Below are 57671 nucleotides of genomic sequence, written 5' to 3'. Positions count from 1 at the left end.
CCACTGTGCAAAAAGGCCCACCTGTCTGTGAGCCTCTTTTAAGAAACTTGGTAGCGGGAGCTGGATTTGAACCAACGACCTTCGGGTTATGAGCCCGACGAGCTACCAGACTGCTCCATCCCGCATCAACGTGCAAAAATTATATACAAATATCGAAAAAAGTCAATGTAAACTTATCCAATATTCGCTTGATTAAGTTGCACCTTAATCAAATTGGTAGCGGGAGCTGGATTTGAACCAACGACCTTCGGGTTATGAGCCCGACGAGCTACCAGACTGCTCCATCCCGCATCAAAAAACTGCTTGCACTCAACTTTCTGGTTCAAAGTTGGTGCGGAAGGGGGGACTTGAACCCCCACGCCCGAAGGCACTACCACCTCAAGGTAGCGTGTCTACCAATTCCACCACCACCGCAGCTTGTGGGACGCATTCTAGTCCTTCCCACTGCAAAAGGAAAGCCCTATTTCGAATTATTGACTCGTTTTTGGTGCATTTGGTGAAGTTTCAGGCGATGTCGTTTGAACTGGCGCTGTAGTTTGTACAGTTTTCAAACTATATGCATCAGTAGTCTGTTTTTTCGCAAAAACAGCTAGAGTTAAACTCGTCACAAAAAACAACGCTGTTAAGATAGCAGTAAGTCGAGTAAGAAAGTTACCTGAACCTGATGCACCAAATACAGTTGCTGCTCCGCCACCGCCGAAAGAAGCACCGGCATCAGCACCTTTACCGTGTTGCACTAGAATCAAGGCAATCATCAGTACCGCTAAAATAATATGTACGATCAGTACAAAAGAGTGCATACCCTATCCTCGTTATTTACTTTGTGCAAAGGCTTGTACAATTTGATAAAAAGATGCTGCATTTAATGAAGCACCGCCTACCAACGCACCATTAATATCTGGACATGCCGCCAATTCAACTGCATTTTCAGCTTTTACACTACCGCCATATAAAATAGCAATATCTGAACCCGCTGAGGTAATCTGACTTAAACCTTCACGAATCTTAGCATGCATTGCCTGTGCATCTTGTGGAGAAGCAGTTTTACCTGTCCCAATTGCCCAGATTGGCTCATAGGCAATTACAATTTGCTTTTGCCACTGCTCAGCAGTCACTACAGGAGCAATATCACAAATTTGTTGCAATACAACTTGCTCTGCCAAACCTTGTTCACGTTGTTCGAGGCTTTCACCAACACAATAAATGACAGTCAAGCCCGCATTTAATGCATTTTGGAGTTTAGCTTTCAAAATTTCAACGTTGTCGCCAAAAATATCACGGCGCTCAGAATGCCCAACCAGTACAAAATTAATTTGGCTATCTTTTAATAGTTCTGCGCTGACTTCGCCAGTATAAGCACCAGTACCCGCTACACGTGATACATCTTGTGCAACTGTATATACTGTTCTTGCAGCATCTTGCAATTGTGTTTGTACCATTGCAAGCGCAATAGAAACTGGAGCAACCCCTACATGACAGCTTTCATCTGCAATTTGGTTTTGTTGCAATAGTTGTTTAAATTCTTCTATAAGTTGTTTAGCATTGGCACGCATTGGGTTCATTTTCCAGTTGCCAACTACCCAAGGCGTAATCGTCGAACCCGACATACGGCTCACCTTTCATCAAAAATGCAGCACATTCTACACGCATTTATACAAATTTCAGATACTTTTCTTTAACGGCGTTACTCATATCTTTTCTACTAATTGAAAACAGTTATAAAACTTTATTGAGTCTAAAGAATCGTCTCTTAAAAATTAATGAATAAAAACTTCGACTAGTTCAAGCTTTAGCGAGTGGATCAAGACCAGAGCATCATTTTCTCAGGTAGTAATTTTAGATAACAAAAGTATAATTTTTTATATACCAATTATAAACATATGAGCACAGGTAGGCAGATGTCAGTCATACATACATCTCCAAAATTTTCGGGGTTTTTTCGACGATTAGTCGAAGAAAAACATGTGTCGGCAGCGACCATGCAAACAGCATTAGATGCAGCAAAGAGAGCTAAACGGGATACAGTTGCGTACCTGATTGAAGAGGTTCATCTCTCCCCTTCTTTATTAGCTGAAACAATTTCTATTGAATTTGCTGAACCATATTTTGATCTGGATGTTTACGATACAAGCCAAATTCCCAAGGATTTGGTCGATCAGAAACTGGTTTTAAAACATCGGGTCTTACCTCTCATACAAAGAGGACAGATTTTATATGTCGCGACCAGCAACCCGAGTAATATTGAAGCAATTGATGCCATTCGCTTTAATAGCAAGCTCATGGTTGAACCAGTTATTGTCGAGCACCATAAGCTTGAGAAAATTCTGGCGCAGCAATTTACCGAAGAAAGCAGCTTCGAATTTAGTGATGAAGAGTTTGATCTTGATGTAGACCTTGAAGCTCCACCCTCACAAGAGGATGAGGAAGAAACGCCTCAAGGTGATGAAGCACCTATTGTTAAATATATTAATAAATTACTCATCGATGCAATTCGTATGGGGGCTTCAGACTTACATTTTGAACCCTATGAGAAATCATATCGGGTCCGTTATCGAGTCGACGGCGTGTTACGTCAGATTGCAAATCCACCTTTGCAATTGGCTAACCGTTTGGCTTCACGTTTAAAAGTCATGTCTCAAATGGATATTTCCGAAAAGCGGGTACCTCAAGATGGCCGTATCAAGCTGAAGTTATCAAAAACTAAAGCAATCGATTTTCGTGTGAACTCACTTCCAACGTTGTTTGGTGAAAAACTGGTTCTGCGTATTCTCGATCCATCTAGCGCGATGCTCGGAATTGATGCTTTAGGATATGAAGAAGATCAGAAAGCTCTTTTTTTAGAAGCACTCGATAAACCACAAGGTATGCTTTTAATTACAGGCCCTACTGGCTCTGGTAAAACGGTATCTTTATATACAGGCTTAAATATTTTAAATACTGAAAGCTCTAATATTTCCACTGCCGAAGATCCTGTCGAAATCAACCTTGAAGGCATTAATCAGGTTAACGTTAACCCAAAAGTAGGCCTTACTTTTTCGGCCGCACTGAAATCATTTTTACGTCAAGACCCTGACATTATTATGGTCGGTGAGATTCGTGACTTAGAAACGGCTGAAATTGCGATTAAAGCTGCACAAACCGGTCACATGGTCATGTCAACACTGCATACCAATAGTGCTCCAGAAACACTTACTCGCCTACGTAATATGGGTGTTCCATCCTTTAATATCGCAACATCAGTCAACTTGGTTATTGCACAGCGTTTAGCACGTCGGCTATGCCCACAGTGTAAAATACCTGCTGACATTCCTAAACAGAGCCTATTAGAAATGGGCTTTACCGAACAAGATTTAACCCATCCCGATTTTCAAGTTTTTCAACCTGTAGGTTGTACTGAGTGTCGTGAAGGCTACAAAGGTCGAGTAGGTATTTACGAGGTGATGAAAGTTACACCTGAAATTTCCAAGATTATTATGGAAGATGGCAATGCTTTAGAAATCGCTGCTGCTTCTGAAAAACTGGGGTTTAATAATCTGCGTCGTTCAGGGTTAAAGAAAGTCATGCAAGGTGTAACTTCCTTACAAGAAGTTAACCGCGTGACCAGTGAATAAAAGACAATTTAAAATAAGGATAATTCATGACTGTCAAAAAGGCACAAATGATGCCGACTTTTGCTTATGAAGGGGTTGACCGTAAGGGCATAAAAATTAAGGGCGAACTTCCAGCTAAGAATATGGCCTTAGCCAAAGTCACCCTACGCAAACAAGGTGTAACTGTCCGTAATATTCGGGAAAAGCGTAAAAATATTCTTGAGGGTTTGTTCAAGAAGAAAGTATCAACGCTCGATATCACGATTTTCACGCGACAACTTGCAACCATGATGAAAGCTGGTGTCCCACTGGTACAAGGCTTTGAAATTGTAGCGGAGGGTCTAGAAAACCCAGCCATGCGCGAGGTGGTACTCGGGATTAAAGGTGAAGTTGAAGGCGGTAGTACCTTTGCTTCAGCTTTAAGGAAGTATCCTCAACACTTCGATAACTTGTTTTGTTCTCTTGTAGAGTCTGGTGAACAATCTGGTGCGCTTGAAACCATGTTGGACCGTGTGGCAATTTACAAAGAAAAAAGTGAATTACTTAAGCAGAAAATTAAGAAGGCTATGAAATATCCAGCAACGGTTATTGTAGTTGCTGTGGTTGTTACCATTATTTTGATGGTTAAAGTAGTGCCTGTTTTCCAAGACCTGTTTTCTTCTTTTGGTGCAGATTTACCTGCATTCACCCAAATGGTCGTGAATATGTCGAAATGGATGCAGGAATACTGGTTCATTATGATTATTGTGATTGGAGCAGTGATTGCTGCCTTTCTGGAAGCCAAGAAGCGCAGTAAAAAATTCCGTGATGGATTAGATAAACTTACACTGAAACTACCTATCTTTGGTGATCTGGTTTATAAGGCGATTATTGCCCGTTATAGCCGTACTTTAGCCACCACGTTTGCCGCTGGTGTTCCGCTCATTGATGCGCTTGAGTCAACGGCTGGTGCAACCAACAATGTCATTTATGAAGAAGCCGTCATGAAAATTCGTGAAGATGTAGCTACAGGCCAACAACTTCAATTTGCAATGCGTGTTTCAAATCGTTTTCCATCTATGGCTATACAAATGGTCGCAATTGGTGAAGAATCTGGTGCACTAGACAGCATGCTCGATAAAGTTGCCACTTATTATGAAAATGAAGTTGATAATGCCGTTGATGGTTTAACTTCAATGATGGAACCTTTAATCATGGCAATTTTAGGGGTGCTCGTAGGCGGTCTAGTAATTGCTATGTATCTTCCAATTTTCCAAATGGGCTCAGTCATATAATGCAAGAAATTATTGCTTATTTTATTCAAAACTTAACTGCACTTTATATTGCAGTTGCACTATTGAGCCTATGTATTGGTAGCTTTTTGAATGTAGTGATTTATCGCACCCCCAAAATGATGGAACAAGATTGGCAGCAGGAATGTCAAATGTTGCTTAATCCCGAACTACCCATCATTGAGCATGAAAAGCTGACATTAAGTAAACCTGCTTCATCATGTCCTGCATGTCAGCAACCGATCCGTTGGTATCAAAATATTCCAGTTATAAGCTGGTTAATGTTAAGAGGAAAATGTGGCCATTGCCAACATCCTATTAGCATTCGTTATCCAGCGATCGAATTACTCACGATGCTATGTTCATTAGTAGTCGTCATGGTTTTTGGTCCAACCCTACAAATGCTTTGGGGGCTAGTGCTCACTTGGATTTTGATTGCTTTAACATTTATAGACTTTGATACTCAGCTACTACCTGACCGTTTCACCCTACCTTTGGCTGCTCTCGGCTTAGGTATTAATACCTTTAATATTTACACCTCGCCTAACTCAGCCATTTGGGGATATTTAATCGGCTTTTTATGTCTTTGGATTGTGTATTACTTATTTAAAGTGATTACAGGCAAAGAAGGTATGGGTTACGGCGACTTTAAATTGCTTGCCGCATTAGGCGCGTGGATGGGGCCATTGATGCTGCCATTAATTGTGTTATTGTCATCTTTACTAGGTGCAATTATTGGCATCATTTTATTAAAATTGCGTAATGATAATCAGCCCTTCGCGTTTGGGCCATATATTGCCATTGCGGGTTGGGTTGCCTTTTTATGGGGTGACCAAATTATGAAAATTTATTTGGGAGGTTAAGATGACTTTTATTCTGGGAGTCACAGGTGGTATTGGCAGTGGGAAATCTGCTGCAACACAATGGTTTGAATCCCAAGGAATACAAGTCGTCGATGCTGATATTGTTGCTCGCGAAGTGGTTGAAAAAGGCCAACCTGCCCTCCAAAAAATCCAACAAACTTTTGGAGATTGGGTGCTTCAACCCGACGGCAATCTAGATCGTCGTGCACTACGTGAATATATTTTTCAAAACCCTGAAGCAAGACAAACGCTTGAGAAAATCACGCATCCAGCCATTCGCCAATCTATTATTCAACAGCTACAAAACCCAAAAAGTCCTTATGTGATTTTAGTTTCACCCCTACTTTTTGAAACCAACCAGCATGAATTGGTTAATCACACTCTATTAGTTGATGCGAGTGAACAAACTCAAATTCAGCGTGCAAGCCAACGTGATGGGCAAAACCAAGAACAAATCCAGAAAATTATTGCAGCACAAATGCCACGCGAGCGTAAACGTGAACTTGCCAATGACATTGTGTTTAATGACGGGTTACTCGAACATTTATATCAGCAATTAGAGCCTTTACATCAAAGCTATTTGAAGCGCGCCAACTAATCTTGCTTATTTTGCTGCTGAATCTTTTGTGCCAAGCTATCTTGTCGAAACCAGCGCCAAGGTTGTAAGGCACCGATTCCCATTCCAACCAAGCCCACAACAATTGATGGGCTTAATGACTCACCAAGTAAGGGTACAGCTAAAATAGCAGCAATAAACGGTGCCAAAGTTACAATACTTCCCGTTTTAAAAGCGCCAAGACGCTGAATAGCCGCAACATAGGTTAATGTCGCAATAATCACGACAAACACACCGTGGAAAATGCCCTGTATCGCTAGATGAACAGGACTCACTTCCATGAAGTGTTTAGGCAAAAATAAAGCATAGATGGGTAAGTAAATAATTGCAGACCAAATCGCAACACTCGCCATAGAGTGCCATGCGGAAAGTTTCCACTGTTTAAGTAATACAGTGAAAATGCCCCACCAAATCGCACTAATAAAAAGAAGGAAATCCCCCACGCCAAAAGCAGAAGCATTACCTTGCAACATCAACACACTCATAAGAGCCAAGGCAGTGATCATAATTGCCAGACTCACCCATGTATGCTTATCAAATGGTTGTCTAAATAAAATGTATGCTGCAATTGCAGTACAAATTGGGATACAACCATTTAAAAAAATGGCAGCATGTGCAGCGGGAGCATAGAGAAACGCGGTATAGACGGTAAGACAATAAATAACTCCGCCAATGAGCGCCAAAATAACAGCGTGCTTACTCCATAAAAAAGCGAGATCTTTCTTATAGATCAGAATCGGCATCAAAATCAGGAAGGCGATAGCAAAGCGTAGTGCAGCAATGTCCCAAGCACTGATGTGCCATTGTGCATTTAAACGGGCAAAAAGTGTAAACCCGCCCCAAATGCACATGGTCACCAATACAAAAAAATAACCTTGCTTACGGGGAGACATATCAAGACTGCTTACAAACTAGAAAGGCAGCTAGATTATACCTCAGAACGCTGACGGCAAGCCTCATAAAGTGCCATACCTGTTGCCACGCTCACATTTAGACTCTGTAAATTTCCAGACATCGGAATATAAACTTTATGATCACACTGTGCCTGTGTAATTGGGCGTAAACCTGTATCTTCGGCTCCCATTACGATCACGACTGGGCCAGAGAAATCACATTTTTGAATTGGCATTGCACTTTCATCAAGCATAGTGCCAATCACACGTGTATGAGTCGTCTCTTTGAGATGGGCTAATGTACGAGCCAAATTTGTTACTTGAATGAATTTAACTTTTTCAGCTCCACCCGCTGCAACTTTACGAGCTATTGGGGTTAAACTTGCCGAACGATCACGAGGTACAATCACTGCTTGCACGCCCATTGCAGCAGCGGTACGAATGCAAGCCCCTAAGTTATGCGGGTCTGTCACCTGATCTAATGCCAGCAATAAAGCATCTGGGGTTTCAGCCAAGATCTGATCTAGATCTTTTTCATTTAAAGTCGGATGTGGACGTACTGCTGCAACCACGCCTTGATGAAACGGTAGACCTGCAAGCTTTTCGAGACTATCACGGCTTGCTTTTTGTACACTAATTCCAAAAGGCTCTGCCAATTGCAAAATCTTTTGCAAACGCTGGTCATCCCGTCCTTTTAAAGTAAACAGGGTTAGCACACGTTCCGGCTCAAGTTCTAACAATGACTCCACTGAATGAACGCCATAATAATATTCCGGTTTTGCCATGCATGACCTCTAACAACGTTTGAGCAAAAAAATAAAAATCCTGCAAAGCCAACTTCACAGGATTTCTTTGGGCATAGTGTACCCGATTTGAATAGGAATTTCTTAGCCTTCTAAATGGCACACATAATCGAGTACTTCATCAGTTTCGATTTTAAAAAGACTATTACCAGGCACATAAAATGATTGGCCTGCACGGAACAACTCACTTTCATTACTGTCCGCAATTGTTACGCGGCATTCACCTGAAATAATTTCCATACGCTCAGGAACATGGGTTTCAAAAGTTAAAGCTTGCTCAGTCGGCAAAATAACACCTAGTGTTTTTTTTGTTCCATCTTCAAATTGCACGGTATGGCTGATACATGCTCCACCAAAATAAACGTTTGATTTTTTGATGACCGTTACATGATCAAATTGGGTTGAACTCATGCACACTCTCCAGATAATGCCGTATTTATATAAATTATGATGAATGTAGTTTAATTGTGCCTAAATAACTAATCAATCAGTTTTCATACGGATAGACTTGTAATTTCCACTGCTGTGCCTGAATTTTTTTGGCAAAAGCATAAGGTAAGTTAATCTCAATATTTCGACTATTCGACACAATTGCATCGTATCTGCAAACTTCGACCTGATTTTCATCTAGAAGTACCCAACACACTCTCTGTGCAGTTGGATGGGCAATTGCTGTAGCAACTACCGGTGAACCGTCATTCATTCCTACATGAAAATTTTCGCTGTCGTTTTGCATTAACGCCAGATCATAAGCTGGAAAATCGATAGCATCTGAATCGAATTGCTGACTATCGTGTATAAGCACACTTTGTTTTAAAGTCGGCCAAATACAGTAGCGCAAATAATGCTGATCCATCACCCGATTATCCAGATAACGTCCGGTGGCAACATAATCCCTGATATGTGCTTCAATATTATGAAAAATCCCCGTACATCCACCCCACATTCCCGCCAAAATTAACTCGGTATGAGAATAATTGTCTCGCATTAAGTGAAACCATTTATCACTCTTGAGCCAAGCATCGACAGCTGCTTTTTCGCGGTGCGAGACAATGGAGTCGGCATCACGTATCAGAAAACGCTTAATTGTCGGATCATCCATCACCAAAAAGCGCCAAAACAAACCAGATAGCTGTTTTTGAGAATCTGTAACCTGAATAACTTGCGCACCCTTCTCTTTTAAACGCTGTTGCACCAGTACTGGCACAGTATCATCGACATAAAATCGACACGTCCATTCAGGATAAATTTGTTTGGCTAACTGAATATTTAAAATAGAGGTTTCACAATAGCGAGGGTTTGCCCCAAACAATGAAAAAGCAATAATATTTTCTTGAGGATTTGCACTAAATGCTGGTGGTGCATGATTGGGAATCGCCAAAACAGGTTCTTTCTTCGCTAATTCTTTTTTGGTTGCAATTGCCAAGCGTCCAAATTTGATTGTTTCTTCTTTTTTCTTTAAATGATGACAAACTTCTGTGAGTCCATCATATAAGTTTGTATTTACATTAGCTCCACTTGCTTGAATCGCTTGTAAATAATGTTGATAGGCATCGTTATAGCGACCTAAGCGTAATTCGGTATAAGCTAAATCTGATAAAGCACCAGCATGCTTGGGAACCAAATTAACAGCTTGTTTAACATGTTGATAAGCTTTGGCATAATCCCCTTGTGCTGCTGCCTGTTTAAATGCATTAAAATGCTGATTTAAAATTTTATTCATTTCCGCAGGATTGTTTTTTTTATGGCGGTTGATCATCCCTATTGGTGGTTTCGGTAAGCTTAATGTTTTTTTCATTGTAAATATCCGCAATCTTGCTGTTCTATAATTTCAGTTAGAATAATAGATCACTTGTAGCAAATTCAAAACTTCTCTATCTTTAACCCATAATTTGGCGCGTTGGATGCGTTTATGCTCACACATTTAACTTTAATTAATTTTGCATTAGCTGATCATTTGGCTATTGATATAGAACAAGGATTTAATGTTCTAACAGGCGAAACAGGTGCCGGAAAATCATTATTACTGGATGCACTCTCTGCCTGCCTAGGGGAACGTACAGATACAAATTATGTCCGTTATGGTTCGGACAAAGCGGATATTACCGCTGTTTTTACCTATCAAAATAATAGTCCTGAAGCAAAATGGCTCCAAGACCACGAACTAGATGATGATTCTGGGGAAATTCATTTACGTCGTGTTATTTTTGCAACTGGACGCAGCAAAGCATGGGTTAATGGTCGCCCGAGCAGTCTCTCTGAACTCAAAGAGTTAGGCCGTTTGCTGGTTCAGCTCTATAGTCAGCACAGCCAGCAGCAGCTGCTTGAACCGCCTTATCCAAAGCATTGGCTAGACCGTTATAACAATTTTTATGTTGAAGCGAACGATGTACGTGAAGCCTATAGCACATGGCAACGTACCATCCGTTTGCATCAAGCAGCCTTAGATGCACAAGCAACCCGTCTACAACGTATTGGCACTTTAGAGCATCAAATTGAAGAACTCGAAGAGGTCATTCAAACTGACTATAAAGAAATTGAGCAAGAGTTCGATCGCCTCAGTCATCATGAACATATCATGCAAGACTGTAGCTATAGCTTAAATGTGTTAGATGAAGCTGAGCAAAACATTACTCAAGAAATGTCTTCGATTATTCGTAGATTAGAATCCCACGCGGGCCGCAGCGAACAACTTTCCGAGATTTATAATTCTTTACTGAATGCTCAAAGTGAAATAGATGATGCAACGGCAAACTTGCGTCAATTTATTGATCGACAAAGCTTTGATCCTGAACGAATGGAAGAACTAAATTCCAAGTTGGAAGTTTTCCACCGTCTGGCACGTAAATACCGCACTCAACCAGAAACACTTAAAGAAGAATATGAAGCTTGGCAAAGTGAGCTTGAGCAATTACATCAACTTGAAGACCCAGAAACATTGGCAGAACAAGTTGAAAAGTCGCATGAGGAGTTCTTAGAAAAAGCTCAGCATTTAGACAATATTCGTCGTGAAGCTGCCGCTCCTCTTGCGAAGCAATTAACTGAACAAGTGAAGCCTTTAGCGCTACCAGAAGCACACTTTGAGTTTAAGTTTGAACCACTAGAGCAACCTACCGCTGAAGGTTTGAGTTTTATTCAGCTATTATTTACTGCCAATAAGGGTATTCCTCCACAACCATTAGCACGCGTCGCTTCAGGTGGTGAACTTTCACGTATTGCGTTAGTTATGCAAGTCATGAACGCTGAAAAAACCGAAGCAGAAGTGTTAGTGTTTGATGAAATTGATGTCGGGATTAGTGGTGGTACAGCAGAAGTTGTGGGACGTTTACTTGCAGACTTAGCCCAACATGTTCAACTTTTATGTATTACCCATCAGGCACAAGTTGCTGCACAATCAGATCAGCATTTATTAGTTAAAAAGCAACAAACTGATCCGGCAAGCAGTACCATTGTACAACTTGATGAAAATCAAATTATTTCTGAGTTAGCACGCATGTCAGGCGGTGTTGAAATTAATGAAACAACCTTGCAACACGCAAAACAATTACGCCAACTTAAATTTCAGGCTTCTTCAAATTAATAAAAAATGAGAGAAAAAGATTGGCGAAATCCGATTAACTCTTGTATGTTGATAAAAAGAACCTATATAGATAAAAGGGTCGAGAGACCCTCTAGTGACATTTTTTGAGGGAGAACCGCTTAGGTGACCAAACAATATCTGACTCACCGTTGTCTGATTGCCCCGCCAGAAATGGCAGATGACTTTTTCGCAAACACTGTAATTTATCTTGCCCGTCATGATGAAGAAGGTGCTCAAGGCATTATTATTAACCGCCCTTCCGGCATTCAAATTAAAGAATTACTCAATGATCTCGACATTGAAGCAGACAATGTAAATCCACATGTGGTTTTACAAGGTGGCCCATTACGTCCCGAAGCTGGATTCGTTCTTCATACTGGACAACCGACATGGCATTCATCTATCGCTGTAGGTGAAAATGTTTGTATTACCACCAGTAAAGATATTCTTGATGCGATTGCCCACAATGAAGGTGTTGGTCGATATCAAATTGCTTTAGGTTATGCGAGCTGGGGTAAAAACCAGTTAGAAGATGAAATTACGCGCGGTGACTGGCTCATTTGTGATGCCGATATGGATCTGATTTTTAACCTGCCTTATGACGATCGTTGGGATGCAGCTTATAAAAAAATCGGTGTAGATCGTGCATGGTTAGCATCTGAAATCGGACATGCTTAATGACCGAAACACAATCAAAATCGATTATGGCTTTTGACTTTGGTACTCAAAAAATGGGAATGGCGATTGGCCAGTCTTCAATTGAAAGTGCCAATCCCCTCCCTCTATTTGTGATGAAAGATGGTATTCCAAACTGGGATCAGCTCTTAAAAATCGTGAAAGAATGGCAACCTGATCTATTTTTGGTTGGTTTGCCTTTGAATATGGATGATAGCGAGTCAGAACTTTCTACACGTGCCCGCAAATTTGCGAGACGTTTACGCCATCAAACCAATATTGAAACATTAATGGTAGATGAGCGTTTAACTACACGTGAAGCACGAGAAGAACTCGGTTTCTACCAAGAGCAAGGTCGAGCAAAGAAACTTTCAGCAGATAGTTTTGCAGCTGCCTTACTCATTCAGAGTTGGTATCGAAATCCAGTCGGTTTAACCCCGTAATATTAAAAAGGAAGGCTAAAGCCTTCCTTTTTTATTTCTCGTTTTATTTCTCGATAATATGCACAGTTGCCGTACGTCCAGAGACGAAAGCAAGCTGGTTCTTTGGTGTTTCATCCAATACGATTTTTACAGGCACACGCTGCGCTAAACGAACCCAACTAAACGTTGGATTTACATTGGCAAGAAGTTTAGAGCTGCTTGAGCGTTCACGATCTTCAATACCAGATGCAATACCTTGTACATGGCCTTTAATTTTCTGGCTATCACCCATTAACTGTACACTGGCCTGATCGCCGACATGAATACGGTTTAACTTCGTCTCTTCAAAATAGCCCACAACATAGAGTTGTTTACGGTCAAGTAATGCCGCAACAGCCTGACCAACTTGAACATAGTTACCTGGACGCATATCGAAGTTAGATAAAGTACCATCAGCTGGAGCAATTACCGCAGCACGATGCATGTTAAGCTCGGCCAAATGCAAGTTGCTCGTTGCCGCCTCAATCAGAGCCTGTTGTTGCTTAACAGTTGCTTCCGCTTGTTGAATAGCAGCTTGGAGTTGCTCATGTTCAGCATGAGATTGATCACGAGTTGCGAAAACTTGATCTTGTTCTTGTTTAGAGATAGCGCCATCCATAAGGTTTGAATAGCGGCTTGCGTTTTTCTCGGCTAACTTAATATTCGTATCCGATTTAATCAGGTTCGCTTTTGCTTGTGCTAAACCAGCTTGCGCTTGGGCAAATGCTGCATTTGCTTTTGCTAAATCAGATTTTGCCTGCTCTACATCTAAAGCTCGGCGAGAAACATCAATTTTAAAGAGCACCTGACCTTTTTTCACAGTCTGGTTATCTTGAACCAATACTTCTGTCACAAGCCCCGCGACATCCGAAGATACTTGAATAACGTCACCACGAACTCGACCATCACGCGTCCACGGCGCTGCATTATAGTAATTCCATAAATGCACAATGGTATAGACCGCCACCATTAATGCGACAATCAAAATTACTGGACGGATGACTTTTTTCAAATCCACCTGATTCATTTCACTCACCTAACTCAATCTTTAATTTCGCAAACATCTCTACGCACCGACCCCAACAAAAATTTGATGTATTACCAAAAGTAATAAGAGGTAAAAACACAAATTAAAAATACTAGGTAATGCAATCCAGCCTTGTGCAATCAACTTATTTGTTAAAGGACTTAACCCACGGAAACAGATATATGCCAAGAGTGCTTGAACGAGCAAAGAAGGCACATAAATACCATAAACATTAAACTCACCCATTTGCTGTGGCTCCTCTCAGGGTGCTGTTTTCATTCATTTGCTCTGATGAAACGTGGCACATGCTATAAGCAATATTGTTCAGTGAAATGAGTAGTCTTTGTCGCATAGTCATATCTTCAACATTTGAAGCAAGCTGTTTTAATTCAAATAACGCTCGGTAGATTCGCTCTACTAAAGCGGTCGTATCATTTTCATCGTTTTCTTTAGCTCTAAACAACTCATCCAAATTTTGTTGCAAATCGCCAATATGCTGAGTGAGTTCGGATGTTTGAGGAAACTGATTGGCTAACTCTTGCAATCGGCTTAAATCAACAATACTACTCGACTCAATCAGAGCCTGATGAATTGAAGTTTTAATCTCGTCTGATTGCACCATTTTGCTGTTTAGAATCCCAATCCGATCTAGCATACTGCGTAGATGAACTTTAAAATCAAGACCATATGGCAGATAGATCGCTTGTCGCATGGCGCGATAATGCAAGGCTAAAATACGGCTTGCACTTGTATCTGGTGACATAGCACGAACAACGTCAATGACAATCAAAGACACTAAAACACCTAAGATCATGGCAAATGAACTATCAAGATAAGACACTGCATCCATGCTATAAGCATTGTGCAGGTTTAGTCCCATCATGGTATTAATACCCAACACCATACCTACTGGCATCAGCATCTGGTTAGCCATCATAGACACTGCGAATAAGAACATCGGTAATAAAACCAGGCCAAGTTCCCAAAAGGTGGTGACATGCGGGAAAATACCAAATGCATAAACGAAAACTAAAACTGCTGAAGCTATACTGCCCCAGATAAAAATACGCAGAACCGGAACCGGGTTATCTAAGGCCGTTAAAATACAGGCGGTTACTGCGCCCATCTGTGCCATCATAAATCCAGCTTTCCACCCCGAAACAATCCAGACTCCAGTCACAATAAATGTAATAAGGACTGCACTGATACCGCCTCGTATTGCCACACCATGGTCACGGTGCAAACTTGGATATTTGGTGGTCATTGGGGTAATGTTGTCAGGAATTTCTTTATTACCTTGCTGAATTCGCTGCCACAAAACTTTAACCGCTAAAACATTGCTAATGAAATGACGCACATCCATTTTCATGGCTGCAACTAAAACTTGTTGATGTGTAGAAGCCGACTCCATCAAACTTGCAAAATCGCTTTCAAACTCATCAGGCAACTGCAAAATATTTTCATCAATAATCAGGTCTTTTTGCTCTAAAAACTGTACAACATGAGCTGAAAGCTGTTGCAGTTTTTCTGCATGAGTTTCGATAAACCGAAGTTCTTGAAGCTGCTTAATACGCTCAGATAAAGCGACTAGATTAGCCACCACCATTGAGATTTGATGAAGCATTTCTTGCAAGGGTTTGGTCATACCATGCAACTCGCCCTTCTCATAACTCAAATGTACTGCCAAAGCATGAATATCTGTGGTGTCGCGAGTAATGGCAGCCAAGAGCTGAGTATTGTTCTGCTGCGAATCTGTATTTAATAAATTAGCAAATAGATTCTCTGTATCTTTTAGGGTTTTTATCACCCGCTGTTTAATTGCAGAGCCAATATGCATTGGAAGAATCGTGGCAGAAACCACGGCACTTGAAATCACACCAATCGAAATTTCTATAACCCGAGCTAAAGCAATATCGAATATATTGTATTGATCAATATAGGTAATCGCATTGAAGACGATCATAGCTGTCGAGTAACCGGCCAGCATAAAAGCATAACTACGTGGAGTACGATCGAGTAACGACACATAAAGCGCAAAACCCACCCACAACGACAACACCACGGTAAATATCCAAGGTGTATTAATTAAATGTGGTGTTAGAGTTAAGGCAATCACAGCTCCGCCAATTGTCCCTACCACTCGATAGACACATTTAGAGGACACCATTCCTGAATATGGATTGGCAATAATCAGGACCGTACCAATCGACCACATCGGGTTAATCAGATCTAATTCAAACGAAACAAATAGTGCCAACATTCCGGCAATAAATGTTTTTAAGGCAAAGATCAGATCAAGCCTACTCGGGCGGAACGCCAGTATTTGCTTTAATAACATGAACTCATCTCAAATACAGATTTGAACTGATGAGCATGCCCTTCAATATTTGATCGTCTTTCTAAAGACAACACAACTTTGCCATTTGCCTCAAAGCAAATGATATGAGGAGCATCCTTCAATACAATGATTTTTCCACATCTCGCCTGATTGGCAGAGATGATTTCAGTTTGGCCGCCATTTAAACGGCCAAGCTTTGGAAAGAAGAGGTATCAAGAAATCAATCTGGAACCGATCAATTTCTCGATTAGATATTTTGTTTGGCAATTTTTTCAAAATAAAGCGATTTAGTCAACTAAAATATCTCTATTTGATAATTTGATATATTTTTTAATTATCGTATATGATGTATAAGCCAAGAGAAGTTTTCTCTTTGTCAGAGTAAAATACTCAAATCAGGCATTTATTTTAGAATTGAGACAAATCTTCTTTTTTTCTGTTATAAAAACTCAAAGATGACTCGTTGTTAAAGGATACGAACAAGACACTATGGCAATTTCAAGTTTTGGCAAAATTTTAACCGTACTGGACCTATTTTCGGTTTCGCGTCCAATCATTAATGTCGATATTATTTGCGAAGAACTTGGCTTGTCCAAACCAACGAGTTACCGTTACCTCAAAGAGCTAGTATCAGCTGATCTATTAAAACGCATTAATGGAACCTCTGGCGATTATACCTTAGGCTCAAAAATTGCAGTTCTTGACTATATATCTAGAACAACCGACCCACTCGTTCAGATCAGCACACCGTTTATGCGAAATATTGTAGAGCGTACTGAACTGTGCTGTTTGCTTACCTATTTAAATGATGACTATTGCATTGACATACATCATGAAATATTTAAAGACACTGAGCTACTTTCATATGGCCGAGGCTGCCCAAGACCGATTTACGTTGGATCATCTCCAAAAACAATGGTTTCGCATTTAAGTAAACAACGCATGCAAGACTACTATCACCGTTACCAGCAAGAATTAAAACAATCAGGTTTTGCTGAAGATGAACCGAGCTTTATTCAGCGTATGCGTAAAATTAAAAAACAAGGGTTCTATTTCTCACAAGGTGAGATTGACCCAAATGTTTCAGGTCTAGCGGTTCCTGTTCGTTTTTCAAACAAAGAAGTACCTTTAGCTTTGACTTTAGTTGCCTCTAAAAATCGTTTTGATTTTTTAAATGTTGAAAAGCTCATCGAAATTTTGCAAGAAAATGCAGCACTTATTGAACAACGTTTTATGGAATTATCTGAAAAAGGTGAAATCTAAAACCCCACCTTATGATAATTTAAACTTTTCTTACACTTTAAAACATTGAATATCTCACAATATTCTCATATTATGATTTTAGCTCCTATTGATGATTCTTTTCATCAGCAGCTCATCAGTAGAAGCATCCCCCTCAGAGGAATAAGCTCATGCTGCCATCATGGGCTTTTTTCTTGTCTTATTTTTATAAAAACTTAAATTGCCGAAAAGTAAGATTAATACGTGGTTGTAAAATCTTTGTTGAGCGATTTAAACGGTGTTGCCAATATTGTTGAGTCTCACCACGCATCACAATGAGTTGGCCTGGCTGTAGCCACAATTCAATTTTCTCTTTACTTTGAATATGTCTAAAAGAAAATTTACGAGTAGCACCAAAGCTTAAAGAAGCGATTGTGGTGGTTCTTGCCAAAGAAACATCCGAGTCACTGTGCCAAGCCATTCCTTGGGTTCCATCTTCATAAAGATTTGCCAAACAAGAATTAAATTTTTCTGAAAGTATTTGCTCTACCTGTTGTTTTAATTTAGCGAGTGCTTTGTCCCACGGTAAAGAATCACGTGCGACACCCGAATATTTATATTGATAGTAGTCATCTCCATACCATGCAACTTTTCGAGCTGTAATAAAGTGCTTGCCATACAACTTAGCCTCGTCATGTTTCCATGCGAGGTGTTGGTAAAGATAATCAAAATATTGTTCAGCTTCTTCAGGGCTTAAAATACAACCATAGTCCTGAACTTCACCATCGTAGGGTAATAAATTCTCACAAGGCTCTGGAGAAAATAAATCCAAGGTCATACGGTCTCTCCATGTTGCTTTGACATCTCCCAAGCTAACAATGCCAATTTACGCCCCTTTTGCCAATGATATTCTCCGACCATCCCTGTGGCACGGATCACTCGATGGCAAGGAATCAGATATGCAATCGGATTTTGTCCAATTGCAGTAGCAACGGCTCTGACTGCTTTAGGCTTCCCAATTTGCTCTGCAATATCTTGGTAAGTCCGAAGTTGCCCTTCTGGAATGGTGAGCAAGGCTTCCCATACTTGTAGCTGAAATGGAGTTCCAGCCAAATTAAGAGGAAGTTTCTGCTGTAAGTGTTCTGAAAAATCCTGTTCAAACCACTTTGCAATTTGTTGATGCCAAATCGGTGACTGATTTTTCAATTGAGCTTTCGGAAAGTACTGCTTAATGAGTTGTTCAATATTGGCGTGAGTTTCGGTAAACCTTATAGAACATATGCCTTTTTCACTACTGACCACCAACAACTCACCGAAGGGACTTGTCTCAACCGAATAATTAAGAATAACGCCTTCGCCCTTTTGTTTATATTCCCCAGGCGTCATCCCTTCAAGCTGAATAAACAGATCATGTAAACGTCCTGTGCCAGATAAACCCGTATTTAAAGCGGTTTCCAATAAACTCCGGTGTTGCATCAGATAATATTTAGCCTGTTGCAAACTCATATATTGCACAAATTTTTTCGGGCTAATCCCTACCCATTCTTGAAACTGGCGTTGAATATAACCTGAACTTAAATTCATATGGCTCGCAACATCGTCCAGACTCGGTTGCTGGTCTAGATGTTCATATAAATATTCAATTACATTGGCAATTACAGCAAATTGCCGAGAAGAAAGCATTTGCATGTGTCACCTCCTTAGCACTTATATCTTACATTAAAGTAGCTAAAGCCCCATGACGACCCGATTCTTGCACTCTTTAAAAATAAAAAAAGTCTTTCATTGTAGAAAGGCTTCATCATTCAATATGCACTTAAGGCTGCTTTAAATAAGGCCAAGCCGCTTTGAGGTAAATAAACATTGACCATAAAGTTAAAATGACCGCCGTATATAACAAAGCATAGGCAAGCATTTCTAATGGCTGCCAATTGAGTAAGAACACACTAATCGCAATCATTTGAAAGGCTGTTTTATATTTACCTACAGTCGATACTGCCACACTGGTTCGTGCGCCAAGTTCTGCCATCCATTCACGTAAAGCAGAAACTGTAATTTCACGTGAAATAATCACAATTGCTGCAAAAGCCATTGAAATGGTTGGATTCCACTGCACTAAAACAATCAGTGCAGCCGCCACCATGAGCTTATCTGCAACTGGATCTAGAAAACGGCCAAATGCTGAAGTCTGGTTTAAAGTTCGTGCCAAATAGCCATCAAACCAATCGGTAATAGCAGCAAACACAAAAATAGCCGTCAAGATAATATGACGACTCATACTACCTTCATGCTCACCAATACCCATTGCAGGCGGCCAATACGCGATCACCAAAAATACAGGAATAAGCGCGATACGCGCTAATGTTAGGATATTTGGGATATTCAGGATTCGCCCTGTGGTCATAAACACCGCCAATTAAGTCTTCATGCATCTTGTAACAGACAAAAATACTTTCTTCAATATTGTATCTATCTGTAACAGCCACTTTATACGAAATATATGAATCGAGGAAGTGGACTGCTTAGGTAAATACCGTAACAGTTTGCCGTAAAATTGCAATTAAATGATCATTTTGGTCCCAAAGATGGGCATATTCTGTGGAATAACCTTCACCTGCATATTCAGTTACCACTTTATATTTAAACCAGTCACACAATTGATGTTGGAACGGATGGACATAGGTAATGTGCCAAGTTAAAGAACTTGCAGGAGCAACTTGCTTAAACATCGGCAATACACCAGGCGGCCAAATATCCATCAAAACAATTAAATCTGGCAAAGTCATTTGACGATTTTCATGCTTATCGGGATTAAACCTTGACCATCCTCCAAAGTCAGCATACTGACTTCCTGTAACAGGATAATGACCTTCCGCCCAGCATACATCAAAATGTTGATAGCATTCTGGCATTTGTCTAGCAAAAGGAATAGGTTGCAACTCTTCAGGTTGCCTATAAACTGGAACGATAGGCTCATGTCGTACTTCAATATTCGACGCACGCGGCACACCAAAGCTTGCGACCAAAATCGTTTGTACCGCACCATCTTGCCATAAACGGGTTTCAAGCGTAGTGACCGATTTCCCTTCTCTTAAAATTTCAATAGTCAATTGAGCAGGTCCCTGCTGTACAGGCCCCACAAAAGTAATACTACAGCTTAATAATCTTTTATTTGGATCTTGAATATTGCAGCAGGCTTTTTGCATGAGTAGTCCAGCGACAAGACCGCCAAAAACAGTTCGCCCCTGCAACCACCCTTCAGGTATTTCAATCCATTCCTTTTGTTTTATTTCTTCAAATAATTGCAATAATGACATTCACTTCCCTAAAGCACTATGACTTTTGATGAAACATCTTTCATCATTTTAAAAGGAATGTGAATGATCATTCTTCTACTTATATCCCAACTATTTGGTCACTCGGCATAGAAACCTATCTTTATTCATGCAGAATTTTATAAATCGTTCTTGCCATCATTTCGCCAAAACCGGGCACAAGAGTAAGCTCTTTTTCAGATGCTTTTAAAACGCCTTGGATTCCACCAAAATGAGTTAATAAATCTCGACGGCGCTTTGGCCCCAACCCAGGAATTGCCTCTAAAACTGAGGTACTTCGGCGTTTGTCGCGTTTAGCACGATGCTTGGTAATCGCAAAACGATGGGCTTCATCACGCACCTGCTGAATCAAATGCAATGCCTTATGGTCTTCCGGTAACTGGATTTTTGTGCCGTCGGTAAAATGCAGGGTTTCAAGTCCGGGTTTACGCCCTTCACCTTTAGATACACCCACCATAAAAGCGTCTAACCCAAGCTCTTGCATGACTTCCATTGCCATATGGAGCTGGCCTTTACCACCATCAATCAACAGTAAATCAGGCAATATGGCCTTTTTATAACGTCGTGTTAAAGCTTGACGCATAGCAGCATAATCATCGCCTGCTGTAATGTCTTGAATCGCAAATTGGCGGTAGTCACGTTTACGCGCCCCGCCTTGGTCAAACACGACACATGAAGCAATTGGAGCTTCACCCATGGTATGACTAATATCAAAACACTCAATACGATCGACGGGTCTTCCCACCACTTGCTCTAACTGATGGAAACGTTCATTAAGCTCTAAATGATTACTCAACTGCCCCTTAATGGCATGTTGAACGTTCATTTCGGCTAGCTCCAGCCACTCGGCACGAGTTTCTCGAACATTACTCTTAATCTGAACCTTTTTGCCAAATTGCTGTGCCAACGCTTCTTCTAATTCTTTACAGTCAGGCAAAGCAATATTTACGATAAGCTCATTGGGAACTTCATCTGCAACTTGAAAGTAAAAGTTCGCCATAAAATCACTGAGCATTTGCCCAAGATCATCACCGAGCATGTCTGGGAAATAACTTTTTCCACCCAGCATTCGCCCATTGCGTACATACATAATTTGCACGCATGTCACACCAGCCTGATATGCAATTGCCAGAATATCCGCTTCACCTTTAACTTTAAAAACGGCTTGTTGCGCTTGAACTTCACGCAGTAAAGATAATCGATCACGGTAAAAAACAGCTTTTTCAAATTCAAGCTCAGCCGCTGCTTGTTCCATTTTGGCAATGAGTTCTTGATTAAGCTCTTTGGTATCACCTTGCAAAAAGCGAATACTATTATTAACGTCTTCTTTATAATCTTCGGGCGAAATCAGACCTACGCACGGAGCTGAACACCGCTTGATTTGATATTGCAAACATGGACGCTTGCGCTGTGAGAAATAGCTATTTTCACACTGACGTACATTAAAAAGTTTTTGCAAAACTAGTAACGTATCACGTGCACTATAAGCACTTGGATAAGGTCCAAAAAACTTACCAATTTGGTGTTTTCCTTTGCCACGCCCGCTCGCAAGCCGAGGATAAGGCTTATCAGCCGAAACAAAAATATAGACATAAGACTTATCGTCCCGCAGCATAATGTTATAAGGCGGACGATGTTGTTTAATTAAGTTTTGTTCTAAGAGTAAAGCTTCAGTTTCCGAACGAGTAACCAAAGTTTCAATATCATAAATTCGTGCAACTAAAGCTTGTGTTTTAGGATGCTCAATCGTTTTAACAAAATAACTCGACACCCGATTTTTTAGATTTTTTGCTTTGCCGACATATAACAATTCACCCTCCTTCCCTAGCATTTTATAAACACCTGGAAGCTGGGTCATGTTAGCTAAAATTTTTTCAATATGAGGACGAGCGTTTTGATTCACTATTGGCATGCATGGCTTAATACTGAATACCTAATGTGATGTTTTCATCCTTACTTTTCAAGTGCTTTACTGTGCCAGAACATAAATTTGGAAAGGGATTTAGATATGACCCGACAGACTGTGTCGTACTTACTTAAGAATCTAGACGATAGTAACTATATTTAACGTCTTTTTCTTTGTAGACCGCATAGGTTTTTTGACGAAAATCCGAGAACCAACCATTGCCCGTATAGCCTGCAATATGACCATAGGTGTGACCACTTGTTCGCTCAATAATGTAAATGTCACCTTCTTGTGGACGGTTGAAAGCAGGTTTAATTTTCTTATAACCATTCTTTTCTAACGTTTGCCCCCAATCAGAAGCAGCTACAGGATGCTTTGATACATCTGCTCCAGCCGCTTGTAGAGCAATACGGATATTTTTGGCGCATTTCTCTTTACTATGGTTGGCAGAGATACTTTCGAGCTTACTTGAGAACTTATGTAGATTAATATTTTGATCTTCAGTTTTATGATTTTGAGTTTTAGATCGTTTAGATTTTTCAGTCGTCGAAGCTGCTTGTCTTAACATCACTTTTGTTTTTAAATCGCCTTGAGAACTGTCTTCTTTTCTCTCTTCGATATGATGAACATGTGCATGAGCTGCGTGATGAGCATGAGCCATTTTAAAACCTACTTCCGCTGACCAGTCTTCGAAAAAACCGCGCCATTGTAGAATCAAAATTACCTATTGGCTCTTAATAGTTGTAACAAATTACCAGCACTGTGAAATAGGTCACAAAATCTATTAGATACTTTATGTCATAAAAAAACGCCCTTTCGGGCGCTTTAATATTTGTATAAATATACATTACAAATGAAATTCAATTACTGAGCTTAAACCCCTACTTGTAAAAGTAGAGTATTTGCCCGTAATTGATTAATCGCATTCCTTTCAATACGACTGGCTAAGCATTTATAAAGAGTTTTAGGATTAATTTAAATTATTTAAATAAACCGTTCGCTCTATCGTTTTTTGAGTAAAGCACTGTGTATATTGCATGTCTTGGTTTTGCTTACGCATGTCAGCAGTCCAATAATCAGATTGCTTTTGGTAAGTTTCTAAGTCTTTTTCAGGAATTTCATCTACAGTCTTTTGTGCCAGCACCTTACATTCAACATCACGTTTTTTAAACCAATCCGATTGATCTTGTTTAAATTGAATTTTTTTCTCAGCACTCAATTTGTCCCAAGTCTGATTTAAGCGTTCCACTTGCTTCGCTTTGTCACTATCCAATTCTTTTTTACGAACATCCATGGCTTCCTGAGCCAAAGCAGTCTGCTCTTCATTATTTTGTTCAGATATTTGCTGATTTTCTTCAATATTTTCTTCAATCAACTCATTTTCTTTAACATAAGCTGCATATTGCACAGCTTTAGTGGCAACAAAAACCAATCCTTCAATCACACTATTTTGAGTTGGCAAGTCAAACACCAAACCCTCTTTATCTGTTTTTGTGATGTTATAGAAAAAGTCACCTTTCAATTGGTCATTTTCAAGAGTCAAAGATGATTCATTATCCGAAAAATAGTCATTGAGCGTCTGCGATTCTTCATCAGAATGACGCAGCTCTTCAATATATGCTTTTTCCGCACGTTTTTGTAAACCTTTCGGCAGTGAAATGACCAATTGGCTTTCACAACTTAATTGTGTATTTTTTTGGCTTTCGTCTTCTAATGGTAAAGTGCGGATATTTTTAATTTCAAACTTCAAACCTTGATTAATTTTATTAAGAATATCTGCATCAACCTGATATTGACTTTGTCTTAAGCTACGCTCAATTTGCTTCAAATATTCTTTTTTCAAAGAAGTTTGAATCTGATTTAAATTCTCAGGGTGTGTACAACTCCAATCCGAAACTACCTCAACTTTTTCTGTTTTTGATTTTGGCTCTGGCTTAGATTTACCACATCCAGTCAATATTACTGCTGCACTGAATGTAGTTATTACTAAAGCTTGTTTCATCACCGTATTCATTTATATTCCACGCAAATTTTTAAATTTATTAAGTACAAGAAAGGTATATATTTACCAGTTGTATTATCATCCCAATAATTAATATAAAATTCACCTAAAATCTTAAATAAAGTACTATTCATGCCAATAATCTTTTTTAAATGCATAAAATAAATGCAAATTATTTAAATAATCAAAATAAAAAACGCCCTTTCGGGCGCTTTAATTAAAATACATATGGTCGAACAAAAATCAGGAAGAAAATCCCAAGCATGAGGAACCATTTTAAGAAGTAATACAACTTACGGTTTTTAGCTTTTAATGCTTTAGCTTTAATACGAATTTGATAGACATAACCAAAAGCTTTATTTAGGCCACCTGTTTGGTCGCCTGTTTCATTCGGTGAGCTTGCCGCAGTCATCACATTACGACCAAACCAATGGTTGAAACGCTCCATCCATTTTACTTTCATTGGACGTTCAACGTCTGCAAAGAAAATAATACGGTTTTGATCAGTCTTATTTTCAGCATAGTGAATATAAGTTTCATCAAACACAACACTTTGACCATCACGCCAAGAATATCTTTCGCCATCGACGTCAATAAAACAACGATCATCATTTGGTGTAATTAGACCTAAGTGATAACGCAAAGAACCTGCATATGGATCACGGTGTCTTACCAAACGGCTGTCAGGTGCAAGCTCGGTAAACATTGCTGCTTTAATTGTCGGCAATGTTTTAAGAAGTGCTGTAGTTTTTGGGCAAAGCTCAGCAGCAGATGGATGACTCGATTCATACCATTTGAGGTAAAAACGCTTCCAACCTGTTTTAAAGAATGAGTTAAAACCTAAGTCGTTATAGGTACTTGAAGCTTTAATTCCGCCTTGGTCATATAAAGCTTTCGCTTCATCTCGAATCATTTCCCAATTTTCATCCAGCACTTTTAAATCTTTAAAATGCTGTGTGTCGATATAAGGCTGATTCGGCACCTTTGAAAAGATGTACATTAAAAAGTTAATCGGTGCGAGCAAGGTTGAATGGTCAAAAAATTGACGATAAAACGAGTGACGCACTTTGCCGCGATGTTGGATATACAATGCTGATATCACAAAAATCGCTAATATGATCCACTTAATCATGTATCTTTGCTCGAATTTAGTAATAAAATTAAAAAATAGTGTTGTGTAGTAAAGGCTTCAACACGTTGTCTATATTTATTATACTGATTTTACTTTCATTACTGCTAGTGACTATATCTTTCACCAGAATATGCAATAGTAGTTGCTAACTTACTAGAAAATTAGCAACTTTTGAAACAAAGAAATAATTTATTGATTCCAATTGATTAACTTAAGACTTTCAAGCTTGTTGACAGCAGTTTGATTGTATAAAAAACAACCTTTATCTAGATTTTCAAGGTCAAATCTGATTTCTCTTAATGCTTCAGAATTTTCAGACAATAAATTCGAAGATATTATATCTTTAAGAAATTGTATCTGTGCTGTACGGGTCTGCTCCTGAACACCATTATAACTAACGTCATCAAAAACTTGTCCATTATATTGAATCACTGAAAACCCATCTAACTCTGCTCCAGTTTTCGTACTATACAAAGTAGTCCAATCTATTCCCATAAACTGCCCTTGTTTGTTCACTATTGCTAGATCAGGAGCAACTGTTTGAAAGCCCTGCGCAGTTAGAAGATTGTCTTCATGTATGAGATCAAAAGAATAATTTAGAGGATTGTTTGTATTAAAATTTATAAACTCCTGGTTATTTTTGATGGAAGACAAACGATAACAAGTACTACCTGTAGGAAAAGTATCTTGTCCGTATGAACTTAAAAACTTTCTAGCTGTAAAATATGGATTATTTGTATCAAATCCATATTTTCTAAAACCTGGCAATACTGTGTCAAAAATATTTTTCCCCGCTAGATTAACTTTTTCAAGCTTCCAATCAGTTTTAATATTATCTATAACATTCAAAGTCCACTCATCCATTGATTTTACGTCAATTATTGAAGTGAACTTATCTTGAGGGGTATATAAATGATTTTGCGTCACAATATATCGATTCAGGGGTTGATTGCTATCTACTCCATAAATACGTTTATTGTTAATCTCATAATAACTTATTGATAAGCTATCATTATTTTCTCCAAGTACTTGATAATTTACCTCATAGTATCGTGATCCATTTTTAATTGAATCATTCGACTCTACTGTTGTGTTATTTGCAGAATTATTATCACTAGAACCACCGCCTCCACATGCACTCAACATAAAAGGAAGGATGGCCAAAATCATAAATTTATTTTTTAACATAATAGATACTTTATTGAACATTTTTATAACACAAAGTTTATCCAAAGATAAAAAAATAGACAATACTGTCTGTCTAATAATTCACACAAAATATTAATTTTTATTACTAGACCAAAAATAATTTATTAATTGTCTACTACATTTTCTAACTTTATCTTGTCCCTTCTTAACAAGAAGCTTTTACAATTAAAAATATATTTTTCATAAATATAGATTAAAAAAATTATTTAAAAATAATTGATGACCCTTGCGTCACGGCTTGATACAACTTGTCAGGTTTTTTTTAGATATAGTTATCGTAAGATTAGCGAAGCATAAATGTGTACCTAAGATGTGCACACGCTTCATAACATCAACTTAGAAGTCCTCCAAAACTAAGGAGATCAGGCATGATCCACGCTGGCAATGCCATTACCGTCCAAATGCTTTCGGACGGAATTGCAGAATTCCGCTTTGACTTACAAGGTGAGTCGGTCAATAAATTTAACCGTGCAACAATTGAAGATTTCCAAGCTGCTATTGCTGCGGTAAAAGCAAATAATGATATTAAAGGCTTAGTTGTTACCTCGGGCAAATCGACATTTATTGTTGGGGCAGACATTACCGAATTTGGTGAAAACTTCGCACAAGGCGAAAAAGCAATTGTTGACTGGCTTATGCCTGTTCACGAAATCTTCAATAGCTTTGAAGATTTAGAAATTCCAAAAGTTGTTGCTATTAACGGTATGGCGTTAGGTGGCGGTTTTGAAATGTGTTTAGTTTGTGACTATCGTGTGATGTCAGAAGCTGCACAAGTGGGCTTACCGGAAATTAAACTTGGTATTTACCCAGGTTTCGGCGGTAGCGTACGTTTAAGCCGTCTGATCGGTATCGACAACGCGGTTGAATGGATGGCTATGGCGGCTCCTAAAAAACCGGCTGCTGCTCTAAAAGATGGTGCTGTAGATGCTGTTGTAGCTGCTGATAAATTACTTGAAGCTGCAACTGACTTAGTTAAGCAAGCAATTTCTGGTCGTTTAAACTGGAAAGCAAAACGTCAAGAAAAGCTTGAAGCGGTAAAATTGAACCCGCTTGAACAAATGATGGCGTTCAATACTGCAAAAGGTGCAGTACTTGCTAAAGCAAATCCTGCTCAATACCCTGCTCCAAAATTATTACTTGATTCATTACAAGCAGGTGCAAGCCTTGCGCGTGACGAAGCATTGAAAGCTGAAGCTGAAGGCTTTGCAAAAGCTGCGATTACTCCACAAGCTGGTGCATTGATTGGTTTATTCCTCAATGACCAAGTTGTTAAGAAAACTGCTAAAAAATATGAAAAAGGTGCACACCCTGTAAACCAAGCAGCTGTACTTGGTGCTGGTATCATGGGTGGTGGTATTGCTTACCAAGCGGCAAGCAAAGGTACACCAATTATCATGAAAGATATTGGTAATCCACAACTTGCTTTAGGTATGAAAGAAGCGAACAGCTTGTTAACTAAACAAGTTGAACGTAAGAAAATGAAACCTGCGCAAATGGGTGAAACGCTTGCACGTATCCGTCCTACTTTAAGCTACGATGAGTTTAAAGAAGTTGACATCGTGATCGAAGCAGTTACAGAAAATCCAAAAGTAAAAGAAATGGTACTTGCGGATACTGAGAAGAATGTTCGTGAAAATACGATTATTGCTTCTAATACTTCTACGATTTCAATCACACGTTTAGCAAAAGCATTACAACGTCCTGAAAACTTCGTTGGTATGCACTTCTTCAACCCAGTTCACATGATGCCGCTTGTAGAAGTTATTCGTGGTGAAAAGACTTCTGAAGAAGCGATTGCAACAACTGTTGTTCTTGCTCAAAAAATGGGTAAAACACCGATCGTTGTAAACGACTGCCCAGGATTCTTGGTTAACCGTGTATTGTTCCCTTACTTTGGTGCTTTTGACCTTCTTGTAAAAGACGGCGCAGACTTCCAGCAAGTTGACAATGTAATGTCTAAGTTTGGCTGGCCAATGGGTCCTGCTTACCTTATCGACGTTGTAGGTATCGACACAGGTGTACATGGTGCAGAAGTCATGGCTGAAGGTTTCCCAGACCGTATGAAGCCAGACTACAAAGGTTCAATCCAAGCAATGTATGAAGCTAAACGTCTTGGTCAAAAGAATGACGTTGGTTTCTACAAATACGAACTCGATAAGAAAGGTAAGAAAGCAAAAACTGTTGATCCAACAGCGTATGAAATCATTGCTCCTTTCGTTACTGGTGAAAAGCGCGAGTTTGATAACCAAGAAATCATTGACCGCATGATGCTTGCTTTCTGTAACGAAACAGTTCGTTGCTTAGAAGACAACATCGTTGCAACTGCTGCTGAAGCAGACATGGCAATGATTATGGGTGTAGGTTTCCCTCCATTCCGTGGTGGTCCATGTCGTTATATCGACCAGACTGGTGTTGCTGAATACGTTGCACTTTGCGACAAATATGCACACTTAGGTAAGGCTTATGAAGCGCCACAAATGTTGCGCGACATGGCTGCTAACAACAAAAAATTCTACGGTTAAGGAGCAACGTGAATGGCTACTTTAAATCCACGTGACGTTGTCATCGTTGATGGCGTACGTTCTGCAATGGGTAAAACCAAAAACGGTATGTTCCGTAATGTACGTGCTGACAGCTTATCTGCTGAATTGGTTCGTGCACTCGTTGCTCGTAACCAGTTTGATGTAAACGAAGTTGAAGACCTGATCTGGGGCTGTGTAAACCAGACTCTAGAACAAGGTATGAACATTGGCCGTAACATTGGCTTATTGGCTGACTTACCAAAAACTGTTGCTGGTCAAACAGTAAACCGTCTTTGTGGTTCTTCTATGCAAGCACTTCATACTGCTGCTGCACAGATTGCAACTAACCAAGGTGATATCTTCATTATTGGTGGTGTAGAGCACATGGGCCACGTAGGTATGATGCACGGCATCGACTTAAACCCAGAAGCATCTAAACACTATGCAAAAGCATCTAACATGATGGGCTTAACTGCTGAAATGTTAGGTCGCATGAATGGCATTAGCCGTGAAGAGCAAGACGCTTTTGGTGTTGAATCTCACCGCCGTGCTTGGGCTGCAACTCAAGAAGGTCGTTTCAAAAACGAAATCGTTGGTGTTGAAGGCCACGATGCAAATGGCTTTAAAATCCTTTGCGACATCGACGAAGTAATTCGTCCAGATGCAAACCTTGAAGCGTTCAAAGCATTACGTCCTGTATTTGACCCGAAAGGCGGTACTGTAACTGCGGCTACATCTTCAGCTTTATCTGATGGTGCTTCTGCAATGTTACTTATGTCTGCTGAACGCGCACAAGCGTTAGGTTTAAAACCACGCGCTGTAATTCGCTCTATGGCGGTTGCAGGTTGTGACGCAGCAATCATGGGTTACGGTCCAGTTCCAGCAACTCAAAAAGCGCTTAAACGTGCTGGTTTAACGATGGCTGATATTCAAACTATCGAGTTAAACGAAGCATTTGCTGCTCAAGGCTTATCAGTAATGAAAGGCTTGGGTATTTATGACAAGCAAGACATCATTAACTTAAATGGTGGTGCAATTGCTTTGGGTCACCCACTAGGCTGTTCTGGTGCACGTATCACAACAACGTTGTTGAATGTAATGGAGCAACAAGATACTCAAATTGGTCTTGCGACCATGTGTATCGGCCTTGGTCAAGGTATTGCAACAGTGATCGAACGTGTTTAATTAACACCAAGATAAAAAAATCCCCGCTCAATGCGGGGATTTTTATTTTATCGGCCTTTTAACCCATCTTGAATTTGCTGTTGTAAATTTATGAGGTCATTAAGGTTAACTTTCATCGTACCATCACGATAAGCACCAACATTACTTCGGTTAATATTCAAAGGTCTTAACATTTCAAAAATGCCGTTGGTTGGATCAGAAGACTGTATTCCACCCGCTACCGCTAAAATGTATTGTTGTAAGAATGGAGAAAGTTGAGACAAATCAGGTTGTGCCATAACTGGCTGATAATCTACTGTCGTCATGCCTTCAGGGACTAAAGCATTCTGTATATCGTAATGAGTTTTATACTCATGATGTTGCAGTGCCTGGCGCACTTTTTTATCTTCTTGGAAAGGTACAAAACCCACCTCTTCACGTAACTCAGATTCAGCCATAACGCGAATTGTTGGTAAAGTCGCTACTTCCTCTGCTTGAACAGTCGGTAAACCCATAAAAGCAAATGCAGCAATGAAAGCTGATTGTTTTAGAAAGTTCATAACTTGCTCCAAAAATCAGTCACCCTATTTCAAATAAAAGATGATGATTAAATTAAAAGTATCTATAAATAGGCTACAACAAAGTCGAATTTGATTCAGTAAGGCTCAGATAAACGGTAAATATAATTAAAATTTTTAATGTAATAGTAAGAGACTTTCTAAAATATTTTAGAAATTAGTCTGAGTATAACTAAATCAGATCATACTACTAGATTTAAATATTAAGATCTTTTGTTTATAGTCAGACTTTTATAAATCCATTGAATTCAACAGAAATAATGAACTTTAAAGTATTAAATCAGAATATTCTTATGAGCTGCCTACTCGTCAGTTTCTTTCTCACTGGTTGTGCGAGTAACCGAATTATTGGTGAAAACACGCGAGAGCTATTTACAAAATATGACTCAGGCCATGAATGGATCACTTTAATTGAAGATGATGTAATTGCATTTGGTAAACCATCAGTATCTCTCGCTAATGAACCAGAGGACAGTGTTGTCATCGCAGGGAAAAAATATAGTTATGTCATTAGTAAAGGCGGTAACGATTTCATTCAATTAATTAATCAATTAAATCCACAATATATTCAAATAAGTAATGAGCTAGATTTTAATGCTCCAGTTCCGGATAGTAATCATTTTTACGGACATATTAGATTTTCTTACACCCCACCTAATGGGAAATTGAACGAGAAAGAATCAGCTTTATTTAAACAATATGGTGTAGTTCCATGTGGCTGTGCAAAGACATCAGAACCACATAAATTTGATTTAAATATTAAAGGAACTGTTTATCCTCCTGTAAAAAATCTTAAAACAATAACCCCTTTATCTAAGCCATATCACGTTAAAATCCAATATCTTCACGATAAAAGTGGAAAAGTGCCCTTATCAACTAAAGAGAAGCTAGCAAGTTTACCACTGCTTCCGTTTACCTTAACTTTCGATATTATCGCTTTACCTGCGAAAGTCATGGGTATCATTTACCAGCCCTAATAGGCTACGAATAAAAATTACAAACTTTCAGTAAAGATAAAAAATCCCCGCTTACTACGGGGATTTTTATTAATCATTTAACATCTCTTTTAAAGAATCAACTAATTGCGGAAATTTCGTATAACCTTCTCTACCTAAAAAATGCCCGCCATTAGGAACACTAATGTACGGCGCATCAATTTCTTTCGCCAATTCAATCGTCAGTTTTGGGGGAACCAAATCATCATTATCCGATAAATACACTAGCTTTTTCTTTATGCCCTTAAAGTAATCCGTGTCGACTTTACTCTTGGTTATATAACTATTAAGAACAGAAGAATCTGAAATTAAACCAGAGAATCCGGATACTAAAATCATTCCTCCAATATTTTGATAATCGTGTCTTTGCAAAAAGTGCAGTAACGTAATCACCCCTAAACTGTGCGCAACAAAATAAGTATTTTCATCCACACTCGGGATCTGTTGATCTAAAACCTTCTGCCATGCATCTACATCCGGATTCTCAGAATCTGGAAATGGAATTAAGGTAACAGAAGTGTGTTCATCTTCTATTTGATGCTTTAAATCTTGAAACCAGTGATCATTTATAGAAGCAGAGTAACCGTGAAGTACAAATATTTGACGCATGTTCTTCTCCTGAAGTTCAAGTATTTTGGCATTTGCAACAAATGACATTAATCCGAATAACACCAATAAAATGAGTTTTCTGATCATTGAACAAGTACCATTTTGAAAGATAAAAACATGCTAAACTATGACACCAATGTTAAGGTCAACCCCATTTTATGAACTTAGCTAAAGTTGCCGAGCTCACAAAAGTAAGTCCTCGTATGCTGCGTTATTACGAAAGTTTAGGCCTTATACAGCCTCTTCGAGCAAGTAATAACTATCGAAGTTATACGCAAAAAGATATTGAAAATATTAAGAAAATTAAAATATTAAATGATGCAGGCATGCACCTAAAAGATATTCAGGTTTTGCTGCCTTGTTTTGATTTAGATGAACGCGTATTTACGTTGTGCTCAGTGGTTCAAGAAAAACTGCAAACTGAACTCATGCATGTGTCTGAGCAGTTAAACAAACTACAAACTTCTCAAAGTTTATTACAATCTTTTTTAACCAAAGGAAAAGTCGAGAGCACCAAATCATAATATTTGATGCTCATGCTCCGCTTATTCTTTTAAATCTCCTTCGAGCGCAGCCACATTTTTTTTCTTAATTTTTTCAATTTTTGCATTTAGTTTTAGAACATCTTGATAAAGCCCATTAAACTTTTTGACCTGAGCATTTTCATGAAAAAGAATCATCTGATCTTTCTTTTGCCATTCATAATTTTTTAGAAGCTTAAACATTTGTTCTGCTTTATCTAAAATTTGTAGCTCAATCATAAAAATTGCATGGTCTTGATCTGCTTTTTGCTGAGTTCCCAATTTCATTTCAAGAAGTTGCCTCATCTCTGCATCAACCGATAGTTCTTGAACCTTTGCTAAGAAAGTCTTATGAATCTTTTCATATTCACTCTGATACTGATCCGAAGCTTTACGGACATCGGCTAGCATCTTTTCGGTTTCTGCATACTTCTGTTTTTTATCAATATCTAAACGGTCCACATTTAAGAAAGTATCCCATTTGGCTGCTTTGAGTTCTCTTAAGTATGCATTACGTGCATTAATATTTTGAATCCAATAACTTAAAAGGAATTCTGAAATTTGCTTATAGTGTCCTGCCAAACGCTTATCGTGAATATCGAGCTGGACGGGTTTAGACCAGTCTTGTGCTTGTTCGTAAAGCTGATTCATTTTTTCAGTCATGACGACATCAAACATTTGACTACTGTCTTTGGCTTGCTGCTGTTTGATATGCTGATAGGTGAAAAAAATAATGCTTGTGATAACAATCAAACTTGCAATCGCAATCAAAACTCGGCGCATACACACCTCCTATTTCCCTTCTTATAGTTTTGCTCTTTATAGTTATAAAATAGAGCTTATTCTTCTTTATATGCCATTTATTTCACAATACGCAACACTGTATTCGCTACTCAAAGCTTTAAATCCTTATCCATCATCCCTATTATGATGGGTAATTAAAATTTATGAGATTCTCCCATGCGTGTAGATGTCTGGTCTGATGTAGTTTGCCCTTTTTGTTATATCGGCAAAAAACGCCTTGAGCATGTAGCTGCTGAAGCAGGTATTGATCTTGAAATTCACTGGCATAGTTTTGAATTAGATCCTGATGCGCCAGCAAAACATGACACTTCAAATACTGAGCGTCTAGCTAAAAAATATGGCCGCACCTATGAAGAGATGGAAGAAATGGAGCGCAATATTGCGGCCATGGCTGCTTCTGAAGGTATTGATTTCCAATGGCAAAAGGCGAACTCAGGCAATAGTTTCAATGCACACCGTATTATTCACCTTGCGCAAAGCAAAGGTTTAGGTAATGAAGCTAAAGAAGCTTTTTTCCATGCTTATATGACCGAAGGTCTCGCAATTGGCGAACGTGAAGTTGTAGAAGAAATTGCATCTCGTATTGGTCTAGACAATGCTGAAGTTGAATACGTACTAGATACCAACGAACTATCTGACTTTGTCCGCCATGATGAAAAAATTGCACGTGAGCAGCTTAATGTAACTGGCGTGCCATTTTTTGTATTCGACCAAAGAATCGCTCTTGCTGGCGCTCAACCTCGTGAAGTCTTTTTACAAGTTTTGGAAAAAGCACAAATCAAAGCAAATACTGAAGAAGTCGAGCAAGATGATGCGGCTGTTTGTACCGATGAAACTTGTGATGTTCCAAAGAAATAAATGAACACAATTAAAATGTGATCAAATCGTATGTTTTATCATCATTTTAGCAATAGAGCGTTCTAAAAAAAGAACTATCTAATTGCTAAAAATCAGTTTATTATTGCCGCTTAGAATATTCGCGCTGTAATGTTCTGTTTTTTATGTGTTTAATGATCGGAATTTGAAGTTTCCTTGATCTATCATCCCCCTTCACTGGGGGATTTTTTTTGGCTAAAAATAATCGCTAATAGCTTAAACTTTTTCATTTATTTCAAATATGTAAAAAAAGTTAAATTTACTTAACTTTTGTGTCTCCCTCTTGATTTTATTAGAAAAATCAACAAAAGTGGAAACAACAACAAAACATAAAGATAGATATGAAAACATTTCATGTAATGCCGTACCGGCAGCTTTTTGCACTTTTAACGATTGGATTTGGTTCAGTATGCATCGCTCATGCAGAGACCGCCTCTTCTTCTGCAAACCAACAAATAGGAAGTACATCATCTGGAGTACAAACTGAAGTCACCACAGATGAAAATCTCTTAGATCAAATTCCACGTTGGGTGGACGCAACCCCAACCATTTTTCCAGAGCAGTCTAATGAGCCTATTGTTCCACCTACCGAACAAACCGAAGATCAAACCTGGGTTGATCGTAAGCAAAAGAAAATTCGTAATTGGGCCGATCGTACTTCTGAAAAAATTGATAATTGGTTTGGTGAAGTTGATCCACAAAAACCAGCTACTGCAACTATTCGGGTAATGGTTGATAACTATTGGAATGAATACGACAACTTTGAAATTAAGCCCAGAATTCGCGGTAAAATTAAGCTCCCTACGCTAGAAAAACGTTTAAGCGTGGTATTTGGTGATGACTCTTTAGATAATGAATTTAATAACAGCCCAGCCAATATTAACCAAAACCCAAATCAAGACTCTAATAAGAAGTTAGATGGTAAACAAACTCGAGATGACAACAGCTCAATTGCTTTACGTTGGTCTAATTTCTCGAAAAAACTGCCTTTTGAAACCGATGCCGACTTAGGTATTCGTTCTGGAGATGATATTTATGTTCGTTTAAAAGCATCGAGAGATTGGCAGCTTCGTAATGATTTTAAGTTTTATGCAGAGCAAATTTATCGTTACGGCATAGATAGCGAAAACTATCTGCGTACCAATCTTGAACTTACACATGCTAGGCCAAATCAACCGTTTTTATCGAATCAGTTCAGCCTGACCTATGCTGATGATCAAGACGATGATCTAGCTTGGGAAAACCGAACTTTCCGCGAGCACAGTTTCTTTGCAAACAACCGTTTTAACTATGGTATTTATACTAGTGGTTATTACAATGACAATGACTTACGTTTGAATAGTTGGGGACCGTTTGTTTCATGGCGCCAACCCGTTTTACGGGAATGGTTCTTTGTACAAGGCGATGTAAATTACTTTAATGACCACCGTGAAGATCGTAATCATTTTGTTAGTACCTTCTTACGCTTAGAAGCACTCTTTTAAGCTAAATAGCATCACCTTGGAACCTTATCCAAGGTGATGAAGAATAAAATACTTTTAAATAAAATTTTAAGATTAGCCTTTTAAAGTTTTGTTCTAATTTTATTTTTGATTCCTTATCTTTAAAAATGAATCAATTTTCTTCTTCTCCACTTCAAAATAAATCGACAGTCTTCATTTGTATTTATAGTTTAGGTCTATTAGCTTTACTTCCACATACTCAATTTTTTTATAACTCTTTAAAACACCAACGGTCACGGCGTTACCCCTATTCTTCTACAAGCTTCGCTAAAGTAAAAAGACAATCATTTTCACACTCACCTTGTGAAGTAGAAGCACACAATGCTTTATCTGATGCTGGTTTAATTCAAGAACTTATGGCTGTATTTGGAAATGATACGTTATGGAAACGTGCGACTCAGCCTGAACAAACTTATAAAGCCTTTGGTAAGAAAAAGAAGAAGACCTCATCGGCACAGGTTTCGGCTACTAATCCACTGAGTGCAAGCTGGGCCACCATTTCAACATGGATACCTTTTGAAAATGACCTTGATTTAGGATCTAACTCTGAGAGTGATGTGTATGTCCAGTTTCTGGCAAAAAAGAAATGGAATTTGAGACATAACATTAGCTTTGATACAGAGCAGATATTTCGCTATGGCTCTACTAGCCGAAACTACACTGAAACCACGCTAAACCTAACGCAAAAAATGCAAGATAACACATTATTTTCTAATAAATTTAATGTGAACAAGAGCGAAAATGAAGATTACAACTGGGGCAATTGGACTTTTCAACAATTTGAGTTTGTAAAAGATAATAGTCTGACTTACGGTATTTATAGCGGTGGTGTATATACCAAAAATGATATTCGACTAAATAGCTGGGGTCCTTATATTTCATGGCGCCAACCGATATGGAGAGATTGGATTTTTATGCAAAATGATCTTAATTTTTTTAACCATATTGATGATGATCCGAAACACCAACTCAGTGTTCAAATGAATCTGGAAGCTAATTTTTAACCAAAAATCATCAAGTTGTGGATAACTCTTTCTTTATCCACAAAAAAGCCCCTGACAGTTCAGAGGCTTTTTTATATCAAAAAATTATTTCAACAATAAGCTATTAATACGCTTCACATAAGCTGCTGGGTCTTCTGGTAAACCACCTTCTGCAATCACAGCCTGATCAAAAATCACGTTTGCCAAATCATCAAACTGTTCTGAACCTTCAAGTTTTTTCACCAAAGGATGCTCAGGGTTAATTTCTAAAATTGGCTTAATTTCAGGTACAGCTTGCCCCGCTTGTTTAAGCATACGAATAAGTTGAGGAGACAACTCACCCTCACTTGTTACTAAACATGCAGGAGAATCTACCAAACGAGTTGTTACACGTACTTCTTTAGTTTTAGCCTTCAACGAATCACTTAATTTCTCAACCACAGGCTTAAACTGTTCAGCCGCTTGCTCAAGTGCCTTTTTCTCTTCGGCATCTTGCAAATCACCTAAATCAACCGCGCCTTTAGATACATTCTTTAATGGCGTACCGTCAAACTCTTGGACAAAATTCATTGCCCATTCATCAACACGCTCTGCCATTAATAATACTTCAATACCCTTTTTCTTAAACAACTCAAGCTGCGGCGAGTTTTTCGCTGCTGCTAGACTGTCAGCAGTCACATAATAGATGGCTTTTTGCCCCTCTTTCATACGTGCCTTATAGTCAGCAAAAGAAGTCGTTACTTCATCATTTGTTGAAGTCGCATAACGTAATAATTTTAAAATACGTTCACGGTTACCAAAGTCTTCGCCCAAGCCTTCTTTAAGTACTGAACCAAATTCACTGTAGAAGGTCTTGAATTTTTCTTGGTCTTTTTCATCTTCCGATTTAGCCAAACCATCAAGTACAGTTAATACACGGCGTGCATTACCTTCACGAATCGTTTTGACATCACGGCTTTCTTGCAACAACTCACGGCTAACATTAAGCGGCAAATCAGCACTGTCCACTACACCTTGAACAAAGCGTAAATAGTTCGGAATTAAATTATCCGCATCGTCCATAATAAAGACGCGTTTTACATATAGTTTAATTCCCGCTTTTGCTTCACGAGTAAAAATGTCATGTGGAGCTTTACTTGGAATATAGAGTAATTGGGTATATTCCGTACTACCTTCAACACGGTTATGTGCCCAAGCCAGTGGTGCTTCAAAGTCATGAGTTAAGTTTTTATAAAACTCAATATATTGCTCTTCAGTCACTTCACTCTTGTTACGGGTCCATAAAGCACTTGCCGAGTTAATCGCTTCCCACTCGTCAGTTTTGACCATTCGGCCGCCTTTAGGCTCTTCACCTTCAGCAACTTCTTCTTCCTGCCAAACTTCTTTTTGCATTTCAATTGGCAAGCTAATATGGTCAGAGTATTTATTAACGATTTGCTTAACTTTATAAGATTCTAAATAATCAAGCGCATCATCACGTAAGTGAAGAATAATGTCGGTACCACGTGACGCCTTATCAATTTGCTGAACTTCAAACTCGCCTGTACCACCACTAATCCAACGCACCCCTTCAGATGCATCTAAGCCTGCACGGCGTGATTCAACCGTAATTTTGTCGGCAACAATAAAACCTGAATAAAAACCAACACCGAATTGACCAATCAACTGAGCATCTGCTTTTTGATCGCCAGTCAATTTTGACATGAAATCTTTAGTGCCTGACTTAGCAATTGTACCCAAGTTATCAATTGCTTCTTGTTGGCTTAAACCGATACCGTTATCAGAAATCGTTAACGTTTTATCTTCTTTATTTAAGCTGATTCGTACATGTAAGTCTGGATCATTTTCATAATATTCAGGATGATTAATTCCTTCAAAACGTAACTTATCACATGCATCTGATGCATTAGAGATAAGCTCACGTAAGAAAATCTCAGGGTTAGAATAGAGAGAATGCGTCACTAAATGTAAAAGCTGGGCTACTTCTGCTTGGAAACTATAATTTTGTGATGCTTGTTCACTCATAAATCACTCCTTAAATTTTGAAGCTGTTTGTTCTCGAATGCTTTATGAATGGAGTACTTCTAGAATTTTTCAATCCTGAATATTAAAAATTTTTACTCTAATTAAAATGGGCCCTGGCTTAACACTCTATCTTGCAATATCGTATCTAACTGCTTTTGACGTTGTTGGTAAGCTTTGCTAATACAACTGATATTGGCAGCACAGGCATTTCTTTTTTTCAGCCATTGCTGCTGAGTATCTTTCTGATTATCTCGCCCACCCATAGGTAAAGCATGCAGAACGATTTGATACGTCGTTGCCATTTTTACATCTGCATCATTTAAAGAACGGTTTTTACAAATACTTTTTTCCGTTTTCGTTTTTGCAGCATCGCAAGAAAAACTTGCAGCTTGTAAATTTTGAGTAAAAGCAATACCGCTCAAGAGTGCTAAACAAATCGCTAATTTATTATTCATGTTTTTATTCCCATGCTTGTAATGAATAGAAATTAGTTTAGAAAAAAACTTGCAGAAAATATGTGTAAAACTGTCTGTTTTATGCTTTTTTTAGTGCAAATAAAATCCATAAAAAAACCTCACATAAAATATATGTGAGGTGCCTGAGTCTAGGTTTATTATTATATTTTTCTATTTATTATTATGCTTAAAATTTATAGCTATAACCTAAAGTGTAAACAAACGGATTAATATCTAGATCAAATTTAGCACCATTTGTTAAGGTAACTTCTGGGCTTAAATCAGCATAACGTACATCTACAAATACACCCCAGTTTTTAGCATCAGCAGGTTGGAAATTAAAACCAACTTGTCCTGCCACACCAAAGTCTTCTTTTACTTTGTCAGCTACGCCTTGCTCGTCCCAAGGAATAAATGCTGTAGCACCAATACCAATATACGGAGTGAAACGTGTAGAGTTTTTAAAATGATATTTTGCTGTAATTGTTGGTGGTAACTGTTTAATACGCGCTACATTTTTACCATCTAGCAATACATCATGATTAATCGGTGCTGCTAATAATAATTCTGCCGAAAATGGAGACTGACCAAAAAAGTATTCTACCGATGGTGTAAATGCATATTCATGATCTGCTTTTACTACACCTAAAGCCGTTGTTGTATCTTCTGATGGAGCAATAACACTACCACCAAATTTCACTTGCCAGTTACCAGCAAAAGTAAAAGATGACATCCCCATTAATGCAATAACCAAAGCTTTTTTGAACACTTTAATATCTCCAACCTTATTTATATTTATAATAAACATTTATTTTAAAACCATGCAATACTCATTATAAAATTATTTTATAGTTTATTTTTAAACTACTGTTTTAAATAAAATTATATATTATCCAACTATTTTAATAGGTTTTTATTCCAACTACATTAATCAAGATTATTTTATATTACCAACTATTTCAATATACTTTTAAATTCCGAGTATTTTAATATAATTTATTTTAAATACATGTTTTATTTAGACAATAAAAAACCTTCTTAATTTAAATCTAAAGATCATTATTAAGAAGGTTTACACTTTAATATTTTATAAAAACTTTATAAAACCATTGCAGCGATCCAGCCAAAAATTAATAGCGGAATATTAAAGTGAATAAAGGTAGGTACGACTGTATCCCAAATATGGTCATGTTGCCCATCTACCCCTAAACCAGCTGTTGGCCCTAAGGTTGAGTCAGAGGCTGGCGATCCAGCATCACCTAATGCTGCTGCTGTACCAATAAGTGCAATCGTTGCTAATGGTGAGAAACCAAACTGCACACATAAAGGCACATAAATAACAGCTAATACAGGAACACTTGAGAAAGATGAACCAATACCAATTGTCACAAATAAGCCAATACAAAGCATTAAGAATGCTGCAAGCGCGCGGTTATCTCCAATAATCTCGACTACACCATTTACTAACTGATTAATATCACCAGTATGAGTCATTACTGAGGCGAAACCGGCAGCAGAAATCATAATAAAGCCTACTAAAGCCATCATTCGCATGCCTTGTACAAAGACATCATCTGCATCTTGCCATTTAAAAATTCCGGCAGTAGATAGAACAGCAAAACCGACTAAACCACCCAAAATCATCGAACCTGAATACAGCTGCGCAGCGAGCGTTAAACCAATTGCGAGCAGTGCCATCAAGATTGTTTTCTTTGCAATAACTGGTGCTTGCTCTGCTTCATGCTTTAACTCTTCAGCATCTGCTTTTAAGTCAGCTGTTTCATCTTGGGTAGTTGCGCGAAGAGGTTTATCTAAATCAATGGTGGTCACAGGTGTAATCGCACGATCAGCATAAATTCTTGGTTTACGGTAGCTAATAAATACAGCAACCAAGGTGCCTAAAACCATACCCAAAACAGGAATAGCCATGCCAATTGGCATCATTGCCCGATCAACATGTAAGCCGTACGCTGCCCCAATTTTGTTGATATTTCCCATCAGAATCTGTTCAAGGAAAATTGCACCAAATCCAACTGGAAGAAAAATATAAGTACCAACCAAACCTAGCGTAAGTACACAGGCTGCGGCGCGGCGGTCTAATTTTAAATGGTTCATTACCCGTAGTAGTGGCGGAACCAGTACAGGAATAAAGGCAATATGAACTGGAATAAGGTTTTGAGAGAAAATAGCAGAAATTAATAAAATACCTAAGAGGAGATACTTCACTTTAGTCTGACGGCTTTTCCCGGCTTCCATTCCCAATAAACCAATCAGCTTATGGGCAAGTAAATCAGGTAAACCAGATTTTGATAGAGCCAGAGCAAATGCCCCTAACACTGCATAGGCAAGTGCAACTTCAGCACCATCGCCAAGACCAGCGTTAAAAGCTTCAACGGTTTGAGAAAGGCTTAAACCTGCTACGAGGCCACCCACAATGGCAGAAACCACTAAAGTCAGTACGACAGAAACGCGCGCCAGTGATAATAAGAACATCACTGCAATCGCAATAACGACAGCATTCATGAATAAGTTCAGAGCAAAACAAAAGGCGATATTCTAGCAGATTCATATCTATGAAGCCGAAAATATCGCCGAATTAACAGTTTTATGCAGTTATTTCACTGTTACGCTTGAGCTTTAATAAACTCACGAATATGAGTTGCTATTTTCTCTGGCTCACTCAGAATGGCCCAGTGATTTGCATTAAGCTCTACATATTCAAATTTTTCAACCCACTTTGGCATAGCCTCAGTGATGTATTCTGGGCTTACAAAAGTATCATATTTTAAAATAACAGCTTTTACTGGACACTGCGCATAACGTTGACGTGGGTCAGTTAAGCGGGGAATAAAATTGGCACGATATAAATTAATGCCATATTTACCATCAGCATTAATATTATTATTTAAAGGTAAATTACTTTTCCTTTCCAACTGAGTAAGAACTTTACCCCATTTTTCAGGACTAAATAGAGACCATACAGTTGGTGCTAATAACGGAAGATGAAATGCCCCGATATACCAAGATTTGGTTAATATTTTTAAGATTTGAGCTGGTGAAGATTTAAATTTATCACGTAAAAATAAAGCGGCATGATCAAGACATGGTCCAGAAATGGTGGTGTATGATAATAAACGACCTTTGAACTTAGGCTCAGTGACCGACTCCCAAGACTGAATCGAACCCCAATCATGTGCAGCCATATGGAATTGACGATTTGGCAATAACTCATCAACAACTTCTTGGAGATCTAGAGATAAACGCTCTAAACGGTAATCACGTATACGTTTTGGTATAGATGACAAACCAGCTCCACGTACATCGTAAGTAACAATGTAGAAGTCATTAATCAAATGCTCAATGATTGATTCCCATACTTCTTGATTGTCTGGATAGCCATGTACTAAAACCAAGGGAGTATTTTTTTCGTCACCCCATGTGTTAGCACAAAGCGTTTGTTGATCACTTGTTGTTACTGTATGAACTTTTGGCTGCATAATCATTTCCTATCTTGTTTTTCAATCGATCATGTCGTTAGTCGGATAGAGCATTGCCATCAATATAAAAAAGATGATACTTATCTAGTATGAATACTGTTGCAATAAAAAAAATTGACTATTATGGCTATTTTAAGAAGACTTCAGAACAATCCTACGATTTCAAAATTTCTATTTAATCACTATCCCCCTTATCGTGGCGCAGGGATTTATATTGAAATCATGAATTTAGAACTTTGCCATGTGCGTGTAAAAATGCCGCTGACTTGGAAAAACCAAAATTTAGTCGGTACACATTTTGGTGGAAGCCTTTATTCAATGGTGGACCCATTTTATATGATGATTCTTATGCATCATCTCGGATCAAAATATATTGTTTGGGACAAAGCTGCCGAAATCAATTTTCTTTCTCCAGGACGCAGTACTGTACATGCAGATATTCGAGTTGATTTAGCTGAAATAGAACAAATTCGTGAACTTGCCGAGAACTATGAACCTGTTTTAAGAACTTATCATCTAAACATTTTTGATGAATCTGGAGTAAGAATTGCAGAGGTTCAGAAAACGCTTTATATCAGACGTAAAAAGGCGAAACCTTTCCCTCAATAAAAATAAGCGCTGAAAGCGCTTATTTTTATTTGTTAATTTTTATCTTTTCTCTTCAATCGCAGCACCAGCACCACCACCGATCGCACCGCCAATTGCAGCACCAGAGTCACCACCAATCAGTGCTTTACCTACGACTGAACCGATACCAGCACCAATCGCACTCTTAGTCGTTGTCTGTTTACTGCCGCCTTGGGTATTAGAGCCTACGCCTGCACCTACCGCTGCGCCTAAGCCTGCACCAATACCTCCACCTACATGGTTACCTAAACCACCACCAAGTGCTCCACCTGCTGCTGCTGCACCAATACGTTGGTCAGATGGGCTCATATTTTGGCAGCCTGTGAACATAAGTGTAGACAACATTAAAGCAGAAACTAATCCAATTGTTTTTTTCATGACCGTTCTCACAATGATCTGTTCTAGAGAAAAGAATAATCCTCTTTTATGAGGACTTTGATCAGATTGTGTTATCCGTCTGTCCTAATCGATTGATATTTTGTAAAGCTCTGCCTTTTATATTTATTAAGCCAAATTTTAATTATAAAAAAGAAGTCTTTAATCACATAAAGACTTCTATAGTTTAACAATTATTAAGGATATTTTTAGTACTTCCCTTTCTTCTCTTCATAGGCTGCACCGGCACTACCACCCAATGCTCCACCTGTAGCAGCACCAGCGTCACCACCAATAATTGCTCCACCTAATACAGCGCCGACACCAGCACCAATTGCACTATTACGTACGGTTTTACTGCTAGACCCTTTTGCATTAGCCGCAACACCTGCACCCAGTGCCGCTCCTAGACCTGCACCGATATTACCGCCCACGTGTTTTCCTACCGCACCACCTGCGCCACCACCAATAGCAGCTGAACCAATACGTTGACTTTCTGGGCTTGCATTTTGACAACCAACAAACAAAGTTGTAGACATCAGGCCAACACTAACAATCATCATCATTTTTTTCATTAGATTTACTCCAGTCTTCATAAGCAGGTAGCCTAATGTGTTTTTGTGGAGTCTTTATCCCGCTTAAGTAATAAAATAATTGCTCTTTAATATATTTATGTAATTACAATTTAAAATTGTTATAAATAAATATAAATAAAAAAGGCACCCTAAGGTGCCTTTTTTAGTGCCAGTCTAAACTTAGAATTGTTCAGAGTTTAATGCTTGGCTAAATGCTTGGTCTACTTCGCTGAAGTCATTATGAAGCTCATGCTCTGCAGCTTCTGCTTCTTGACGACGACGCTCTAAGTGGTACGCAAGACCAGTACCTGCTGGAATCAAACGACCTACTACAACGTTTTCTTTCAAGCCACGTAAATCATCTTCTTTACCTGTTACAGCCGCTTCAGTTAACACACGAGTTGTTTCCTGGAACGATGCAGCAGAGATGAACGAGTCAGTAGAAAGCGATGCTTTCGTAATACCCATCAATTGACGTTCAAACTTCGCAGGGAACTTGTTCTGAGCCAAGACAGCTTGGTTCTCTTGAACAACGCGGATGTAATCCACTTGCTCGCCTTTAATGAAGCTTGTATCACCGCCATCAGTGATATCAACTTTACGCAACATTTGACGTACGATAACTTCAATGTGCTTATCGTTGATTTTTACACCTTGGAGACGGTAAACGTCTTGAACTTCGTTCACGATGTAGTTAGTTAATGCAACTTCACCTTTCAAACGCAAGATGTCATGTGGGTTTTGTGGACCATCAGAAATAGTCTCACCACGGTTCACATGCTCGCCTTCGAATACGTTGATTTGACGCCATTTTGGAATCAATTCTTCGTAAATCTCAGAACCATCATCAGGAGTAATTACCAAACGGTTTTTACCCTTAGTCTCTTTACCGAAGCTTACAACACCTGATACTTCAGCAAGAATTGCATGCTCTTTTGGCTTACGCGCTTCGAACAAGTCAGCTACACGCGGAAGACCACCGGTAATATCACGAGTACGTGATGTTTCTTGTGGTACACGACCAATAACGTCACCCACACCAATCGTTTCGCCATCACGGACAGTTACGATTGTATTTTGTGGCAAGAAGTAGAACTGTTCGCCGCCATCTGTTGTATCCAACACGATTGCAGGACGTAAATCCTTACCAGAAGCAGGACGAGCTGTTACAGGCAAGATTTCAACAGTAGTCATACCAGTTGCATCATCAGTTTTCGATGTTGCAGTTACGCCATCAGCGATTTGGCTGAAACGCGCTTTACCAGCAACTTCTGTTACCAATGGATGTGTATGCGGATCCCAAGTCGCTACGATACCGCCAGCTTCTACAGCTTCACCATCTTTCAACAAGATGCTTGCACCGTAAGGAAGTTTATAACGCTCGCGCTCACGACCTAAATCATCGGCAATACCAATTTCACCTGAACGTGAAACTGAAACCAAGTGGCCTTTTGCATGTTGTACAGTTTTCACGTTATGGAAACGTACAGTACCTTTATTACGTACTTGAACACTGTTCGCAGCAGAAGTTCGGCTCGCAGCACCACCAACGTGGAACGTACGCATTGTTAACTGTGTACCCGGCTCACCGATTGACTGTGCAGCCATTACACCGACTGATTCACCTGGGTTCACCAAGTGACCACGTGCAAGGTCACGACCATAACAACGAGCACATACACCGAATGTTGATTCACATGCGATTACTGAACGTACTTTAACTTCATCGACACCAGCTTCTTCAAGCTGAGCTGCGATTTTCTCGTCAATTAACGTACCACGAGGTAATACAACTTCATCATCAGATGCACGACGTACGTCTTCAGCAGTTACACGACCTAATACGCGGTCACGTAATGGCTCGATGACATCACCACCCTGAATGAATGGAGTCATTACTAAACCACCCGCTGTACCACAATCAGGTTCAGTAATTACCAAGTCTTGCGCTACGTCTACAAGACGACGAGTCAAGTAACCAGAGTTCGCAGTTTTCAATGCTGTATCGGCCAAACCTTTACGCGCACCGTGTGTTGAAATAAAGTACTGAAGTACTGTTAAACCTTCACGGAAGTTCGCTTTAATCGGAGTCTCAATAATCGAGCCATCCGGTTTTGCCATCAAACCACGCATACCAGCAAGCTGACGAATCTGCGCCGCACTACCACGGGCACCCGAGTCAGACATCATATAGATGCTGTTGAATGATTTTTGTTTCTCGTCTTCACCTTGTTTGTTTTTAACAAGTGTATAAGACAAGTTATCCATCATTGCTTTAGCAACTTGGTCGTTTGTACGCGCCCAGATATCGACAACTTTGTTATAACGCTCACCAGCAGTTACGAAACCTTGTTCGAACTGTTGTTCGATTTCACGAACTTCTGTTTCTGCTTTATCAATAATTGTGTGCTTAGTAGGTGGAATGAGCATGTCTTCCATACCTACAGATACACCTGAACGAGTCGCTTGACGGAAGCCCAAGTACATTAATTGGTCAGCAAAGATAACTGTATCTTTCAAACCAAGTTTACGGTAGCAAGAGTTGATCAATTTAGAGATGTTCTTTTTAGTCATCTCAAGGTTGATCATGTCAAAGCTTAAGCCTTGTGGAACAATTTCCCAAAGCAAACAACGACCAGGTGTTGTATCAACAATAATAGTTTGGTGTTCACGTTCACCATTTTCATTGATAACAGTTTGGTGTACACGTACTTTAACACGCGCATGGATCGCAACCTGACCAGTAGCAAGTGCACGGTTTACTTCATGAGTATCCGCGAACACCATGCCTTCACCTTTGGCATTTACAGCATCACGTGTGATGTAGTAAAGACCCAAGACAACGTCCTGAGAAGGAACGATGATTGGCTCACCGTTTGCTGGTGACAAGATGTTGTTTGTTGACATCATCAATGCACGAGCTTCTAACTGTGCTTCAAGTGTCAATGGAACGTGTACCGCCATTTGGTCACCATCGAAGTCGGCGTTAAACGCAGCACAAACGAGTGGGTGAAGACGGATTGCCTTACCTTCAATAAGAATAGGTTCAAATGCTTGAAGACCTAAACGGTGAAGTGTTGGCGCACGGTTCAACATTACTGGGTGTTGACGAATTACAGAAGCAAGAACGTCCCAAACTTCCGGAGTCTCACGCTCAACCATTTTCTTCGCAGCTTTAATGGTAGTTGCCTGACCTGAAGCTTGTAGTTTCGCGAAAATGAATGGCTTGAATAATTCAAGTGCCATTTTCTTCGGAAGACCACATTGGTGAAGACGTAAAGTAGGACCTACAGTAATTACCGAACGACCGGAATAGTCAACACGCTTACCTAATAAGTTCTGACGGAAACGACCTTGTTTACCTTTGATCATATCTGCCAAAGATTTTAATGGACGCTTGTTAGAACCAGTAATTGCACGACCACGACGACCGTTATCAAGCAATGCATCTACAGACTCTTGTAACATACGTTTTTCGTTACGTACGATGATATCTGGAGCAGCAAGGTCAAGAAGACGCTTCAAACGGTTGTTACGGTTAATGACACGACGGTATAAATCGTTCAAGTCAGAAGTCGCGAAACGACCACCTTCAAGTGGAACTAATGGACGTAAATCAGGTGGAAGTACCGGAAGTACATTCATCACCATCCATTCTGGCTTGTTGTTTGAATCTTTGAATGCTTCCATCAATTTCAAGCGTTTAGACGCTTTTTTCAACTTCGTTTCAGAAGTTGTTTGAGGAATTTCTTCACGTAAACGTGCGATTTCAGCTTCAAGATCGATATCTTTCAACAAGTCTTGAACCGCTTCTGCACCCATTTTCGCAGTGAATTCATCACCGTGTTCTTCAAGTGCATTGAAGTATTCTTCGTCTGTTAAAAGTTGATACTTTTCAAACGGAGTCATACCTGGGTCAGTTACAACGTATGATTCGAAATACAATACACGTTCGATATCACGAAGTGTCATATCTAATAATAAACCGATACGGCTCGGTAACGATTTTAAGAACCAGATATGTGCAACTGGAGAAGCAAGTTCAATGTGACCCATACGTTCACGACGAACTTTCGCTGTAGTTACTTCAACGCCACATTTTTCGCAAATGACGCCTTTGTATTTCATACGCTTGTATTTACCACACAAGCATTCGTAATCTTTTACTGGACCAAAAATTTTGGCACAGAACAAACCGTCACGTTCTGGTTTAAAAGTACGGTAGTTAATTGTCTCAGGTTTTTTAACTTCACCATGAGACCATGACTTAATCATTTCTGGTGACGCAAGACCAATACGGATACGGTCAAACTCAATTGGTGCATGACCATCTGAGTCCGTTTTCTTACGCATGATATCGAGCAAGTCTTTCAATTTTTTTCTCCGTGTGTCGGGAAGCAATGCTTACCCGACTGGGTCACAAATATTGTTTTTACCTAAAAAATCGTGAGTCTTACGACTTAGTCACCATTTTTCAGTTCAATGTTGATACCTAAAGAACGGATCTCTTTGGTCAATACGTTGAACGATTCAGGCATACCCGGATCCATATAATGGTTACCATCTACAATATTCTTATAGATGCGTGTACGACCTTCAACGTCATCCGACTTAACAGTTAACATCTCTTGGAGAGTATATGCTGCGCCGTAAGCTTCGAGTGCCCAGACCTCCATCTCACCGAAACGCTGACCACCGAATTGTGCTTTACCACCAAGCGGTTGCTGTGTAACAAGAGAGTAAGAACCAGTTGAACGCGCATGCATCTTGTCATCAACCAAGTGGTTCAATTTGAGCATGTACATGTAACCTACAGTTACAGGACGATCAAACTGTTCACCAGTACGGCCATCAAACAATACTGTTTGGCCTGTACGAGAGATACCAGCTAACTCAAGCAAGTCTTTAATTTGGCTTTCTTCAGCACCATCGAATACAGGAGTAGCTAAAGGTACACCTGCACGTAAGTTGCCTGAAAGTGCCAAGACTTCAGCATCAGTTAAGCTATCAAGATCTTCTTGCTCACCACCGACTTTGTTATAAATCTTGTCTAAGAATTCACGCAGTTCTAAAACTGTACGCTGTTCTTTCAACATTTTCTCGATTTTATCACCAAGCCCTTTAGCCGCCATACCTAAGTGAGTCTCAAGAATCTGACCCACGTTCATACGAGATGGTACGCCCAACGGGTTCAATACGATATCTACCGGTACACCGTTAGCATCGTGTGGCATGTCTTCAACAGGTAAGATGTTAGATACAACACCCTTGTTACCGTGACGACCAGCCATCTTATCACCAGGCTGAATACGACGTTTAACAGCTAAGTAAACTTTAACAACTTTCAATACGCCAGTTGTTAGTTCATCACCTGTTGCAAGCTTACGTTTCTTCTCAGCGAATTTCTCATCAATTTCTGCACTCTTTTCTTTTAAGAACACTTGAATTTGAGTTAAACGCTCAGCGATTGCTTCATCTGCCGGTTGAATTTCAAGTAAATCAACAAGCTCTAAACCAGATAACACTTCTTCAACGAGTTTGTCACCACGTTTAGTTGAACCACCGCCATTAGACTCTTGGCCTTTAAGCAAACGAATTACACGCTCACGAGCTGCTTCTTCAAAGATCTTGTATTCTTCTTTTAAGTCTTTACGGTAAGCATCAAGTTGTGCTTTTTCGATCGCCAATGCACGGTCATCTTTCTCCAAGCCATCACGAGTGAAGACTTGAACATCGATAACTGTACCTTTTGTACCAGATGGAACACGTAAAGATGAATCTTTAACGTCAGCTGCTTTCTCACCAAAGATTGCACGAAGCAATTTTTCTTCAGGAGTTAACTGAGTTTCACCTTTAGGCGTTACTTTACCAACAAGGATGTCACCTGCTGTAACTTCAGCACCGATATAAACGATACCTGATTCATCAAGTTTAGAAAGTGCAGCTTCACCAACGTTAGGAATATCGGCAGTAATTTCTTCTGCACCTAACTTAGTATCACGCGCTACACAAGATAATTCTTGAATATGAATAGAAGTTAAACGGTCTTCTTGAAGTACGCGCTCAGATAATAAGATCGAGTCTTCATAGTTGTAACCATTCCAAGTCATGAACGCAACGCGCATGTTTTGACCAAGCGCAAGCTCACCCATATCTGTAGACGGACCGTCTGCCAAGATATCACCGCGAGCAACTTTGTCGCCCAAATTCACGATAATATTTTGGTTGATACAAGTGTTCTGGTTAGAACGCGTATATTTAATGAGGTTGTAGATATCTACACCAGCCTCACCAGCAATCATTTCATCTTCGTTTACACGAATAACGATACGAGAAGCATCTACGTATTCAATTGCACCACCACGGTTTGCGATCACACACACACCTGAGTCACGTGCAACGTTCGCTTCCATACCTGTACCTACAAGCGGTTTATCCGCACGTAGAGTAGGAACTGCCTGACGTTGCATGTTTGAACCCATAAGCGCACGGTTCGCGTCATCGTGTTCAAGGAATGGAATAAGTGATGCAGCAACAGATACAACCTGCTGAGCAGAAACGTCCATATGCGTCACTTTTTCTGGTGGCATACGTACGAATTCACCTTGATGACGAACAGAAACAAACTCTTCTGTTAAGTTGCCATCTTTATCTACTGCAGAATCGGCCTGTGCAATAACAGTACCTACTTCTTCAATCGCAGAAAGGTATTCAACTGCATCAGTTACTCGACCATCTACCACTTTACGGTAAGGTGTTTCCAAGAAACCAAAGTCATTTGCTTTTGCATATACTGAAAGCGAGTTGATCAAACCAATGTTTGGACCTTCCGGCGTTTCAATTGGACATACACGACCATAGTGAGTTTGATGTACGTCACGTACTTCAAAGCCCGCACGTTCACGTGTTAAACCACCAGGCCCAAGCGCTGATACACGACGCTTATGCGTAATCTCAGATAATGGGTTGTTTTGGTCCATGAACTGAGATAATTGGCTTGAACCAAAGAATTCTTTGATTGCAGCAGCAACTGGTTTAGCGTTAATTAGATCTTGTGGAGACAAGTTATCTGTTTCTGCTTGGCTTAAACGTTCTTTAACTGCACGTTCAACACGAACCAAACCAACACGGAATTGGTTTTCAGTCATTTCACCAACAGAACGTACACGACGGTTACCCAAGTGATCGATATCGTCGACTTCACCTTTACCGTTACGGATTTCAACTAATGTACGTAATACATCAATGATATCTTCGTGCGATAAAATACCTTCTACTTCACGTGACTTCTGGTCAGTACCAACTTCGTATGGACGACCCAAACGACGGTTGAACTTCATACGACCTACTGGAGATAAGTCATAACGCTCAGAAGAGAAGAATAAGTTATTGAATAAGTTTTCAGCAGCTTCTTTTGTTGGCGGCTCGCCTGGACGCATTACTTTATAAATTTCAACTAATGCTTCTTCACGACCAGCCGTTGTATCTGCACGTAAAGTGTCAGCAACAAACGAACCACGGTCAATATCGTTCGTAAACAAGATATTGAACTGTTTAACACCACCTTCTGCCAACTTCACCATAACTTCATGGCTTAACAAAGTATTCGCAGCAATTACTTCACCATCACGCAAAGTAATATTTTCAGCAGTGATACGCTCATATAAGTATTCATCAGGAACTGAAAGTTTTGTTAAACCAGCAGCTTCCATTTGACGTACGTGACGAGCATTAATACGCTTACCTTGCTCAACAATAACTTTACCGTCATTATCAGCAATATCAAATTGAGCCATTTCCCCACGTAAACGTTCAGGTACTAGGTCAATCTGGTAACTGCCCATATCAAGATACACAGGTACTTTTTCATAGAACAAATTCAAGATTTGTTCGTTGTTATAACCTAGTGCACGTAACACAACAGTAGCAAGTAATTTACGACGACGGTCAATACGTACGTAAACTAAGTCTTTCGCATTAAATTCGAAGTCTAACCATGAACCACGGTAAGGAATGATACGTGCTGAATACAACACTTTACCACTTGAGTGGGTTTTGCCTTTATCGTGATCAAAGAAAACGCCTGGTGAACGATGTAATTGAGATACGATTACACGCTCAGTACCATTAATGACGAATGTACCGTTTTCAGTCATGAGTGGAATTTCACCCATATAGACTTCTTGTTCTCTTACGTCTTTAATTGATTTAGTTTCGCGATCTTTAATAATCAAACGAATTTTAACGCGCATTGGTGCCGCATAAGTCGAACCACGAAGAATACATTCGCGTACATCGAACTCAGGTTTACCAAGGCTATACTCAACAAATTCTAAAGCAGCATTGCCAGAATAACTTTCGATAGGAAAAACTGAACGAAATGCGGCTTGGAGACCGATATCTTCGCGGTTTTTTGGAGTTTTGCCATCTTGCAAGAATGTTCTGTACGAATCGACCTGAATCGATAGTAAGTACGGTGCATCCATTACTTGGGGCAATTTACCAAAATTCTTACGGATCCGTTTCTTTTCGGTATATGAGTATGCCATCTGGAGTCCTCGGAAAGTAAACCAAGCCCGCCTGCAGAACGGGCTCAGAAGGAATTACGCAGGCCGATATGGCCACCACTGTTTACAAATGCTGCAATTTTTAGTGGTATAAAAACGCTTAACAATATTTTTAAAAAAGAAAAATATTGGTAAACATTTGAAATTACTTGTTTTATTTGAATTTTTCTAAAAAACAAACAAAACTAACAAAAATCGAGCCGATTATTGTAACGCAAAAAGGCTGATGACCCAAGAGCCATCAGCCATTTTATGGAGCCGATTTAAAAACCGACTCCTTTTACAATTACTTAAGTGTAACTGTAGCACCAGCTTCTTCAAGTTTCTTCTTAAGTTCTTCGCCTTCTTCTTTAGAAACGCCTTCTTTAAGAACTTGAGGAGCACCTTCAACTAGGTCTTTAGCTTCTTTAAGACCAAGGCCAGTTGCTTCACGAACTGCTTTAATTACAGCTACTTTGTTAGCACCGAAAGAAGTCAACTCAACGTTGAATTCAGATTGTTCTTCAGCAGCAGCAGCAGCGCCACCAGCTGGAGCAGCAACAGCAACAGCTGCAGCTGAAACGTTGAATTTCTCTTCGAAAGCAGAAATTAATTCAACAAGTTCAAGAACAGTTTTTTCAGCAACTGCGTTTAAGATTTCTTCGTTAGTTAAAGCCATGAGAATAACTCCAAATGGATATTGAATGGTGTGTAAAATTGATTAAGCAGCTTCTGACTCGTTTTTCTCTTTGAGCGCTGTAATAAGGCGACCCAATTTCGAAATAGGAGCTTGAAGGACAGAGGCAAGCATAGTAAGAGCTTTCTCTTGGTTCGGAAGGTTTGCAATTACGCTAACGTCAGCACCTTGATAAACTTTGCCGTCAAATGCAGCAGCTTTTAACTCAAATGCTTTGTTAGTTTTAGCAAAATCTTCGAACAAACGTGCAGCTGCACCCATGTCATCTTCAGAAGTTGAAAAACCTAGAATTGTTGGACCAACAAGGTTGTCGTTCAAGATATTGAATTGAGTATCTTGAAGTGCGCGTTTAGCCAAAGTGTTACGTACAATACGTGTAGAAACACCTAACTTACGAGCTTCAACACGAAGTGTTGTTAATTGCTCTACGCTTAAGCCTTGGTAGTCAGCAACAACGGCTGCAAACGCCTTAGAAGCAACTTCACTTACTTCCGCAACGATCTGTTTTTTGTCTTCAATAAGAAGAGCCATTGTAAAACCTCCTAAGGTGATTTATGTACCCAATGGGCACACTCCCAATTCGTAAGCCTTTCGACTTACACGCGGAGGAGGAACAAATCACACCACCGCGTCTACGCAGGCTGGTTTATTAAGAAAAGTGCTATTCGAAAACGGCATCTTTTCGCCTGAGGTCTTTGACGCTGATAAATTCTCATTTATCAATTCAAAGTCCGCCTGACGGGTAAGGGATAAAGCTTTGCTCCACCCAACCAAATAGAAAACATTTCTATTTAAGTTCTGTCCCCAATCAGGACTTTAAAATTCTTTACTAAGTCTAAACTTAGTTAGAAACGTTGTTTACATCAACTGTAAGACCAGGACCCATAGTTGAGCTCAAAGTGATCTTTTTGATGTATACACCTTTAGAAGTTGCAGGTTTTAACTTTTTCAAGTCAGCAACTAAGGTTTCAACGTTTTGACGGATAGCAGCAGCATCAAAGCCTAATTGACCGATCGCAGCATGGATAATACCCGCTTTGTCTACACGGTAACGAGCCTGACCAGATTTAGCGTTTTTAACAGCATTCGCTACGTCAGGAGTTACAGTACCAACTTTAGGGTTTGGCATTAAACCACGTGGACCAAGAATTGTACCGAGCTTACCAACAACACGCATAGCGTCAGGAGCAGCGATTACAACATCAAAGTCAAGGTTTCCACCTTGGATGCTTTCAGCAAGGTCATCAAAACCTACAACATCAGCACCAGCTTCTTTAGCAGCTTCTGCTTGCGCGCCTTGAGCAAATACAGCTACACGTACAGTTTTACCAGTACCTGCAGGTAATGTAGTTGCGCCACGAACAACCTGGTCAGATTTACGTGGGTCTACACCAAGATTTACAGCTACATCCAAAGATTCTTTGAACTTTGCAGCAGGTAGGCTGTTAAGAACTTGTACTGCTTCTTCCAAAGTGTAAACTTTGTTTGCTTCAACAGCAGCAGCAATGGCTTTTTGACGTTTAGTTAACTTTGCCATGTCTTATAGCTCCACTTCCAAGCCCATAGAACGTGCAGAACCAGCGATGGTACGAACACGTGCGTCTAAATCAGCACCAGTTAAATCCGGTTCTTTAGTAGTCGCAATTTCTTCTAACTGAGCACGAGTCAACTTACCAACTTTAGTTTTGTTTGGTACAGATGAACCCTTTTGAATACCAGCAGCTTTCTTAAGAAGAATAGAAGCTGGAGGAGTTTTCATGATGAATGTGAACGACTTGTCGTTGTACACAGTAATCACTACAGGAATTGGAAGACCTGGTTCAACTTTTTGTGTAGCAGCATTGAATTCTTTACAGAATGCCATGATGTTTACACCACGTTGACCTAATGCAGGACCAATTGGTGGAGATGGATTTGCTTTACCAGCTGGAACTTGCAGCTTGATATAGCCGTCAATCTTCTTAGCCATTTTAAAATACCTCTGGGTACAAACGCCGCTAGGCTCCCCAATCTTTACGCAACACTACTGTTACAACAACAATGCCCGATAAAATCGGGCGCTTTTCAACCAATTGAGATTAAATCGTTTTTTCGACTTGGCGAAACTCGAGTTCAACCTGAGTTGGTCGATTAAATACATTAATCGTCAACGTTAAACGTGACTTATCGTATTGAACTTCTTCCACCACACCTTTAAAGTCTGTGAATGGACCGTCAATAACAAGTAATTCTTCACCTGGCTCAAACATCGTTTTAGGACGTGGCGCTTCACCAGTATTACGTACACGCGCAAGAATCGCATCTGCTTCACGTTGAGTGATTGGTGCTGGTTTTTCAGGTGTACCACCGATAAAACCTAGAACCTTTGGACATTCTTTAACGATATGCCAAGTATCATCATTCATTTCCATTTCGACTAACACATAGCCAGGAAAGAATTTACGCTCAGATTTACGTTTCTTACCATCCTTCATTTCTACCACTTCTTCGGTAGGAACAAGGACATCACCAAAGCTATCGGCAACAGCGCTACGCTGGATTCGTTCTGTAAGTGAACGCATCACTTGTTTTTCATAGCCAGAGTAGGCATGAATAATGTACCAACGTTTCATAGCTCTTTTACCCGATAATCAACTTAATTAACCAACCCAAACCATAGTCAAAGCACCATAAAACCAATGATGCAATAACTACAACCAATAGAACCTGCCACGATGTAGTGACTGTTTCTTGTTTTGTTGGCCAAGTTACTCGACGCAATTCGACTCGTGCATCTTTTAACAAGCGAACGAAGCCTTTACCTTGATGGGTGGCGTATAATAAACCTAAAGCCACAACGATACAAGCAAAAATTGCCCCAACGCGCACCCAAACATTATTTGCAGGTGCCCAATACGCTGGCAAATGCTGATTCACCATGGTAGCTAAAAGCAACAATGCTATTGCTATCACCCATAGAACAATATCTAAAGGCGAACCAGAACGAACAACTTCAGCAGAATTATTTCTTTGAGGAATTGGCGCGTCGCTCAATGCGTCACGCGATTTATCATTCGACATTTTTGTACTCGTCGTAGAACTCGCGACTTATTATATGAACAACTAAGCCAGCATCAAGCTTTTTATTTCAAAATATGGCAGGTCAGGAGGGACTCGAACCCCCAACATTCGGTTTTGGAGACCGACGCTCTACCAATTGAACTACTGACCTATAATGCAAGTTGAGAGCCAAAGCCCTCAACCTGAGACGTAATCCGTCACTATAATATGCTTATGCAGTTACTTTCGCAACAACACCAGCACCTACAGTACGACCACCTTCACGGATCGCAAAACGTAGACCTGGGTCCATTGCGATTGGGTGGATTAATTCTACTGACATTTCAACGTTGTCGCCT

At 39.5% G+C, this 57671-nt stretch carries 54 protein-coding genes, 4 tRNA genes and 1 pseudogene; 16 read left to right on the top strand and 43 right to left on the bottom strand.

Going from position 1 to position 57671, the window contains the following annotated elements; translation table 11 throughout:
* Window positions 1-48 precede the first annotated feature (48 nt).
* The 5 genes from JGE69_RS12515 to tpiA form a co-directional block, all read right to left on the bottom strand.
* Window positions 49-125 (bottom strand) — tRNA-Met (locus tag JGE69_RS12515).
* Window positions 126-214: 89 nt separating this feature from the next.
* Window positions 215-291, bottom strand: a tRNA-Met gene (locus JGE69_RS12510).
* Window positions 292-329: 38 nt separating this feature from the next.
* Window positions 330-414: transfer RNA gene (locus JGE69_RS12505), tRNA-Leu, on the bottom strand.
* Window positions 415-470: 56 nt separating this feature from the next.
* The gene (gene secG, locus JGE69_RS12500; RefSeq protein ID WP_017398731.1) at window positions 471-800 is read right to left on the bottom strand and encodes a preprotein translocase subunit SecG; all 330 of its coding nucleotides are present in this window, start codon (window positions 798-800) and stop codon (window positions 471-473) included.
* 12 nt (window positions 801-812) lie between these two features.
* A complete protein-coding gene (gene tpiA, locus JGE69_RS12495; RefSeq protein ID WP_005079338.1) occupies window positions 813-1607 on the bottom strand; it encodes a triose-phosphate isomerase in 795 nt (264 codons plus the stop codon).
* 291 nt (window positions 1608-1898) lie between these two features.
* Here tpiA and pilB point away from each other — a divergent pair, with 291 nt between their 5' ends.
* From pilB to coaE, 4 genes are read left to right on the top strand one after another with little or no spacing between them, the layout of a single operon-like run.
* Window positions 1899-3611, top strand: coding sequence for a type IV-A pilus assembly ATPase PilB (gene pilB / locus JGE69_RS12490; RefSeq protein ID WP_199113766.1), 1713 nt, complete (start codon window positions 1899-1901; stop codon window positions 3609-3611).
* A 26-nt stretch (window positions 3612-3637) separates the two neighbouring features.
* Window positions 3638-4864 (top strand): type II secretion system F family protein, encoded by a 1227-nt coding sequence (locus JGE69_RS12485; protein WP_002114869.1) that lies wholly within the window; start codon window positions 3638-3640, stop codon window positions 4862-4864.
* Window positions 4864-5724, top strand: a complete 861-nt coding sequence (locus tag JGE69_RS12480) for a prepilin peptidase (RefSeq protein WP_002114758.1) — start codon at window positions 4864-4866, stop codon at window positions 5722-5724. The genes JGE69_RS12485 and JGE69_RS12480 overlap by 1 nt, the downstream gene beginning before the upstream one ends.
* Window position 5725: 1 nt before the next feature.
* On the top strand, window positions 5726-6322 hold the full coding sequence (coaE, locus tag JGE69_RS12475; RefSeq protein WP_069036504.1) for a dephospho-CoA kinase: 597 nt from the start codon (window positions 5726-5728) through the stop codon (window positions 6320-6322).
* On the opposite strand, the gene JGE69_RS12470 is transcribed toward coaE, so the two are convergent.
* The 4 genes from JGE69_RS12470 to JGE69_RS12455 all read right to left on the bottom strand — a co-directional run bounded on the left by JGE69_RS12470 (window position 6319) and on the right by JGE69_RS12455 (window position 9834).
* Window positions 6319-7233 (bottom strand): DMT family transporter, encoded by a 915-nt coding sequence (locus JGE69_RS12470; RefSeq protein WP_199113768.1) that lies wholly within the window; start codon window positions 7231-7233, stop codon window positions 6319-6321. The two genes, coaE and JGE69_RS12470, sit on opposite strands and share 4 nt — an antisense overlap.
* 35 nt (window positions 7234-7268) lie before the next feature.
* Window positions 7269-8018, bottom strand: coding sequence for a 23S rRNA (guanosine(2251)-2'-O)-methyltransferase RlmB (gene rlmB / locus JGE69_RS12465; RefSeq protein ID WP_199113770.1), 750 nt, complete (start codon window positions 8016-8018; stop codon window positions 7269-7271).
* A gap of 102 nt (window positions 8019-8120) precedes the next feature.
* On the bottom strand, window positions 8121-8447 hold the full coding sequence (locus tag JGE69_RS12460) for a pyrimidine/purine nucleoside phosphorylase (RefSeq protein WP_002115102.1): 327 nt from the start codon (window positions 8445-8447) through the stop codon (window positions 8121-8123).
* 76 nt (window positions 8448-8523) lie between these two features.
* Window positions 8524-9834 (bottom strand): tetratricopeptide repeat protein, encoded by a 1311-nt coding sequence (locus tag JGE69_RS12455; RefSeq protein WP_199113772.1) that lies wholly within the window; start codon window positions 9832-9834, stop codon window positions 8524-8526.
* A 114-nt stretch (window positions 9835-9948) separates the two neighbouring features.
* Here JGE69_RS12455 and recN point away from each other — a divergent pair, with 114 nt between their 5' ends.
* From recN to ruvX, 3 genes are all read left to right on the top strand, one after another.
* Complete coding sequence (gene recN, locus JGE69_RS12450; RefSeq protein ID WP_199113774.1) at window positions 9949-11616, top strand: DNA repair protein RecN; 1668 nt, start codon at window positions 9949-9951, stop codon at window positions 11614-11616.
* Window positions 11617-11739: 123 nt separating this feature from the next.
* The gene (locus JGE69_RS12445) at window positions 11740-12294 is read left to right on the top strand and encodes a YqgE/AlgH family protein (protein ID WP_002114753.1); all 555 of its coding nucleotides are present in this window, start codon (window positions 11740-11742) and stop codon (window positions 12292-12294) included.
* Window positions 12294-12734 carry a Holliday junction resolvase RuvX gene (gene ruvX, locus JGE69_RS12440; RefSeq protein WP_002115066.1) on the top strand — a complete coding sequence of 147 codons (441 nt, stop codon included), beginning with the start codon at window positions 12294-12296 and terminating at the stop codon, window positions 12732-12734. Before JGE69_RS12445 ends, ruvX begins: the two co-directional genes overlap by 1 nt.
* A 43-nt stretch (window positions 12735-12777) precedes the next feature.
* Here the strand turns inward: ruvX and JGE69_RS12435 are convergent, their stop codons facing one another.
* From JGE69_RS12435 to JGE69_RS12420, 4 genes are read right to left on the bottom strand one after another with little or no spacing between them, the layout of a single operon-like run.
* On the bottom strand, window positions 12778-13779 hold the full coding sequence (locus JGE69_RS12435) for an HlyD family secretion protein (protein ID WP_002114928.1): 1002 nt from the start codon (window positions 13777-13779) through the stop codon (window positions 12778-12780).
* Window positions 13780-13818: 39 nt separating this feature from the next.
* On the bottom strand, window positions 13819-14025 hold the full coding sequence (locus JGE69_RS12430; RefSeq protein WP_002115096.1) for a DUF1656 domain-containing protein: 207 nt from the start codon (window positions 14023-14025) through the stop codon (window positions 13819-13821).
* The gene (locus JGE69_RS12425) at window positions 14018-16117 is read right to left on the bottom strand and encodes an FUSC family protein (protein WP_002114820.1); all 2100 of its coding nucleotides are present in this window, start codon (window positions 16115-16117) and stop codon (window positions 14018-14020) included. Before JGE69_RS12425 ends, JGE69_RS12430 begins: the two co-directional genes overlap by 8 nt.
* Entirely contained in the window at window positions 16108-16239 is a 132-nt protein-coding gene (locus tag JGE69_RS12420) for a hypothetical protein (protein ID WP_014208220.1), read from the bottom strand. Before JGE69_RS12420 ends, JGE69_RS12425 begins: the two co-directional genes overlap by 10 nt.
* A 367-nt stretch (window positions 16240-16606) precedes the next feature.
* Between JGE69_RS12420 and JGE69_RS12415 the strand changes: the two genes are divergently transcribed.
* A complete protein-coding gene (locus JGE69_RS12415; RefSeq protein ID WP_002114686.1) occupies window positions 16607-17380 on the top strand; it encodes an IclR family transcriptional regulator in 774 nt (257 codons plus the stop codon).
* Between the two features lie 184 nt (window positions 17381-17564).
* Here the strand turns inward: JGE69_RS12415 and JGE69_RS12410 are convergent, their stop codons facing one another.
* From JGE69_RS12410 to JGE69_RS12365, 10 genes are all read right to left on the bottom strand, one after another.
* Window positions 17565-18176, bottom strand: a complete 612-nt coding sequence (locus JGE69_RS12410; RefSeq protein ID WP_005065844.1) for an alpha-ketoglutarate-dependent dioxygenase AlkB family protein — start codon at window positions 18174-18176, stop codon at window positions 17565-17567.
* Window positions 18173-19027 carry a methylated-DNA--[protein]-cysteine S-methyltransferase gene (locus tag JGE69_RS12405; RefSeq protein WP_199113776.1) on the bottom strand — a complete coding sequence of 285 codons (855 nt, stop codon included), beginning with the start codon at window positions 19025-19027 and terminating at the stop codon, window positions 18173-18175. Before JGE69_RS12405 ends, JGE69_RS12410 begins: the two co-directional genes overlap by 4 nt.
* A gap of 127 nt (window positions 19028-19154) precedes the next feature.
* A complete protein-coding gene (pgsA, locus tag JGE69_RS12400; protein WP_002114808.1) occupies window positions 19155-19742 on the bottom strand; it encodes a CDP-diacylglycerol--glycerol-3-phosphate 3-phosphatidyltransferase in 588 nt (195 codons plus the stop codon).
* Between the two features lie 118 nt (window positions 19743-19860).
* Window positions 19861-20655 (bottom strand): thioesterase family protein, encoded by a 795-nt coding sequence (locus JGE69_RS12395; protein ID WP_002115041.1) that lies wholly within the window; start codon window positions 20653-20655, stop codon window positions 19861-19863.
* 121 nt (window positions 20656-20776) lie between these two features.
* A complete protein-coding gene (gene uvrC / locus JGE69_RS12390) occupies window positions 20777-22576 on the bottom strand; it encodes an excinuclease ABC subunit UvrC (RefSeq protein ID WP_002114749.1) in 1800 nt (599 codons plus the stop codon).
* A 133-nt stretch (window positions 22577-22709) separates the two neighbouring features.
* Entirely contained in the window at window positions 22710-23240 is a 531-nt protein-coding gene (locus JGE69_RS12385; RefSeq protein WP_069036519.1) for a peptidoglycan hydrolase, read from the bottom strand.
* A 309-nt stretch (window positions 23241-23549) separates the two neighbouring features.
* Window positions 23550-24593, bottom strand: a complete 1044-nt coding sequence (locus JGE69_RS12380; RefSeq protein ID WP_081410557.1) for a DUF1311 domain-containing protein — start codon at window positions 24591-24593, stop codon at window positions 23550-23552.
* A complete protein-coding gene (locus JGE69_RS12375; protein ID WP_014208213.1) occupies window positions 24590-24715 on the bottom strand; it encodes a hypothetical protein in 126 nt (41 codons plus the stop codon). Before JGE69_RS12375 ends, JGE69_RS12380 begins: the two co-directional genes overlap by 4 nt.
* An 83-nt stretch (window positions 24716-24798) precedes the next feature.
* Complete coding sequence (lpxO, locus tag JGE69_RS12370; RefSeq protein WP_000598899.1) at window positions 24799-25713, bottom strand: lipid A hydroxylase LpxO; 915 nt, start codon at window positions 25711-25713, stop codon at window positions 24799-24801.
* A 189-nt stretch (window positions 25714-25902) separates the two neighbouring features.
* Window positions 25903-26922, bottom strand: coding sequence for a hypothetical protein (locus JGE69_RS12365; protein WP_069122161.1), 1020 nt, complete (start codon window positions 26920-26922; stop codon window positions 25903-25905).
* A 368-nt stretch (window positions 26923-27290) separates the two neighbouring features.
* Here JGE69_RS12365 and fadB point away from each other — a divergent pair, with 368 nt between their 5' ends.
* Window positions 27291-29444 carry a fatty acid oxidation complex subunit alpha FadB gene (gene fadB, locus JGE69_RS12360; protein WP_002114932.1) on the top strand — a complete coding sequence of 718 codons (2154 nt, stop codon included), beginning with the start codon at window positions 27291-27293 and terminating at the stop codon, window positions 29442-29444.
* Window positions 29445-29456: 12 nt separating this feature from the next.
* On the top strand, window positions 29457-30629 hold the full coding sequence (gene fadA, locus JGE69_RS12355) for an acetyl-CoA C-acyltransferase FadA (RefSeq protein ID WP_005065826.1): 1173 nt from the start codon (window positions 29457-29459) through the stop codon (window positions 30627-30629).
* A gap of 47 nt (window positions 30630-30676) precedes the next feature.
* Here fadA and JGE69_RS12350 read toward each other — a convergent pair whose 3' ends face one another.
* Window positions 30677-31168, bottom strand: coding sequence for a hypothetical protein (locus JGE69_RS12350; RefSeq protein WP_032005710.1), 492 nt, complete (start codon window positions 31166-31168; stop codon window positions 30677-30679).
* Window positions 31169-31446: 278 nt separating this feature from the next.
* On the opposite strand from JGE69_RS12350, the gene JGE69_RS12345 reads away from it, so the two are divergent.
* Complete coding sequence (locus tag JGE69_RS12345) at window positions 31447-32163, top strand: hypothetical protein (RefSeq protein ID WP_199113778.1); 717 nt, start codon at window positions 31447-31449, stop codon at window positions 32161-32163.
* Window positions 32164-32232: 69 nt separating this feature from the next.
* Here the strand turns inward: JGE69_RS12345 and JGE69_RS12340 are convergent, their stop codons facing one another.
* Window positions 32233-32877, bottom strand: coding sequence for an RBBP9/YdeN family alpha/beta hydrolase (locus JGE69_RS12340; protein WP_199113780.1), 645 nt, complete (start codon window positions 32875-32877; stop codon window positions 32233-32235).
* Window positions 32878-32948: 71 nt separating this feature from the next.
* On the opposite strand from JGE69_RS12340, the gene JGE69_RS12335 reads away from it, so the two are divergent.
* Window positions 32949-33314 carry a MerR family transcriptional regulator gene (locus JGE69_RS12335; RefSeq protein WP_002114700.1) on the top strand — a complete coding sequence of 122 codons (366 nt, stop codon included), beginning with the start codon at window positions 32949-32951 and terminating at the stop codon, window positions 33312-33314.
* 21 nt (window positions 33315-33335) lie between these two features.
* Here JGE69_RS12335 and JGE69_RS12330 read toward each other — a convergent pair whose 3' ends face one another.
* On the bottom strand, window positions 33336-34094 hold the full coding sequence (locus JGE69_RS12330) for a hypothetical protein (protein WP_199113782.1): 759 nt from the start codon (window positions 34092-34094) through the stop codon (window positions 33336-33338).
* Window positions 34095-34271: 177 nt separating this feature from the next.
* Between JGE69_RS12330 and JGE69_RS12325 the strand changes: the two genes are divergently transcribed.
* The 3 genes from JGE69_RS12325 (at window position 34272) to JGE69_RS12315 (ending at window position 37497) form a co-directional block, all read left to right on the top strand.
* The gene (locus JGE69_RS12325) at window positions 34272-34973 is read left to right on the top strand and encodes a DsbA family oxidoreductase (RefSeq protein ID WP_005079385.1); all 702 of its coding nucleotides are present in this window, start codon (window positions 34272-34274) and stop codon (window positions 34971-34973) included.
* A 359-nt stretch (window positions 34974-35332) separates the two neighbouring features.
* Window positions 35333-36475 carry a hypothetical protein gene (locus JGE69_RS12320; RefSeq protein WP_199113784.1) on the top strand — a complete coding sequence of 381 codons (1143 nt, stop codon included), beginning with the start codon at window positions 35333-35335 and terminating at the stop codon, window positions 36473-36475.
* Window positions 36476-36600: 125 nt separating this feature from the next.
* Window positions 36601-37497 carry a selenocysteine synthase gene (locus tag JGE69_RS12315; RefSeq protein ID WP_199113786.1) on the top strand — a complete coding sequence of 299 codons (897 nt, stop codon included), beginning with the start codon at window positions 36601-36603 and terminating at the stop codon, window positions 37495-37497.
* A gap of 84 nt (window positions 37498-37581) precedes the next feature.
* On the opposite strand, the gene htpG is transcribed toward JGE69_RS12315, so the two are convergent.
* The 5 genes from htpG to JGE69_RS12290 all read right to left on the bottom strand — a co-directional run bounded on the left by htpG (window position 37582) and on the right by JGE69_RS12290 (window position 43459).
* Window positions 37582-39501 carry a molecular chaperone HtpG gene (gene htpG / locus JGE69_RS12310; RefSeq protein ID WP_057084968.1) on the bottom strand — a complete coding sequence of 640 codons (1920 nt, stop codon included), beginning with the start codon at window positions 39499-39501 and terminating at the stop codon, window positions 37582-37584.
* A gap of 101 nt (window positions 39502-39602) precedes the next feature.
* On the bottom strand, window positions 39603-39956 hold the full coding sequence (locus JGE69_RS12305) for a lysozyme inhibitor LprI family protein (RefSeq protein ID WP_199113788.1): 354 nt from the start codon (window positions 39954-39956) through the stop codon (window positions 39603-39605).
* A 187-nt stretch (window positions 39957-40143) separates the two neighbouring features.
* Window positions 40144-40725, bottom strand: coding sequence for an OmpW/AlkL family protein (locus tag JGE69_RS12300; protein ID WP_199113790.1), 582 nt, complete (start codon window positions 40723-40725; stop codon window positions 40144-40146).
* 329 nt (window positions 40726-41054) lie between these two features.
* The gene (locus JGE69_RS12295; protein ID WP_032005724.1) at window positions 41055-42479 is read right to left on the bottom strand and encodes a Na+/H+ antiporter family protein; all 1425 of its coding nucleotides are present in this window, start codon (window positions 42477-42479) and stop codon (window positions 41055-41057) included.
* 101 nt (window positions 42480-42580) lie between these two features.
* Window positions 42581-43459, bottom strand: coding sequence for an alpha/beta fold hydrolase (locus tag JGE69_RS12290; protein ID WP_199113792.1), 879 nt, complete (start codon window positions 43457-43459; stop codon window positions 42581-42583).
* A 117-nt stretch (window positions 43460-43576) separates the two neighbouring features.
* Between JGE69_RS12290 and JGE69_RS12285 the strand changes: the two genes are divergently transcribed.
* Window positions 43577-44062 (top strand): DUF4442 domain-containing protein, encoded by a 486-nt coding sequence (locus JGE69_RS12285; RefSeq protein WP_005079397.1) that lies wholly within the window; start codon window positions 43577-43579, stop codon window positions 44060-44062.
* Between the two features lie 39 nt (window positions 44063-44101).
* Here JGE69_RS12285 and JGE69_RS12280 read toward each other — a convergent pair whose 3' ends face one another.
* From JGE69_RS12280 to JGE69_RS12225, 12 genes and pseudogenes are all read right to left on the bottom strand, one after another.
* Window positions 44102-44458, bottom strand: coding sequence for a hypothetical protein (locus JGE69_RS12280; RefSeq protein WP_002115127.1), 357 nt, complete (start codon window positions 44456-44458; stop codon window positions 44102-44104).
* A gap of 206 nt (window positions 44459-44664) precedes the next feature.
* Window positions 44665-45030, bottom strand: coding sequence for a hypothetical protein (locus JGE69_RS12275; RefSeq protein WP_005065793.1), 366 nt, complete (start codon window positions 45028-45030; stop codon window positions 44665-44667).
* A gap of 180 nt (window positions 45031-45210) precedes the next feature.
* Window positions 45211-49404 (bottom strand): DNA-directed RNA polymerase subunit beta', encoded by a 4194-nt coding sequence (gene rpoC, locus JGE69_RS12270; protein ID WP_002114988.1) that lies wholly within the window; start codon window positions 49402-49404, stop codon window positions 45211-45213.
* A gap of 86 nt (window positions 49405-49490) precedes the next feature.
* Entirely contained in the window at window positions 49491-53579 is a 4089-nt protein-coding gene (gene rpoB / locus JGE69_RS12265; RefSeq protein ID WP_199113794.1) for a DNA-directed RNA polymerase subunit beta, read from the bottom strand.
* Window positions 53580-53883: 304 nt separating this feature from the next.
* Complete coding sequence (gene rplL, locus JGE69_RS12260; RefSeq protein ID WP_001229360.1) at window positions 53884-54255, bottom strand: 50S ribosomal protein L7/L12; 372 nt, start codon at window positions 54253-54255, stop codon at window positions 53884-53886.
* A gap of 42 nt (window positions 54256-54297) precedes the next feature.
* Complete coding sequence (rplJ, locus tag JGE69_RS12255) at window positions 54298-54804, bottom strand: 50S ribosomal protein L10 (protein ID WP_002115099.1); 507 nt, start codon at window positions 54802-54804, stop codon at window positions 54298-54300.
* 310 nt (window positions 54805-55114) lie between these two features.
* Entirely contained in the window at window positions 55115-55810 is a 696-nt protein-coding gene (rplA, locus tag JGE69_RS12250; RefSeq protein WP_005065788.1) for a 50S ribosomal protein L1, read from the bottom strand.
* A 3-nt stretch (window positions 55811-55813) separates the two neighbouring features.
* Window positions 55814-56242, bottom strand: a complete 429-nt coding sequence (gene rplK, locus JGE69_RS12245) for a 50S ribosomal protein L11 (RefSeq protein ID WP_001074682.1) — start codon at window positions 56240-56242, stop codon at window positions 55814-55816.
* Between the two features lie 109 nt (window positions 56243-56351).
* Entirely contained in the window at window positions 56352-56885 is a 534-nt protein-coding gene (nusG, locus tag JGE69_RS12240; RefSeq protein WP_002115092.1) for a transcription termination/antitermination protein NusG, read from the bottom strand.
* Window positions 56886-56892: 7 nt separating this feature from the next.
* Entirely contained in the window at window positions 56893-57333 is a 441-nt protein-coding gene (gene secE, locus JGE69_RS12235) for a preprotein translocase subunit SecE (protein WP_057069058.1), read from the bottom strand.
* Between the two features lie 75 nt (window positions 57334-57408).
* A tRNA-Trp gene (locus tag JGE69_RS12230) sits at window positions 57409-57484 on the bottom strand.
* 60 nt (window positions 57485-57544) lie between these two features.
* Window positions 57545-57671: pseudogene (locus JGE69_RS12225) on the bottom strand (elongation factor Tu); the annotation flags it as partial.

This window comes from Acinetobacter sp. C13 (genome assembly GCF_016809775.1).
Lineage (GTDB): Bacteria > Pseudomonadota > Gammaproteobacteria > Pseudomonadales > Moraxellaceae > Acinetobacter > Acinetobacter pittii.
The sequence above is the reverse complement of the archived record's forward strand: the minus strand, read 5'-3'. Positions and strand labels throughout refer to the sequence as shown.

Bases quoted from the DNA above. Each gene is read 5' to 3' on its own strand.
- JGE69_RS12385 (WP_069036519.1), bottom strand. From the start codon at position 23,240: ATGGCTCATGCTCATCACGCAGCTCATGCACATGTTCATCATATCGAA.
- JGE69_RS12365 (WP_069122161.1), bottom strand. From the start codon at position 26,922: ATGTTCAATAAAGTATCTATTATGTTAAAAAATAAATTTATGATTTTG.
- JGE69_RS12380 (WP_081410557.1), bottom strand. From the start codon at position 24,593: ATGAATACGGTGATGAAACAAGCTTTAGTAATAACTACATTCAGTGCA.
- JGE69_RS12305 (WP_199113788.1), bottom strand. From the start codon at position 39,956: ATGAATAATAAATTAGCGATTTGTTTAGCACTCTTGAGCGGTATTGCT.
- JGE69_RS12340 (WP_199113780.1), bottom strand. From the start codon at position 32,877: ATGATCAGAAAACTCATTTTATTGGTGTTATTCGGATTAATGTCATTT.
- fadA (WP_005065826.1), top strand. From the start codon at position 29,457: ATGGCTACTTTAAATCCACGTGACGTTGTCATCGTTGATGGCGTACGT.
- pilB (WP_199113766.1), top strand. From the start codon at position 1,899: ATGTCAGTCATACATACATCTCCAAAATTTTCGGGGTTTTTTCGACGA.
- nusG (WP_002115092.1), bottom strand. From the start codon at position 56,885: ATGAAACGTTGGTACATTATTCATGCCTACTCTGGCTATGAAAAACAA.
- JGE69_RS12375 (WP_014208213.1), bottom strand. From the start codon at position 24,715: ATGAATAGTACTTTATTTAAGATTTTAGGTGAATTTTATATTAATTAT.
- JGE69_RS12415 (WP_002114686.1), top strand. From the start codon at position 16,607: ATGGCAATTTCAAGTTTTGGCAAAATTTTAACCGTACTGGACCTATTT.
- secE (WP_057069058.1), bottom strand. From the start codon at position 57,333: ATGTCGAATGATAAATCGCGTGACGCATTGAGCGACGCGCCAATTCCT.
- JGE69_RS12275 (WP_005065793.1), bottom strand. From the start codon at position 45,030: ATGAAAAAAATGATGATGATTGTTAGTGTTGGCCTGATGTCTACAACT.
- JGE69_RS12405 (WP_199113776.1), bottom strand. From the start codon at position 19,027: ATGCAAATGCTTTCTTCTCGGCAATTTGCTGTAATTGCCAATGTAATT.
- rplK (WP_001074682.1), bottom strand. From the start codon at position 56,242: ATGGCTAAGAAGATTGACGGCTATATCAAGCTGCAAGTTCCAGCTGGT.
- JGE69_RS12350 (WP_032005710.1), bottom strand. From the start codon at position 31,168: ATGAACTTTCTAAAACAATCAGCTTTCATTGCTGCATTTGCTTTTATG.
- pgsA (WP_002114808.1), bottom strand. From the start codon at position 19,742: ATGACCACAGGGCGAATCCTGAATATCCCAAATATCCTAACATTAGCG.
- JGE69_RS12290 (WP_199113792.1), bottom strand. From the start codon at position 43,459: ATGATTATGCAGCCAAAAGTTCATACAGTAACAACAAGTGATCAACAA.
- JGE69_RS12295 (WP_032005724.1), bottom strand. From the start codon at position 42,479: ATGAATGCTGTCGTTATTGCGATTGCAGTGATGTTCTTATTATCACTG.
- JGE69_RS12280 (WP_002115127.1), bottom strand. From the start codon at position 44,458: ATGAAAAAAACAATTGGATTAGTTTCTGCTTTAATGTTGTCTACACTT.
- coaE (WP_069036504.1), top strand. From the start codon at position 5,726: ATGACTTTTATTCTGGGAGTCACAGGTGGTATTGGCAGTGGGAAATCT.
- JGE69_RS12485 (WP_002114869.1), top strand. From the start codon at position 3,638: ATGACTGTCAAAAAGGCACAAATGATGCCGACTTTTGCTTATGAAGGG.
- secG (WP_017398731.1), bottom strand. From the start codon at position 800: ATGCACTCTTTTGTACTGATCGTACATATTATTTTAGCGGTACTGATG.
- rplA (WP_005065788.1), bottom strand. From the start codon at position 55,810: ATGGCAAAGTTAACTAAACGTCAAAAAGCCATTGCTGCTGCTGTTGAA.
- JGE69_RS12455 (WP_199113772.1), bottom strand. From the start codon at position 9,834: ATGAAAAAAACATTAAGCTTACCGAAACCACCAATAGGGATGATCAAC.
- JGE69_RS12335 (WP_002114700.1), top strand. From the start codon at position 32,949: ATGAACTTAGCTAAAGTTGCCGAGCTCACAAAAGTAAGTCCTCGTATG.
- rplL (WP_001229360.1), bottom strand. From the start codon at position 54,255: ATGGCTTTAACTAACGAAGAAATCTTAAACGCAGTTGCTGAAAAAACT.
- JGE69_RS12325 (WP_005079385.1), top strand. From the start codon at position 34,272: ATGCGTGTAGATGTCTGGTCTGATGTAGTTTGCCCTTTTTGTTATATC.
- rpoB (WP_199113794.1), bottom strand. From the start codon at position 53,579: ATGGCATACTCATATACCGAAAAGAAACGGATCCGTAAGAATTTTGGT.
- JGE69_RS12480 (WP_002114758.1), top strand. From the start codon at position 4,864: ATGCAAGAAATTATTGCTTATTTTATTCAAAACTTAACTGCACTTTAT.
- JGE69_RS12460 (WP_002115102.1), bottom strand. From the start codon at position 8,447: ATGAGTTCAACCCAATTTGATCATGTAACGGTCATCAAAAAATCAAAC.
- tpiA (WP_005079338.1), bottom strand. From the start codon at position 1,607: ATGTCGGGTTCGACGATTACGCCTTGGGTAGTTGGCAACTGGAAAATG.
- JGE69_RS12395 (WP_002115041.1), bottom strand. From the start codon at position 20,655: ATGTCATTATTGCAATTATTTGAAGAAATAAAACAAAAGGAATGGATT.
- rlmB (WP_199113770.1), bottom strand. From the start codon at position 8,018: ATGGCAAAACCGGAATATTATTATGGCGTTCATTCAGTGGAGTCATTG.
- lpxO (WP_000598899.1), bottom strand. From the start codon at position 25,713: ATGATTAAGTGGATCATATTAGCGATTTTTGTGATATCAGCATTGTAT.
- recN (WP_199113774.1), top strand. From the start codon at position 9,949: ATGCTCACACATTTAACTTTAATTAATTTTGCATTAGCTGATCATTTG.
- fadB (WP_002114932.1), top strand. From the start codon at position 27,291: ATGATCCACGCTGGCAATGCCATTACCGTCCAAATGCTTTCGGACGGA.
- JGE69_RS12425 (WP_002114820.1), bottom strand. From the start codon at position 16,117: ATGTTATTAAAGCAAATACTGGCGTTCCGCCCGAGTAGGCTTGATCTG.
- JGE69_RS12430 (WP_002115096.1), bottom strand. From the start codon at position 14,025: ATGGGTGAGTTTAATGTTTATGGTATTTATGTGCCTTCTTTGCTCGTT.
- JGE69_RS12330 (WP_199113782.1), bottom strand. From the start codon at position 34,094: ATGCGCCGAGTTTTGATTGCGATTGCAAGTTTGATTGTTATCACAAGC.
- JGE69_RS12285 (WP_005079397.1), top strand. From the start codon at position 43,577: ATGGCTATTTTAAGAAGACTTCAGAACAATCCTACGATTTCAAAATTT.
- JGE69_RS12320 (WP_199113784.1), top strand. From the start codon at position 35,333: ATGAAAACATTTCATGTAATGCCGTACCGGCAGCTTTTTGCACTTTTA.
- JGE69_RS12345 (WP_199113778.1), top strand. From the start codon at position 31,447: ATGAACTTTAAAGTATTAAATCAGAATATTCTTATGAGCTGCCTACTC.
- JGE69_RS12315 (WP_199113786.1), top strand. From the start codon at position 36,601: ATGAATCAATTTTCTTCTTCTCCACTTCAAAATAAATCGACAGTCTTC.
- JGE69_RS12435 (WP_002114928.1), bottom strand. From the start codon at position 13,779: ATGAATCAGGTGGATTTGAAAAAAGTCATCCGTCCAGTAATTTTGATT.
- htpG (WP_057084968.1), bottom strand. From the start codon at position 39,501: ATGAGTGAACAAGCATCACAAAATTATAGTTTCCAAGCAGAAGTAGCC.
- rplJ (WP_002115099.1), bottom strand. From the start codon at position 54,804: ATGGCTCTTCTTATTGAAGACAAAAAACAGATCGTTGCGGAAGTAAGT.
- ruvX (WP_002115066.1), top strand. From the start codon at position 12,294: ATGACCGAAACACAATCAAAATCGATTATGGCTTTTGACTTTGGTACT.
- JGE69_RS12470 (WP_199113768.1), bottom strand. From the start codon at position 7,233: ATGTCTCCCCGTAAGCAAGGTTATTTTTTTGTATTGGTGACCATGTGC.
- JGE69_RS12410 (WP_005065844.1), bottom strand. From the start codon at position 18,176: ATGACCTTGGATTTATTTTCTCCAGAGCCTTGTGAGAATTTATTACCC.